This is a genomic window from Spirochaetota bacterium, from assembly GCA_040756435.1.
Classification (GTDB): Bacteria; Spirochaetota; UBA4802; order UBA4802; family UB4802; genus UBA4802.
Window position 1 is genome coordinate 57,672 of sequence record JBFLZD010000002.1, and the last position, 57,671, is coordinate 115,342.

General features: G+C 37.8%; 48 protein-coding genes and 1 pseudogene (2 of these 49 cut by a window edge). 8 read left to right on the forward strand and 41 right to left on the reverse strand.

Annotated features, from left to right (window positions below; translation table 11 throughout):
* Positions 1–738, reverse strand: partial view of a M23 family metallopeptidase gene (locus AB1444_01115; protein MEW6525249.1) — the 5' portion only. 231 nt of this gene lie to the left of the window's left edge; the window shows 738 of its 969 coding nt (coding positions 1–738); the start codon lies at positions 736–738; the stop codon falls past the left edge of the window.
* A 446-nt stretch (positions 739–1,184) separates the two neighbouring features.
* On the opposite strand from AB1444_01115, the gene AB1444_01120 reads away from it, so the two are divergent.
* Positions 1,185–1,538, forward strand: coding sequence for a hypothetical protein (locus AB1444_01120; protein ID MEW6525250.1), 354 nt, complete (start codon positions 1,185–1,187; stop codon positions 1,536–1,538).
* A 39-nt stretch (positions 1,539–1,577) separates the two neighbouring features.
* Here the strand turns inward: AB1444_01120 and AB1444_01125 are convergent.
* The 4 genes and pseudogenes from AB1444_01125 to AB1444_01140 all read right to left on the reverse strand — a co-directional run bounded on the left by AB1444_01125 (position 1,578) and on the right by AB1444_01140 (position 3,200).
* A pseudogene (locus AB1444_01125) lies at positions 1,578–1,997 on the reverse strand (PIN domain-containing protein).
* Positions 1,994–2,221 (reverse strand): hypothetical protein, encoded by a 228-nt coding sequence (locus tag AB1444_01130; protein MEW6525251.1) that lies wholly within the window; start codon positions 2,219–2,221, stop codon positions 1,994–1,996. Before AB1444_01130 ends, AB1444_01125 begins: the two are co-directional and overlap by 4 nt.
* A gap of 208 nt (positions 2,222–2,429) precedes the next feature.
* On the reverse strand, positions 2,430–2,798 hold the full coding sequence (locus AB1444_01135) for a DUF1992 domain-containing protein (protein MEW6525252.1): 369 nt from the start codon (positions 2,796–2,798) through the stop codon (positions 2,430–2,432).
* A 75-nt stretch (positions 2,799–2,873) separates the two neighbouring features.
* Positions 2,874–3,200, reverse strand: coding sequence for a DnaJ domain-containing protein (locus AB1444_01140; protein ID MEW6525253.1), 327 nt, complete (start codon positions 3,198–3,200; stop codon positions 2,874–2,876).
* Between the two features lie 153 nt (positions 3,201–3,353).
* On the opposite strand from AB1444_01140, the gene AB1444_01145 reads away from it, so the two are divergent.
* Positions 3,354–5,153, forward strand: coding sequence for a hypothetical protein (locus AB1444_01145; GenBank protein MEW6525254.1), 1,800 nt, complete (start codon positions 3,354–3,356; stop codon positions 5,151–5,153).
* Between the two features lie 585 nt (positions 5,154–5,738).
* Entirely contained in the window at positions 5,739–6,809 is a 1,071-nt protein-coding gene (mnmA, locus tag AB1444_01150) for a tRNA 2-thiouridine(34) synthase MnmA (protein ID MEW6525255.1), read from the forward strand.
* Here mnmA and AB1444_01155 read toward each other — a convergent pair.
* Together AB1444_01155 and AB1444_01160 are read right to left on the reverse strand one after the other, a co-directional pair.
* Positions 6,806–8,623, reverse strand: coding sequence for a nucleoside-diphosphate sugar epimerase/dehydratase (locus AB1444_01155; GenBank protein MEW6525256.1), 1,818 nt, complete (start codon positions 8,621–8,623; stop codon positions 6,806–6,808). The genes mnmA and AB1444_01155 overlap by 4 nt on opposite strands.
* Positions 8,624–8,625: 2 nt before the next feature.
* Positions 8,626–9,774 carry a DegT/DnrJ/EryC1/StrS family aminotransferase gene (locus AB1444_01160; protein ID MEW6525257.1) on the reverse strand — a complete coding sequence of 383 codons (1,149 nt, stop codon included), beginning with the start codon at positions 9,772–9,774 and terminating at the stop codon, positions 8,626–8,628.
* 591 nt (positions 9,775–10,365) lie between these two features.
* On the opposite strand from AB1444_01160, the gene AB1444_01165 reads away from it, so the two are divergent.
* Positions 10,366–10,935: a hypothetical protein gene (locus AB1444_01165; GenBank protein ID MEW6525258.1), complete on the forward strand. Its 570-nt coding sequence runs from the start codon at positions 10,366–10,368 to the stop codon at positions 10,933–10,935.
* A 5-nt stretch (positions 10,936–10,940) separates the two neighbouring features.
* Here AB1444_01165 and AB1444_01170 read toward each other — a convergent pair whose 3' ends face one another.
* From AB1444_01170 to AB1444_01230, 13 genes are all read right to left on the reverse strand, one after another.
* Positions 10,941–13,925 carry a hypothetical protein gene (locus AB1444_01170; protein MEW6525259.1) on the reverse strand — a complete coding sequence of 995 codons (2,985 nt, stop codon included), beginning with the start codon at positions 13,923–13,925 and terminating at the stop codon, positions 10,941–10,943.
* A 13-nt stretch (positions 13,926–13,938) separates the two neighbouring features.
* Positions 13,939–14,340 carry a DUF2177 family protein gene (locus AB1444_01175; GenBank protein ID MEW6525260.1) on the reverse strand — a complete coding sequence of 134 codons (402 nt, stop codon included), beginning with the start codon at positions 14,338–14,340 and terminating at the stop codon, positions 13,939–13,941.
* A 132-nt stretch (positions 14,341–14,472) separates the two neighbouring features.
* The gene (locus AB1444_01180) at positions 14,473–14,973 is read right to left on the reverse strand and encodes a UpxY family transcription antiterminator (GenBank protein ID MEW6525261.1); all 501 of its coding nucleotides are present in this window, start codon (positions 14,971–14,973) and stop codon (positions 14,473–14,475) included.
* Complete coding sequence (locus AB1444_01185; protein ID MEW6525262.1) at positions 14,963–15,499, reverse strand: ArsR family transcriptional regulator; 537 nt, start codon at positions 15,497–15,499, stop codon at positions 14,963–14,965. The genes AB1444_01180 and AB1444_01185 overlap by 11 nt, the downstream gene beginning before the upstream one ends.
* A gap of 71 nt (positions 15,500–15,570) precedes the next feature.
* Positions 15,571–15,813, reverse strand: coding sequence for a hypothetical protein (locus AB1444_01190; protein MEW6525263.1), 243 nt, complete (start codon positions 15,811–15,813; stop codon positions 15,571–15,573).
* A 157-nt stretch (positions 15,814–15,970) separates the two neighbouring features.
* A complete protein-coding gene (locus AB1444_01195; protein MEW6525264.1) occupies positions 15,971–17,233 on the reverse strand; it encodes a pitrilysin family protein in 1,263 nt (420 codons plus the stop codon).
* Between the two features lie 9 nt (positions 17,234–17,242).
* On the reverse strand, positions 17,243–19,330 hold the full coding sequence (locus AB1444_01200) for a polyribonucleotide nucleotidyltransferase (protein ID MEW6525265.1): 2,088 nt from the start codon (positions 19,328–19,330) through the stop codon (positions 17,243–17,245).
* A 42-nt stretch (positions 19,331–19,372) separates the two neighbouring features.
* Positions 19,373–19,630, reverse strand: coding sequence for a 30S ribosomal protein S15 (rpsO, locus tag AB1444_01205; GenBank protein MEW6525266.1), 258 nt, complete (start codon positions 19,628–19,630; stop codon positions 19,373–19,375).
* Positions 19,631–19,876: 246 nt separating this feature from the next.
* On the reverse strand, positions 19,877–20,818 hold the full coding sequence (truB, locus tag AB1444_01210; protein MEW6525267.1) for a tRNA pseudouridine(55) synthase TruB: 942 nt from the start codon (positions 20,816–20,818) through the stop codon (positions 19,877–19,879).
* Between the two features lie 3 nt (positions 20,819–20,821).
* Entirely contained in the window at positions 20,822–21,196 is a 375-nt protein-coding gene (gene rbfA / locus AB1444_01215) for a 30S ribosome-binding factor RbfA (protein MEW6525268.1), read from the reverse strand.
* A gap of 9 nt (positions 21,197–21,205) precedes the next feature.
* Positions 21,206–23,689 carry a translation initiation factor IF-2 gene (gene infB, locus AB1444_01220; GenBank protein ID MEW6525269.1) on the reverse strand — a complete coding sequence of 828 codons (2,484 nt, stop codon included), beginning with the start codon at positions 23,687–23,689 and terminating at the stop codon, positions 21,206–21,208.
* A 124-nt stretch (positions 23,690–23,813) separates the two neighbouring features.
* Positions 23,814–25,139, reverse strand: coding sequence for a transcription termination factor NusA (gene nusA / locus AB1444_01225; GenBank protein MEW6525270.1), 1,326 nt, complete (start codon positions 25,137–25,139; stop codon positions 23,814–23,816).
* Positions 25,140–25,151: 12 nt separating this feature from the next.
* A complete protein-coding gene (locus tag AB1444_01230) occupies positions 25,152–25,592 on the reverse strand; it encodes a hypothetical protein (protein MEW6525271.1) in 441 nt (146 codons plus the stop codon).
* 381 nt (positions 25,593–25,973) lie between these two features.
* On the opposite strand from AB1444_01230, the gene AB1444_01235 reads away from it, so the two are divergent.
* On the forward strand, positions 25,974–29,057 hold the full coding sequence (locus AB1444_01235; protein MEW6525272.1) for a hypothetical protein: 3,084 nt from the start codon (positions 25,974–25,976) through the stop codon (positions 29,055–29,057).
* A gap of 127 nt (positions 29,058–29,184) precedes the next feature.
* Here the strand turns inward: AB1444_01235 and AB1444_01240 are convergent, their stop codons facing one another.
* On the reverse strand, positions 29,185–30,036 hold the full coding sequence (locus tag AB1444_01240; GenBank protein ID MEW6525273.1) for a tetratricopeptide repeat protein: 852 nt from the start codon (positions 30,034–30,036) through the stop codon (positions 29,185–29,187).
* A complete protein-coding gene (locus AB1444_01245) occupies positions 30,018–30,983 on the reverse strand; it encodes an oligopeptide/dipeptide ABC transporter ATP-binding protein (protein ID MEW6525274.1) in 966 nt (321 codons plus the stop codon). Before AB1444_01245 ends, AB1444_01240 begins: the two co-directional genes overlap by 19 nt.
* A 328-nt stretch (positions 30,984–31,311) precedes the next feature.
* Here AB1444_01245 and AB1444_01250 point away from each other — a divergent pair, with 328 nt between their 5' ends.
* Positions 31,312–32,244, forward strand: a complete 933-nt coding sequence (locus tag AB1444_01250; protein ID MEW6525275.1) for a tetratricopeptide repeat protein — start codon at positions 31,312–31,314, stop codon at positions 32,242–32,244.
* 56 nt (positions 32,245–32,300) lie between these two features.
* On the opposite strand, the gene AB1444_01255 is transcribed toward AB1444_01250, so the two are convergent.
* The 3 genes from AB1444_01255 to AB1444_01265 form a co-directional block, all read right to left on the reverse strand.
* Positions 32,301–33,491: a VWA domain-containing protein gene (locus AB1444_01255; protein ID MEW6525276.1), complete on the reverse strand. Its 1,191-nt coding sequence runs from the start codon at positions 33,489–33,491 to the stop codon at positions 32,301–32,303.
* Entirely contained in the window at positions 33,481–34,338 is an 858-nt protein-coding gene (locus AB1444_01260) for a MoxR family ATPase (protein ID MEW6525277.1), read from the reverse strand. The genes AB1444_01255 and AB1444_01260 overlap by 11 nt, the downstream gene beginning before the upstream one ends.
* A gap of 142 nt (positions 34,339–34,480) precedes the next feature.
* Positions 34,481–34,876 (reverse strand): secondary thiamine-phosphate synthase enzyme YjbQ, encoded by a 396-nt coding sequence (locus AB1444_01265; protein MEW6525278.1) that lies wholly within the window; start codon positions 34,874–34,876, stop codon positions 34,481–34,483.
* A gap of 123 nt (positions 34,877–34,999) precedes the next feature.
* On the opposite strand from AB1444_01265, the gene AB1444_01270 reads away from it, so the two are divergent.
* Complete coding sequence (locus AB1444_01270) at positions 35,000–36,709, forward strand: hypothetical protein (GenBank protein MEW6525279.1); 1,710 nt, start codon at positions 35,000–35,002, stop codon at positions 36,707–36,709.
* On the opposite strand, the gene AB1444_01275 is transcribed toward AB1444_01270, so the two are convergent.
* The 3 genes from AB1444_01275 to AB1444_01285 are packed head-to-tail and all read right to left on the reverse strand — an operon-like array spanning position 36,681 to position 38,197.
* Positions 36,681–37,505: an MnmC family methyltransferase gene (locus AB1444_01275; GenBank protein ID MEW6525280.1), complete on the reverse strand. Its 825-nt coding sequence runs from the start codon at positions 37,503–37,505 to the stop codon at positions 36,681–36,683. The genes AB1444_01270 and AB1444_01275 overlap by 29 nt on opposite strands.
* Before the next feature lie 9 nt (positions 37,506–37,514).
* On the reverse strand, positions 37,515–37,898 hold the full coding sequence (locus tag AB1444_01280) for a hypothetical protein (protein MEW6525281.1): 384 nt from the start codon (positions 37,896–37,898) through the stop codon (positions 37,515–37,517).
* Between the two features lie 17 nt (positions 37,899–37,915).
* Positions 37,916–38,197, reverse strand: a complete 282-nt coding sequence (locus tag AB1444_01285; protein MEW6525282.1) for a DUF167 domain-containing protein — start codon at positions 38,195–38,197, stop codon at positions 37,916–37,918.
* A 780-nt stretch (positions 38,198–38,977) separates the two neighbouring features.
* Here AB1444_01285 and AB1444_01290 point away from each other — a divergent pair.
* Positions 38,978–39,946, forward strand: coding sequence for an alpha/beta hydrolase (locus AB1444_01290; protein ID MEW6525283.1), 969 nt, complete (start codon positions 38,978–38,980; stop codon positions 39,944–39,946).
* A gap of 41 nt (positions 39,947–39,987) precedes the next feature.
* Here AB1444_01290 and AB1444_01295 read toward each other — a convergent pair whose 3' ends face one another.
* The 13 genes from AB1444_01295 to AB1444_01355 form a co-directional block, all read right to left on the reverse strand.
* A complete protein-coding gene (locus AB1444_01295) occupies positions 39,988–40,983 on the reverse strand; it encodes an MBL fold metallo-hydrolase (protein ID MEW6525284.1) in 996 nt (331 codons plus the stop codon).
* A gap of 18 nt (positions 40,984–41,001) precedes the next feature.
* The gene (locus AB1444_01300; protein MEW6525285.1) at positions 41,002–41,811 is read right to left on the reverse strand and encodes a 50S ribosomal protein L11 methyltransferase; all 810 of its coding nucleotides are present in this window, start codon (positions 41,809–41,811) and stop codon (positions 41,002–41,004) included.
* 6 nt (positions 41,812–41,817) lie between these two features.
* Positions 41,818–44,115, reverse strand: a complete 2,298-nt coding sequence (locus AB1444_01305) for a vitamin B12-dependent ribonucleotide reductase (protein MEW6525286.1) — start codon at positions 44,113–44,115, stop codon at positions 41,818–41,820.
* Between the two features lie 219 nt (positions 44,116–44,334).
* A complete protein-coding gene (gene carA / locus AB1444_01310) occupies positions 44,335–45,423 on the reverse strand; it encodes a glutamine-hydrolyzing carbamoyl-phosphate synthase small subunit (protein MEW6525287.1) in 1,089 nt (362 codons plus the stop codon).
* A gap of 56 nt (positions 45,424–45,479) precedes the next feature.
* Positions 45,480–46,919 carry a hypothetical protein gene (locus AB1444_01315; GenBank protein MEW6525288.1) on the reverse strand — a complete coding sequence of 480 codons (1,440 nt, stop codon included), beginning with the start codon at positions 46,917–46,919 and terminating at the stop codon, positions 45,480–45,482.
* Complete coding sequence (locus AB1444_01320) at positions 46,901–48,376, reverse strand: hypothetical protein (protein MEW6525289.1); 1,476 nt, start codon at positions 48,374–48,376, stop codon at positions 46,901–46,903. The genes AB1444_01315 and AB1444_01320 overlap by 19 nt, the downstream gene beginning before the upstream one ends.
* 40 nt (positions 48,377–48,416) lie before the next feature.
* On the reverse strand, positions 48,417–50,915 hold the full coding sequence (gene sppA / locus AB1444_01325) for a signal peptide peptidase SppA (protein ID MEW6525290.1): 2,499 nt from the start codon (positions 50,913–50,915) through the stop codon (positions 48,417–48,419).
* Complete coding sequence (locus AB1444_01330) at positions 50,833–53,148, reverse strand: GAF domain-containing SpoIIE family protein phosphatase (protein MEW6525291.1); 2,316 nt, start codon at positions 53,146–53,148, stop codon at positions 50,833–50,835. Before AB1444_01330 ends, sppA begins: the two co-directional genes overlap by 83 nt.
* A complete protein-coding gene (locus tag AB1444_01335; GenBank protein ID MEW6525292.1) occupies positions 53,145–54,452 on the reverse strand; it encodes a GAF domain-containing protein in 1,308 nt (435 codons plus the stop codon). Before AB1444_01335 ends, AB1444_01330 begins: the two co-directional genes overlap by 4 nt.
* Before the next feature lie 11 nt (positions 54,453–54,463).
* Positions 54,464–55,075, reverse strand: a complete 612-nt coding sequence (tmk, locus tag AB1444_01340; GenBank protein ID MEW6525293.1) for a dTMP kinase — start codon at positions 55,073–55,075, stop codon at positions 54,464–54,466.
* Between the two features lie 12 nt (positions 55,076–55,087).
* The gene (locus AB1444_01345; protein MEW6525294.1) at positions 55,088–56,479 is read right to left on the reverse strand and encodes a glucose-6-phosphate isomerase; all 1,392 of its coding nucleotides are present in this window, start codon (positions 56,477–56,479) and stop codon (positions 55,088–55,090) included.
* Positions 56,480–56,600: 121 nt separating this feature from the next.
* Positions 56,601–57,557, reverse strand: a complete 957-nt coding sequence (locus AB1444_01350) for an L-threonylcarbamoyladenylate synthase (protein MEW6525295.1) — start codon at positions 57,555–57,557, stop codon at positions 56,601–56,603.
* Positions 57,558–57,671 carry the final stretch of a YiiD C-terminal domain-containing protein gene (locus AB1444_01355; protein MEW6525296.1) on the reverse strand. The gene runs 348 nt beyond the window's last position, so 114 of the gene's 462 nt are visible here — the last part of the coding sequence; its start codon lies beyond the right edge, outside the window — the gene reads right to left on this strand; it ends in the stop codon at positions 57,558–57,560.

Here is a 57,671-nt window from a genome sequence, read left to right on the forward strand (position 1 = left end):
GAGCATTTCAGCAAGCACCACAATGCCATCAAGCATTGCATACACGGGATCCCCGGTATCTCCGTTTAAGTCAATGCCGCGGTGAATACGCTCAACCGTTTGTGTTTTCCCTGAAGTACTGTCATGAAGTTTATATATCCGTTTTGCCCAGAATGGGGAATTGACCTCGTGCACATTACGAGGATGAAACGCTCTGCCCCGGACAAGATCGCTATATTGTGTGGCAAACGCTTTTTGTTTTTTTTCAGTACACTGCTGTATAAACTCCACTACTTCAGGTGACTCTAAATATTCTTTTTTAGAAAACTTGCCCAAATCCATAGGTACGGTTGAAACAGGAAATGCTGTTTTTACAACCTCAACAGGTATATCAATTTTTTTTGTACCGATAGTTACTGTAAAAGTATATGTCCCGGGCTGTTGGTCAGGTGCAATGGCAAAAAAACCTCTGAATCCCCAGCTTCGTTTTGTAGTCGGAATAACTTTTTCATTAAACGTTGCACCAATTTTTTTCACATCATTAGCGGGAACTATCTCAAAGTATACAATATTTCCCTGTGAAAAGCGATGAGCAAAAAGCATGCAGGCAATATCATCGCCACTGTAGCTTATAACCTTTACATCAGTAGCAGTAAAATTTTTTGGCACCGGTGTTTTAGCGATAGTTACTTTTGTAATATCTTTTGCACATGAAAGCAAAAGTAATAAACCCAGTGCTATATATATTCTTTTTCTCATTCTAAAAACCTTTCTATCCTTCCCGTTGTGTACTCTGCGTTCTGCGTATTCAAACAGCGTTGCCTTCTTGTACCCTGTGTTAGGATTGCTGCATCCACAAAGTTTTGCTTTTTCTCATTGCTCAGGCGCTCACACACTTGACCGTCTGAGATAGATAGTATCTAATATCTTATCCTTACCTGTAAGCTACAGACGCCATCCATGGCCATAGCCTGTAACGCAAGTTATTTGGCTCCGACATACTGTCTCTTCTATTTTACGTAGCCCCAATCCATAAAGTTAGCAATTAATTGCTCTCACCCAAACTCCTCCAGATACTCCGCACCAGCTACTATTTATGCATCTAGCATTTTTTAGCTTTCATAGTACACCGTTGATGCTTGATTTTTATACAATTCTTATATATACTATAATACATACACATACTATACCACAAGGAGGTTTGTATGTCCACACGTATTTCTTTTAGTAAATTAGAAAAAGAATTCCTCCCCCAGTTCAGAGAAAAGATAAGCACCTCAGAAGACATCATTGACGTACAAAAATATTTTTCGTACACTATAAAAGAAATGCTGCAAAAAGCCTTTGAAAAAGAAGAAATAACCATTACCCAAGAAGATATTGAGCTTATCACCATACCACCGTATTATACTATAAAAAAAATGGATTCATCCATACAATCATTATGGGAAAATTCAGATTTAAAGGATATACTTCACCGATTTGCTGAGGTAGCCCACAAACGGTATCTTCATTTGCAAAAGAATCCATCAAAGACCAACAAGAAGATACGAAGATAAAGATTACATTTCATCATTTCTACAGGCAGTTAAAGCAAGCTATCTGAATTTATTTAGAGCTAACAATTCTTTTGGGGTGTAAATTGCAACATTACAATTCTTAAAATCATCTTTATTACGTGTAACAATTATTTCCAATCCATTACAATTAGCAGCAGCAACCTGAATAGCATCTTCAAAATCTTTAATCTGGTAATGTAAGGCATCTATAATTAAATTTTTATCTACAGTTATTACATCAACTATTTCTATTAAATCAGCAATGAAAGATCTTGCAATATTATCATCGATCTGTTTTTTTTAAATATAATAAATATCTGTTATACTTGATGCAGTGATATACCCTTTGATCATTTTTTTATCAATCAACTTAAAAAGTTTTGCTGCGTAATTAAAAAAAGGCTCTCTTTTCAGGGCAATATCCAAAATAATATTTTTGTCAATAAGTATACGCTTCATTTATATTTTTTATCAAGGTATGAATAACGGCTACTATCTACATCAACATTTTTTAATATCCCACCCCATTTTTTAATAAATAGATGAGCGGTCATATCTTTTTTTTTATTTCTTTCTTTAAATTTGACAATTACTTCCACTTTTTTTTTGTAATACTGCTTATTCACTGGCACTTTAATAAACCCATCTTTTGATACTATAGTTTCAAATCTGTATTCTTTCATAATTTATATATCCAATTACTTCCTGCTCTTTATTACTAAGATAAAATCTTTATCATAAAATTCAAATAAAATTTTGATTTACTTTCAATAATCATTCCTTAAAAAATTTCATAATGAATATAGTGTCCACCCCGCCGCCTTTGTCGGCGGTGGTGTACACTGTATTATATTTTGTTCATATTTTTTCCATTGAGGAATAATTAACGATTTACTTTGATAATTTCTCCATTATCTTTTTTCTATATTCATAGTCAGTCACATGAATACCTTTCTGCTCCATAAGCATGGTATAGCGTAGTTGTTTTGCACTGAGCTGCTTTACCAGTCCCTTCATTTCCTCATCATCGTAGCAAGCATCAATAAGCTGCTGTAATGAATATATTTCTTTACGTAGTTCCACCTCTTCAGGCACTATACCGGCATTTTTTAAAATTTTATATGCCATACGAAGTTCTGGCGGGATATTATCCAGTTCATCCTTTGGCAATGGTTTACCCATTCCCGGTAGGTTATCAAACTCTCCCCGCTCCATTGCCTCGCGTATACGCTGTTCTGCTATAAGCTCAAAAATGTACATACTCAGTTTATTTTACATTTAAATTATAGTATATAACACACATACATAATGCAGTTGCTTTTGTAAAATATTTTTTTATCCATATCCTGGACCTCCCCAATGGGGGTCAGAGCCAAATTTCCTTTTCCAAAAAGCTTCAGGGTCTTCCTCCGCAAGTTCCTCCACAAGCTTTTGTTCTGTCAAAGGTATTTTATAGCTATTGCAAAAAGCAATGAGCAGTTTATACGCTTCAGTTATTTTGATAGCCTTCTCATTGCATATTTCTTTATCGTGCTTACAGCGGTCAGGATGCCACTCATGCATTAACTTCCGGTATGCTTCTTTAACCTGCTTTAGGGAGGCCCTATCGCCCAAACCTAAAAGCTTTGCAGCTTCTTCTATTTCCTGATAATCAATACGCATAGAACGCTCCTGTATAATAATCACATACCAAATGTACCATAAATTGCCATGATTTCCATTTCAACGTTTATATGTATACTCATTGTGTAATGCAAATACAGTAATAAATCACGGTATTGTGTTCGATAAATAATTGAAGGGAGAACTATTGCCATGAAACTATTATCAATGATAATGACATTCCTTATTATACCACACATCCTTTTTGCTGAAAATTACTGGCAGCGATATGCCGATGCACTCATCAAAGAACAAAAGCAGGTAAAAGAGCAAGCATCAAATGCACCATTTGTGATTGAGTATCTTGACACCCGTATTGCCATGGCGCAAGAGTTATCGCGTTCCTTTGATGCAATACCACAAAACAACAAACAAACGCAAGCACACATAGCCAATTGCTATAAGCAGGTACTATCGCTTTGCTTTGATAAAACACTCATTAATATTACAAAAGAACAGGTTGCCAAAGAATTACAGTGTGCTGAAATTAGCAATACTGATGCTATCATCATTCACTCTGAATTGGTACTTTCATCGTTTTTCAAGAATGGTGATACAATCTTTGATACTATTACACCACAATCCAATATACAACAAATCATATCCCAATGCAAGCCGCCCTTTGATGACCTGTCACCCAGTACACGCTTTCAGGAGCTTGCTGCACATACCAATTTTATAAAACAAAAACATCACTACATTACCTCCATAGCTTCACTGTGTAATGTAACACAGTATAATGAAGAAGAACTACGGCAAAATCCAGAACAAGCCAAAGCCCTCCTGTCACAGTTAGCTTACACACTCATCAATATTCCCGAATACACAGCCACATACCACCAAACCGAAGGCATCCCCTATCAAATAACTATCCCACAAACATTAGACTGTTTCCGTGTAATAAATGAAATACAAAACAAAAGGGATGCGATAGTAACCAGGCAGGATACCCAAACGATTCCTGAAATTGAATCCATAACTCTTTCATACATCACACCCATACAAAACCAGATTGCCGAGCAAAAGAAACTTCTTACAATCATGAAATCAACCGATGGCATCTGTGTTGAAAACGAGGAAGTCTTTAATAATTTTGTACAACGTTTTGAAACACAATCAAAATATCTGCACGATTATGCACAAGCAACAACACTGTACTGTCAGCTTGTACTGTTACAAGAACCACGTATTAATTACTCTAACCGATATCAGCATATTGTACATGTTGCCACACATATTCAGAAACTTGCACAATCATTAGGCAATACCACAAAAGAAATAATCCCTGAAGTAAAGCAACTATTTGATGTATTGAAAGCATTTCTCTATACTGATGCACCAAAAGAAAACAATGATAAACTTGCAACAACATTGCAGACACTGCACACAATTAAAGAAGACATCTACACCATGGCCAGCACCAGAAAGGATGACACACTCAACCCTGCGCTCTGTAACCTTGAAATTGCAATGAACATAGAAACACTTGAAAAAGGCATCAAACTGTTTACTACACAAACATACGCAAAGCAGGCACTTATGCGCTATGCATCAACAATGCAGAAAGCCTTTGAATCTGCACAAACTGGTTTTAGCGATGATACAATACAGCAGATTATTGCCATGCAGTCAGTAATTCCTGTAGTTGAAAATTTTGATGTGCAGCAGATAATCACCGAATATACAAGCCAGCAATATATGCTGCGCAAACTACGATCCGACAGCGCATCACTTATGCAGCGCATAGAAGCATACAAAAAGAAAGGCATTACTATAAACGACTATGAAAAAGCAAAAGAGATTGTTGAAACTATAAAAAGCCTGCAGTCACTGTATACGGTAGATGTTGGAAAATACAAAATGAACCAGAATAACATTCTTATTATAGATCGACAGTGTGTAGCATTACTCAAACGGATGATGCAAAACAATAAAATTGTATCCAATATATAATATTATATAATATTATTCACTTTTTTGTCCAGGCAGCAACAAAAACAAAATAAAGTGCCAAAGGAAATACATTATGCTTTCTATGCTCACTAATCCTTCACCAGCTTATGTTCCAAGCAGCCTATATTGATTGCTCCATAGCAAAATACGTTTCAACCTGCGACAGAAGGTTGCTGAACTTGTCGAAACACGCACGCATCACATGACGCCATACCTCTCCAGTACGGCTATCGTTGCCACACCGTTTATCATATTCATTATTTCTTAATTATTCCAATTTCCTTCAAAATCCTATACAGTGAGTCCCGTATACCTTTGCTCCGACAGCATTTTGCTACCCCATCAGGATACTGTAACCCTTCAAGTATTACTCTTACCTTGTCTTATGGATTGTAGCTGCTGTTTACTATTTACTATACGATTTTCCTCTATATTTTTCTCTTAAAAAATTATCTATTTAGGACTTCCTGACTTTTTTAGAAAGCCTCATTTAAATGGTATTTTTTTCTGATAAAAGTAACAGAGTATTATATATTACTGTTTATAATCGTACTACGTTGATATAGTATACAAAACAGGATACCTATGAAAATAGCAGTTGCAATGAGTGGTGGTGTTGATTCGTCAGTTACTGCTGCACTACTTGTTGAAGAGGGGCATCAGGTAATTGGCCTTACCGCTAAAATTTTACTGTGTGCCGAAATGGATGGTTGCCAGCCACGCTATGATGTATGCTGTAGCCCCGAAAGCATCAATGATGCAAGAAAAGTAGCAAGGCAGCTTGGCATACCCCATTACATTGTCAACGTAGAAGATGAATTTTCACAAAATGTTATCGATCCATTCTGCGCTGAATACATTACGGGCCGCACACCCAGCCCCTGCATCAACTGTAATACCAGCATAAAATTTCCAAAGCTTTTAGATTTTGCTCATGAGTTAGGCTCTGATATGCTTGCTACTGGCCATTATGCAACTTTATGTAAGAATACCCGCTATTATATCAAACAAGGCGTTGATAGTGATAAGGATCAATCTTATTTTTTATTTAACCTTTCGCAGGATGTGTTGCAACACCTGATACTTCCCCTTGGTCAATTTACCAAACGTGAGATACGCGCAAAAGCACGTGAGCTGGGACTTGCCACCGCACACCGGCCTGAAAGCCAGGAAGTATGTTTTGTGCAGGATAATGATTACCCACGATTTATTGAACAACGCTTGGGGTTTTGTCCTCCACAGGGTGATATAATTACAACAGGTGGCACAGTTGTTGGCAGGCATAAAGGGATTCATCGCTACACCATAGGGCAACGCCGTGGTCTTGGCATTGCCTGGGAACATCCGTTATACGTTGTAGCCATAGATGCCACCCACAATCGCATTGTTGTGGGAAGCAAGGATGAACTTTTAGCAAAAGGGCTTATTGCCACACAGATAAATTTTATGAAGGCAACTTTTGCCCATAACACTCCCGTATGGGTTAAAACACGCTCAACGCAAAAACCATTTAAAGCCCAAGCTACATTTGAAAATAATACCCTTACGGTAACGTTTGAAACACCTCAGGCAAGTATCACACCAGGTCAGGCTGTCGTATGCTACGATGATGATGGTGCAATACTTTTTGGCGGTTGGATTGAAAAAAGTTTTTAATTATAGGGCTTATAATCAGTAACTATCGCTTTCATTATATTTTTACATTCTTCTTCATGTAAGCTCTGCACGTATTCAGATGTTAGTTCTTTTATTTTCGTAACCGATAGCGCATCGAATCCATTGTGGGCAATTTTATAAATCTTTTTATGAAGCGTTGGCACTAGCTCCTCACCATAATTCCATAAATCTTCTTGCAACTTTTCGCCAGGCCGTATGCCGGTGTATACAATGGGGATATCAACATCAGGCTTGTATCCCAAAAGCGTTATTAAATTGCGTGCCACCTCTTCAACCCTGTACTGTTTTCCCATATCAAGCACAAAGATTTCACCACCCTTTGAAAGCATGGCAGCATGAATAACGAGCATCACTGCTTCAGGTATGCTCATAAAGTAGCGCGTCATATCAGGATGGGTAATAGTCACAGGCCCACCTTTTGCAATCTGCTGGTAAAATAGAGGAATAACCGAACCACGGCTGCCAATGACATTTCCAAACCGCACACAGCAGGTGTGCATAGTATCACTATTATATGCAAGCGTTATGATCTCGGCCATACGCTTGGTTGCACCCATCACGCTTACCGGGCGCACTGCTTTATCCGTTGATATGCACACAAACTGCCTCACACCTGCAATATGCGCTGCCTCAAGCACCGTGCGTGTACCAAGGCAATTGTTACGCAGTGCTTCCTGCGGATTTTGCTCCATGATATCAACATACTTGTGAGCAGCAGCATGGAATACAATATGAGGCTTTTCCTTTTCCATAATTTTTTGCATTCTCACTGCATCATTTACATCCGCTATATAATACACTATATCCACACCTTCAAAATACTTTGCATACTCCTGTAATGATTGTTGCAATGTATATAAGGAATATTCGCCCCTTCCCACTGCAATGATGCGCCCTGCTTTAAATTGTAACAGCTGCCTGCAAATTTCAGAACCTATGCTACCACCAGCTCCCGTTACCAGCACGGTTTTACCCTGGCAATACGCTTCAATTGATGAACTATCTATCTCAATTTCTTCACGCCCTATGAGTTCCTCAACACCAATCCCCCGTAGTTCAGGGGTCAGAGCTTTTTCAAAAAGCTTTGTTACTGCAGGCAAAATAGAAATAGCAACATTACCACTTGAGCGAATAATCTTTATAATACGGTCAATTTCTTTTTGTGGTGCAGAAGGCATTGCAACAATACACTCTTTTACAGCATACTGTTCCACTATAGCAGGTATATCCTGAGTGCTTCCCAGCACAGGCTTTCCACATAACAATGTACCAATCTTGCGCCTGTCATCATCCACAAACCCTATAATACTATCAGCCCTGCCATCACGCTTAAATTCAGCAAGCAAGGTTCTTCCCGCTTCCCCTGCACCAGCTATTAAAATAATTTTTAATTTCTTTTTTGGGAATGCTATCTTCTGCGATTTTGTTTCCCGTATAATGACACGATATGCTATGAGCAATGCAAGGCTACCTGCACTTGCAATAAAAAGAACTCTATTATCTAATGACACAACACTGTTATATAGCAACACTATTACTGTAGCACCAGCAAAGCCTTCAATGATACGATAATAATCCTGCAACGTGGCATACCGCCACAATATCCGATAGCTTTGCGTACCATACAATCCTGCTATAGCAAGAAACGTATGCAATAAAATCAATGGTATAAAAGCATTAAACGAATATGAAAACAATAGCAAGGCAATACCATATCCAGCAATGATACATAGCATATCAGCCACAATAGTGATAACAGCTGATAATTTAATTGTATATAGTATTTTTTTCATAATTACCTTTTGAATTGTTGTGCAATTGACAGCACACTTTCAATCACATAATCAACCTGTTCATCGGTCATTGAAGGAAAGATTGGAAGGCTAATCTCCCGTGCAAACACCCATTCGCTATTTGGAAACATCGCTTCCTGATTGCCAAAGCGTTTTACAAAATACGAAAATCGATACAGTGGAATAAAATGCACGCTTGTCTTTATACCACGTTCTTCCAATTTCACAATATATTCATTGCGCGAAATAGAAAGCGCCTCTAAATTTATCTTAAGCGGATAAAGATGCCATGATGATACTCCTTCTTTCACAACATATGGAATTAACGCATCATTTGTAGCAAACGCAGCATTATACCTTTGCGCTATAGCCTCCCTTTTTTTTTGTAACATTTCCACTTTTTTAAGCTGCGAAAGTCCCATTGCTGCAGCAATATCAGTCATGTTATACTTATAGCCCATCTCTTCTATATCATACTGCCAGCTTCCACCCCTGTCATAGCGTTTCCATGCATCACGATTCATACCGTGTAGTCGCAATCTCCCAGCCCGCTGCGCCCATTCTTCATTGCGCGTCACCAGCATCCCACCTTCACCCGTTGCAAGCGTCTTTGTTGCATAAAAGCTATAACAGCCAATATGTCCAAACGTGCCAGCAAGCTTGCCCTCATACCATGATGGCAATGCATGTGCTGCATCTTCAATAACATACAGGTTATGCTGTCTGGCTATATCAAGTATTGCATCCATTGCACAGGGAGTTCCAGCAAAATGCACCGGTATAATGGCTTTGGTTTTGGGCGATAGTAACCGGTATAGTGAATCAACACTGATACAATGAGTATCCCGGTCAATATCAGCCAATACCACAGTAGCCCCACAATAGGAAACAACCTCTGCTGTGGCAACAAATGTATTTACAGGAACTATAACCTCATCACCCAATCCAATACCACACACCTTTAACGCAATATGCAGCGCAGCCGTACATGAGCTTACCGCAATTGCAAATGGCATGCCGATATATGCAGCAAATTTTTCCTCAAACTCAACGGTTTTTGGCCCCATGGTGGTCCAGCCGCTTTTAATGGCGCTGACTGCAGCCTCAAGGTCACTATCATCGATATAGGGAACATGAAACGGAATATTCATTGCAAGCAATCCTTATACAACAGACTATGTATATTTTCGGAAGAAAATAGCGGGTTGAATATGAAAAAAAGAATTGAAAATATTCATAACATATTCATACACTTAACTTATTGAGAAGAATATGAATTTTATACGGGGGTGTCTCAAAAGACACCTCTTTGCAATGGCTTTTGTCTTCCTGTCATTGCGAGGAACGAAGTGACGAAGCAATCCCCTTGTTGCGAGTGCCGTAGTCACGTGGCAATCCCGCTTTCTGCGGCATTGAGATTGCTTCCCTTCGAAAAGCGGTTACTGAGCTTGTCGAAGCACTCAGGACAAGCGCTACGCTTGCAATGACTTTGCACCCGCATCATTGAGAGCACCACGGTTTGTTTTGAGACGGCCCCTGTATATATCAGTCATAATGAAATTATTTTAAAATGTAAAATACTTATGGGCACCTCTCAAACTACTTTCATCATTATAAATGTAATAAAGAGAAAGCGGTTTTATCCTATATATTGTGCCCCAAGGGAACATCCAAAAAAATAATTTTTAGAAGTTCCCTTATGATTCAACATCAAAACATTACACAGAATAGTGAGGATAGTCATGAAAAAAAACATTCTGGCATTGATTTTTATGATGTACATCACTGCTATGCCTTCATTGACCTTTGCAATAGCTGATATCGCAGTTATTGGAGGGTATACCCCCTACGGAAAAATAGATTTTTATGAAGAGGAATATGATTCACTCAAAGGGTATAATTACGGAGTGATGGGACATCTTAATGTTGATACTGAAGTTATCATGTTTGGATTTGGATTTTATTTCCATGGTGAACGGTTGCACTATACATTCAACGGGGACACAAGAGATTTTACTGTTAAACAATCATGGGGGCCTGATATTATTATCATGATAACAGCAAGTGAGATTATTGCCCCGTATGTACGGGCTGGCATTGCACTTTTGAGTGAACTCAAATACGATTACGGCTACGACAAAAAGGAAAAAACCAGATTCTTAAACAGTGGCTGGTGGGCCATAGGTTCAGGTATTCACATAACTGAAGAGATTCTTATTTTTGGCGAATTACAACGACTATCCATGTCCCATGACAATGAACATTCAGCCAAACGGTATACAGTAAATGCTGGAGCAATGTTTAATTTTTAAATTCGTTATAAAAACCAGAAAAAAGTGTGTTTAGTTTCACCGTCTTTTTTTACATATTTATAAAGACCTTTTAATATTGAAAATTTTATAAAACCTGTTTCCTGCTCTTTTTCATAGTTCCATAATATACCCCACAGGCTCCCTACTGAATGATACAGACGTTGTGGCTCTTTCTTCTCATCAAAAAGTATTCCTAAAAGAACCAGTCGTCTTCCATCCTGATATCTAACATTTTCATTATGATAGTACAATAAACCCAAAAAACCCAAATCAAAAATATCATCATATTCCCGGTAAAAACCACTGAGCAAAACGGGCATAATCAATAACCTTGAATGGTTATCGTTATAGTAGTAATAAAGAGGCAGTACTTTATGGCTGAAGCCATATGCATCTTTTTCAGCACCAACCAGCCATAATAATGCATCAACGTCATAATTATTATATTTTTTGTCATAATCATACTCAAATAAGGTGCCCCAAAGCAACCGTAATTTTGTTAATTCAGGCGTAAATTGTGTATCTATTGTGGTAAATAGATATGAATATTCTTTCTTAATTATATCCATTGAATTAGAAAAATAAATCTGGCGGTCATATAGCAACAAAACATCATCGTGAATATAATCATTTGCTCTGTGCCGGTAATATCCGGCAATGAATAGCGTGTTTTCACTTTTGTTTTCTTCTTTATCTTCATATTTGTTGTAATATGTTAAAAGAAGAGGAATAAACAGCGTATATGAGTTAATACCCTGCAACGTGCTTTTATAATACAATGGGTTGATATTGACACTTTGAATAACGCTATCATTGTGAACATATTCTTTGCTGTAATGCAACAGCGAAAAAGACCGCTTTACACTGACTTCATTTTCTTTCCACATTCTGTACCAGTACAGGGGAAATATCCTGAAACCTTTTGTATCAGGTGAATAGTACCAGTTTATAAAAGGCCACAGCAGCGTCTTTTCATGATAATCATCTTCTTTATATTCATCCCAGTATATGTTTAAGGCATACACTTTAAAATAGGAATCACCTTTTTTCTGATAACCATATAATGGAAACAGCACAAAATATTCCTGGTCATCCAAAATATATGAACAGTAAAATGGGAGCAATACAAAAAGCTTGTCTGCAGAAGTCTCATCCCATGTAAGCCATGAAAGAGGCAATAATCTGAAATGCCGCCTGCTGTCTGCTTTCTCAAATGCCATAATCCCAAAACCAATTTTCCACCCCCAGAAAACCAGAGAATCTTCACGGTTCACTGTTTTCTTTTTTACAATCTGCGGTTTGTCAGTTTCATTTTTATTATTTATTTTGGCGATAGTTATCGGTAATGGGTCTTTGCCATGATAGTCGTTTACTGGATTATTAACTACTTCTTCATCCATCTGCGATTGCAGGTTACTATCGCTTTCATTATTTTGAATTTTTTTCAAAGGTATACGGGATGAAAAACTCCACATCTCATACACCCATGATATATCTGTATCAAGGTACATGGTTTTACCGGTACCTATATTCATTGCAACATCCGGCGTAAACATTCCTGTATATGATTTTCGTGCATAGCCTGTTATATTAATATGAATTATGGTGTTTTTATCCTTATAATTATAAATAAGGGGAAGTATAAGGGTCCCCTGGCTTTTTGCATTACGCCATGAAAAATACACAGGAAGAATATGCGTATAGCAGGCAACGGTGCTGCCAGCATACTCATCATTGCTACCTGTATACTGTTTGTTGTGATAGTACGGCCATATCCAGAGTATATCGGTGTTACGAGCCCAGTAATGGTAATGAAAGATACCAAATGATTTCCCTTCATCTTTTGTTATATCCGGCCTGCAATAAAAAGGAATATAGTACCTATAGCTATATTGGCCATATTTATGAAATATGAATGGCGCTATCCACAGGGATTGCAATGACCCTTTATGTGTCTTCCAGTCAATAAACCACATAAGATTAGTATGAGAGCTATCGCCACCAGTACTATAGTAAAACACAGGAATCACAGGAAACATTAGGTTTTTATAAACAGTTTTATGTGAAGTTTCGTCAGTAACAGTACGTCTACCAAAAAGGGGTGTTATGTACTGCTTTGTTGTATATGAATTGTTACTACTTTTCCATATTGCTAAAAACGGCAAAAGGTGATAGTAATAATCCCCGTTAGCATGCTTATTATTGATATACAGTGGCGCCAGCAATGACAGATACCCATCACTTCCTTTTTTCCACATCACAAAAGGAACAACCCAAAAACGGTTAATTCCATCAGGATCCCAGGAATAATCCAGAACCCACAGTATATTTCTGTGACCCCCAGCCATGTTGCTATTATGATAGGTAATGGGTATAATTGGTGCCCAGAATGTATATTCATTACTGTCGCTTTTTGTTTCATAATAAAAAAGGGGTGTAACACATTCTTTATATTTCGATGCTTCAGATGTATAGGAATTGTAATACGACAACAATGGGATCATTAAAAAGTAGGTATCCATATACTGTTTTTCATCAGGGTAATTATGCTGCAAACCCCACCAGAAAAGCAGTAACGCTGATTTATTATATCCAGCATCACTAATTGAAGAATAATATGCAGGAAATAGAATATATTTTGTAGCTTCTGCACCATTAGTTTTTACATATGTTAAAAGTGGGAAGATTACTGTTTTTTTACGATTGTCTATTTTACTTGCAAGATGGTAATATAATGGCAAAACTCTGTATGATGTGTATTTTGGGTAATCAGTATATTTATACAACCACAGAACCATCAATGAATAATGATTATCCCATTTCTCCTGTTCAACAAAAAGCGACTTTACAGGATACTTTTCCTCCTTTTCACTGCCATATACATCATGTTCCCCCATTTCAAGATCTTCCCATTCAGCATATAATGAAGTAGTAATAAAAGAAAACAAAATAACAATATACAATACAAAAGCAAAACGATTGGATTTCATCAGCTATCTCTGTTTAGTGCCACTTTAAAAGGAATGCAATTTTTACTGTAAGCGCACAGACTGAAGCTCCAATAATTGCTCCCCACAGCAAATCAATACCAGTAATAAGCACCGGCCATCCTTTAATAGTTGCCTGGTTTGTCAGGTCATACGTTGCATAGCTTACAAGCCCAAATAGTGCTCCTGCAAATAAAGCCTGTATTGCTGATTGTGCTTTAATTGCAGGTATAATACAAAAATACTGTAACCCAAAAATAAACAGTACATAAAATAAAATAACAGCCCACCACACCACATCACCCATAAGATAACCTAAATATTGTTTGTACATGTTTTTAGCTATCACCGTTAACCACAGAGCGTCAATGAGCAGAAAAAGAATTAATGCGGTACTATACATTTTTACGTAATTCATTATAGAACCTCCTCTCAAAATAAAATTTTGAACACTATGTTATCCTTACACTTTTTTGATATATATACAAATGGGTTATAGTACAGGTATCAAAATAAAACAATTGTTTTTTTATTAATAATATCAAGAAAGTCATATTACAGGCTCAATTGACTGTATATCCACTTTTACTGATACGCCTTTCTGCAAAATATCAACTGACACAACGACGTGATGTTCTGTTCCCCTGCTTACCAGTATCCCCTGTACACCTGATAAAGGACCACTGATTATTTTTACCTTTTGTCCTTCTTTTAAATAAGGGTGTTCATCTATTGTAAGCTTGCTGTTGACCATTTTATAAATGCTTATTATCTGATCATCAGCTACAGGCTGATATCCGGAACTATCGCCCAATATTTTTACCACACCTCTAATTTTTAAAACTTGCAAAAAATAAGCTTTATCATTGGGAAGCTTAACAAACAAATAGCCGGGAAACAGCGGAAAAGGAATGAGCTTGTTTCTATCTTTCCATTGTCGCAATCTTTCAACCACTGGCAAAAATGACTCAATACCTTTTGCTAACAGTGCACTGTGCACTTTAAACTCATGGCGAGAGCGAACATACACCGCATACCAGTTACTTTCCATTGTGCCATACCAGCAGCGCTTTGTCTAAATTGAGTTTTTCTTTATATTTTGTTTTTTCCTTTGGCGATAGCACCAGTGGCCGTATCTTGCGTTTTATAATTCCTTCAGCTTTTTCAATGAGTTGAGCCAGATATGAATAATCAACAGCACCTACAATGACAACATCAATAATGCCACTATCTATCCCTTTTGCATAATCGCCAACCACATACGCTTCATGTACTTTTCCTAATTTGGCAAGCACACTGTCAATCAACACATCGATACCCAAATATTTTTTCACAACACTGTGAATATCTTTATAAAGTGGGTGACTGGTATTTGCATTGTAGTACACCTTATTGCCATTGGCGTTGCGCTCTAAATAGCCTGCATCCACAAGACGGTCAAGTTCCACACGCACTGCATTGGTGGATTCATTCATCTGAGCAGCTAATTCACGTAAATACCCTTTAGTGGAAGGATTAATAAAAAATTTAAGTAAAATTTTAAGCCGCGTTTTTGATGTAATAAGTGCATCCAGCATATGCACAACGAGTAATATTATTGCTCGTTTTTGTCAAGTATTATTGAAGAATATTACCTATTGTTTATTTTCTAATTCGTTAAAAAATCTTTATCATCCAGGCCTATAAACCCTATATCAATATCCGAATATTCATAAAATGAATATGGCCTGGTAATGGAACCAAAAATATATGCTTCCTGAAATGATATTACTGCATAAAGCTCTTCCAGAACACTATGTATTTTATGTAACAATTCACAACGTATACGTTCACGTTCTTCTTTTTTTTTAATGAGTATTGTATCTAATATATATGTAGAAGATTGTGCCATGGTATCTTCGAATGTTATATATTTATAAATACCCAATGTATACTATTTCAAAAATGAAAAGTCAAGCACTTTCACATCATATTCTTAATAATTACTTATAACAGAGATGTATGTATTATTTCATCAATACAGAAGCAAACATGTAAACAACGGAATATTATATATCAAGATGAAATTCATTGATGGGATTCTGTGGTAATTTGCCTATTGTTACCAGGGAAAACTTTGCATTGTCTAAAATCCTGTGGGCAACTCGCATAAAATCTTCCATAGTAACTGCCTGAATATTCCGTACTATTTCCTTGAATGTAAATTGCTGACCAAAAACAATCTCATTTTTAGCAATATGGCTCATACGCACCTCAGTACTTTCAAGGCTTAACGCCATATTCCCAATAAGGTAACTTTTTGCATCAGACAACTCCTCTTCGGAAATCCCCTGAGATGTAATTAGCCGGCACTCATTTGCTATTAGCTGTAATAGTTTATTATACTGTGAAGGAGCTGTCCCGCAATAAATACCAAAAACACCCGTATCCATGAACGATGAATGAAAACAATATATACTATAGCATAATCCTTCTTTTTCCCGGATATTCTGGAAAAGACGTGATGACATACTCCCGCCTAAAATAGTATTAAATAAATAAAATGCCCATCTGTCCTCATCAACTTTACTCAAGCCATCAGTACCAATACACAGGTGTATCTGCTCTAAGTCTTTATCCAGGTGTACCCGTAATTTGCGTTCATACTGTGGTAGTGCAGGAAAACCTTTCAAATTTTGTGATGTACAATCCTTACCAAAATACTTTTCAATAATCTGCCGGGCATCTTCTATAGTGAAGTTTCCGGAAATGACAAAAAGGCTTTCATCATCAGTATAATGCTGTTTATAAAATGCTACAATACTGTCTCGATTAATGGAGGCTATTGTATCCAAACTGCCCAGTATTGAATGCCCCAATGGGCTGTTATAAAACATGGTATCCATGAAAAGGTCATGGATATGTTCATCCGGTGTATCTTCATACATTCGGATTTCTTCAATCACCACATTTTTTTCTTTTTCTATCTCTTCGGCATCAAACGTGGAATGAAGATAGGTATCAGATAGTATTTCAACAGCTAATTCTAAATAATCCGATACCACATTAATATAATAACAGGTATATTCCCTGTTGGTTGCTGCATTGTGCTGTCCGCCTACCCTGTCAACCAAACGTGCAATATCCTTTGCACTATATTTGTCTGTGCCCTTGAAAAGCATATGCTCAATGAAATGGGCATACCCCATCTCATTGGCTTTTTCGTGGCGTGAACCAACCTTTATCCACAGACCACATGACACTGATACAACATTATCAATTGGCTCAAGCAAAACTGTAAGCCCATTAGGGAGTGTAAATTTATGTACCATTTTTTTTGGCTAATGCTTCTTCATAGCGTCTTTACGGCTTAAGTTGATGCGCCCCTGCTCATCAATGCCAATAACCTTGACCAGCACTTCATCACCTTCGTTCAAAATATCCTTCACCTTTTCAACCCGTGAATGATCAAGCTTGGAAATATGTACCAGCCCCTGTTTCCCGGGCAATATTTCTACAAACGCACCAAAATCAGTAATCCGCTTAACAATACCTTTGTAGATAGCACCAACTTCCACCTCTTCAACCAATCCTTTAATAGAAAGCTGTGCTTTCTCAATTGCATCCTGTTCATTGGCAGAAATAAATACGGTACCATCAGGCTCAATATTAATCTCAGCACCTGATTCCTCTATGATCTTTTTAATGACTCTGCCACCGGGCCCAATCACTTCGCCAATCTTTTCAATTTCAATTTTCATAACGGCAATTTTTGGTGCATGGGGCGATAGTTCCTTTGCAGGCTCTGATATTACTTCATTCATCTTTTCCAGTATATGGAGCCTTCCTTCCTTTGCCTGCTCTAACGCTTTGCGCATAATCTCTGTGGTGATACCCTCAATCTTTATGTCCATCTGAAATGCGGTGATCCCGGTTGCAGTACCGGCAACCTTGAAATCCATATCACCCAGATGGTCTTCAATACCCTGGATATCACTTAAAATAGCATAGCGGTCGCCCTCCAGTACCAGGCCCATTGCAATACCAGCAACTGGCGCTTTCATGGGCACACCAGCATTGAACAATGCCAGCGAACCTGAACACACAGTAGCCATTGATGAAGAACCATTAGACTCAAGTATTTCTGAAACAACACGGATGGTATAGGGGAATACATCTTCATCGGGAATAGCATATTCCAGTGCTCGTTCAGCCAGCATACCATGGCCAATCTCACGACGGCCCACACCGCCAACTCTTCCAACTTCACCAACGCTGAAAGGAGGGAAGTAGTAGTGAAGCATGAACCGCTTATATGATTCTTCAATTAAATCAATACTATCAATACGCTGGGAATCAGCAACTGTTCCCAAGGTCACTATCCCCAAACTTTGTGTCTGGCCACGAGTAAAAAGTGCCGACCCATGCGCACGTGGCAAAATGCCAATCATGATATCGATAGGCCTTATATCTTTAAGGCCCCTTCCATCTGCTCGCTTGCCTTCATTTAAAATACGTGAGCGCACCACTTCGGCATCTAAGTTATCTACAATTTCAGGCACCAACCTAATGGTTTCAGGAAATTGTTCCTGCAACTGGCTGGTTATTGTTGTAATCAGTGTGTCTTTTGCTTGCTCACGTGCCTTCTTTTCATGAACATCTTTTAATTGTTCTATGTTGGTAAAATATTGTTCTCGTATAACTTTCTCAAGTTCCTTATCGCTTAATTTTGGTTCATAGGTCATCAGGGGCTTGCCACAGGATTCTTTTAATGCTTCCTGTACTTCACATAGTTTTATAATATTAGCATGGGCAAATTCAACAGCTTCTATCATTTCATCTTCGGTTAAATTCTTTGCCTGCCCTTCAATCATGGTCACAGCTTTTTTTGTTCCGGCCACAACAAGGTCAATATCACTGTGTTCCATTTCCTGAAAGTATGGATTTATCTTCCACTGCCCATTGATTCTCCCAACCCGTACTGCCCCAACAGGCCCCTTAAAGGGAATGCCTGATATAATGAGTGCAGCTGAAGCTGCATTTATTGCCATCACATCCGGCTGATGCTCTCTGTCAGCAGAAAGCACATAAATAATAACCTGTACCTCATTGACAAAATCATCCGGGAATAAAGGCCGTAGGGGTCTGTCAGCCAGCCTGCTGGTTAAAATTTCCTTATCGCTGGGTCTTCCTTCACGTTTAATAAACCCACCAGGTATCTTGCCCGCTGAGTAATGTTTTTCCCGGTAATCAACCGTCAACGGGAAAAAATCCTGTCCTTCCACAACCTTCTTTGACGCAACAGCCGAAGCAAATACTATCGTTTCACCACACGAAACCGCCACAGCACCATCTGCCTGCTTTGCAAGTATTCCAGTATTAAACAGGATTACATCATCTCCAATATGTACTACAAATTCTTTATTCATTGTATAATCCTTAACTACTTATTTTAAATTCTTTTGAACCCTTTACCTTCGTATGCCAAGTGATTTAATCAGTTCTCTGTACTTTGTCAAATCCTTCTTTTTAAGATAATCAAGAAGCCGTCTGCGTTTACCTACAAGCTTGAGCAAACCACGCCGTGAGTGATGGTCTTTAACATGTACTTTGAAATGTTCGGTCAGATGGTTAATCCTCTCAGTTAAAAGGGCAATTTGAACCTCTGCTGATCCGGTATCCTTGTCATGCAACTGGTATTTGTTGATAATCTCGTTTTTTTCTGCCATACGACTTTTTAGTCCTCCTTACAATCACTATATTCTAATTTATTGAATTTACTGTAAGCCTTATAATTCACAGTGCTATTTGCAGTCAAAATCAGTCAAGAAATAAATTATACAGGAACTTCTTAAAAACTGTTTTACGGATGTTCCCTTGTGAGCACACTATATAGGATAAAACCGCTTTCTATTATATGAATAATTTCGGAAAAAAGCAGTTTTTCAAGGTACCCATAAAAGTGGAGAACACTTTTATTTCATTGTATCAATTTTATCAAGCTCTTCAATAAAAACTTTTTTACACCTGTACCCTTTTTCATCTTTTACAGCCAGAGCCACTAAATCTTCAGTTCCCTCAGGAACCACCCTGAATACAGGCTCACCGGTAACATATGTAATATCATCATAGCCAAGCAGCTTTCCATGTTTAATCTTTATCAAAGAATCTCGCTTTACTGCTATAATACCAAAGTGACCAAGCGCACTGAAAGGAGTAAAAATTCCACGCATATCTTTAATACTTTTGTGCGATAGTTCAACGCATTGTTCCATGGTCATGGCATCAGTAACGGTGAAGTCACCAATGGCAATTCTTCGCAATGCTATAACATGGGCCCCTGTGTGCAATCGCAAACCCAGGTCTCGAGCCAGTGCTCTGATATAGGTGCCTTTACTGCACGTAATGTCAAGCGTAAGCTTTGAACAAGCTGTATCAAAATCAAGTACTCTAATGTCATGTATGTGGACCGGTCGTGGAGCTATCGCCACCGATTCCCCTTTGCGTACCCTGTCCGATGAACGCTTCCCGTTAATTTTAATGGCCGAATATTCAGGAGGAGCCTGCATAATTTGGCCTATAAAATAGGTTTTCAGGCAGGAGTGTATATCCTCAACTGTGCACTGAATATTGCTTTCTGAAATAACCTGCCCCTCACTGTCATGTGTGTCAGTTGCCACCCCTAATTGCATAGTGGCAATATACCGCTTGTCCATACCCATAAAAAACGGCACCAGTCGCGTTGCCCACCCTACGCACACAATTAAAAGGCCTGATGCAAATTTGTCCAGCGTACCTGCATGGCCACACTTTTTCGCTTTCAGTGTTTTTCTGATATGATGTATACAATCAAAAGAAGTATAGCCAGAAGGCTTGTCTATAAGCAACACGCAATCCTTTATATGGGGAACACTCATATTTTACGTATCACTGCTTCCGCTATTATTCTTTGAAGATTCTTTTTCTAATTTTTCCAAGAGATTAACCATATCCACGCCTTCTTCAATAGATGTGTCTAAATGAAAGCGAATTTCAGGAATAGTGCGAATACTCAGGGCTTTCCCAACTCTAAACTGGATAAACCCTCGTGCAGATTGCAGGCCAGCCAGTGACTTCTTTTTGGTGTTTTCATCACCCAGCACTGAAACATACACATCTGCATATGCATAATCTTTACTCAATTCAACATTTGTTACCGTTACAAACCCAATACGGGGATCTTTAATCTCCGTTACTATTAACGTGCCAACAAGTTTTTTAATCTGTGTCTCTAATTTCTGTTTTCTGAATCCCATGTTACTGGTTTATCCCCGTGAGGAATCCTCTAATTTCTTTTTTATTTCTATTATCTGATATGATTCAAAATTGTCGCCTTCTTTGATATCATTGAAATTCTCTAACGTAAAACCACATTCCTGACCTGCTTCAACCTCACCTGCATCGTTTTTAAAACGTTTCAATGAATTAAGCTTGCCATCATAAACCACAACACCATCACGAATTAGCCTGATGTTATCGCTTCGCTTCAATCGTCCTGTTAACACAATAGCTCCTGCCACAGTTCCAACCTTGCTGATTTTGAAAACCTGTTTAACTTCACCTGTTGATGTAATCTCCTCCTTCATTTCAGGAGATAGCATCCCTTCCATGGCTGCCCTGACGTCATTAATGGCATCATAGATGATATTATAATACTTAATTGACACACTTTCTTTTTCGGCAATCTCGGCAACCTTTGCCGATGGCCTTACCTGATATCCTATAATGATAGCATTGGAAGCCGAAGCCAGCATAACGTCCGATTCATTAATCCCACCTGTTGCAGCATGAATTACTTTAACACGAATATCGTTTGTAGAAAGCTTCTGCAACGAATCGCGTAATGCTTGAACCGAACCATCAACATCTGCTTTAATTACAATCTTAAGTTCTTTGATTTCGCCTTCCTTAATCATGGTATTCAGGTCTTCCAGCGTTACCTTCTTTATCTTCTGTGCACTTTCAAGCCGCACCAGTTCCTGGCGCTTCTGGGCAATTTGGCGTGCATATTTTTCTGATTCAACTACCTGGAACGGATCACCTGCTGACGGCACTCCACTTATACCAAGAACTTCAACCGGCATTGAAGGAGTGGCTTCCTGTACCTGTTCACCGGTATCAGTAAACATTGCACGTACCCTACCTGAATATAAGCCCACCACAAACGGATCACCAACATGCAATGTGCCATTCTGAATCAGCACTGTTGCAATGGGCCCCCGGCCAGGGTCCAATTTTGATTCAATAACAACACCCTTTGCACGCAGCTTAGGATTGGCTTTAAGCTCAAGCATTTCTGCCTGAATTAATATTAATTCCAAAAGTTCGCGAATGTTTATTTTTTGTTTTGCACTTATTTCAGCAAAAAGTGTTGTCCCTCCCCACTCTTCTGGTATAAGTTCATATGCGGTTAACTCCTGTTTTACCCTGTTTGGGTTAGCTTCAGGAAGGTCTATTTTATTTATTGCTACAATAATAGGAACATTTGCAGCTTTAGCATGATTTATTGCTTCTATGGTCTGCGGCATAACACCATCATCTGCTGCTACCACCAGCACAACAATGTCGGTTACACTTGCGCCACGTGCACGCATTGTGGTAAATGCTTCATGACCAGGAGTATCAAGAAATGTTACATATTTATCTTCAACCTTTACCCTATATGCACCAATATGCTGTGTAATACCTCCATGTTCCGTTGCTACAACATTGGTTTCACGTATTGCATCAAGCAATTTTGTTTTACCATGATCTACATGTCCCATAACAGTTACTATTGGTGGTCGTGGCACATAATCCTGTGGCCTGTCCTCTTCATCAACTTTGATAACTGTTTCTTCATATAATGAGACCACTTTTACTTCAGTACCATATTCACTTGCCAGTATTGAAGCAGTATCAGCATCAATGACCTGATTGATTGTGGCCATAACACCCATTGACATAAGCTTGGCAATTACTTCACTGGCTTTTATATTCATCTTTTTGGCAAGATCTCCAACGGTAATTGTCTCGGTAATCTCTATTTCTTTTGGAGCAACAGCTTCCCGGGGCTGTGATTCCTTTTTTCGCTTCAAGAGTAATAATTTTTCTTCCAGTTCTTCCTTTTCTTTTTTTAAGAAGCGTTTATCTTTTTCCTTATCTTTTTCCTTGGCTTTTCCCTTGTCTTTCTGCCGTTTCTGCAAATCCACAACTTCTTTATCAATAACCGGAACATCTCTTTTTTCAACTACTGTTGGAGCATGCTGCCTTTCAGATCTCTGTTCCTTTTCTTCAGTCTTTGGCCTTTGCCTTTCATCTTTCCTGAAATCCTTTCTGGGGAACCTGTCCTTAGGCTTCCCATGTCTTTCTTTTTTATCAAATCGTTCTTTTTTTTCCTGCTTTTCTTTTTCCCCTGCTCCCGTTTCTGCGCGCTGTTTTGGAGCAGTCTCTTTTAAATCCTCTTTATGTTCAACAACTTCTTCAATTGCTTCGTCTTCTTTTGCTTCAGCTTCTTTTTTTAACTCTTTAGCTACGTGAACTTTTCTTTTCAGTTTTATTTTCTTCTTTAATTCTGCCTGCTGAATAAGTTTCTTTGCTTCCTGGGCTCTCTGTTCTTTTATTATCTGAATCTTCTTTTCTATAAGAAACACATCGTCATTTGCCAGTTCAGATTGTTCATCTGTACAGGGGATGCCAAGATCCTTACAGATTTTTATAACATCATCTGTTGAAACATGATTTTTTGTTGCTACATCGATAGCTTTCATTAACAAATCCCTATTTGATTAAATTATTAGCCTGTACGTATGCCATAAACAGAACAGAGCTACCCACAAACCCTGCCCATATGAATAATAGACTGTCCCTCCCGTTTAAATGACACCATGTATACTATTCTTGCTTATCTTCCTGTTCATCTTCGTAATCTTCTTCTTCAAAGTCAACATATTCTTGTATTATATTTATTATCTTTTGAGCTGTCTTTTCACCAATGCCATCAATGTTCATCAGATCTTCTACAGATTTTTCAACCAGATCCTCAACAGAGAAAATTCCACCTGCCTCAAGCAAAGCAATGGTTCGGGCATCAAGACCTGGCAATTCTTCCAGCGGTGTTTCACCTTCTGATGTTGTTGCAAATAGCTGCTCAACCAATGCACGTGATTCACTAGAACTTAAGAATTCACGATACTGATCCTCGGTTTTAATATCAATATTGAACCCACATAATTTGGCTGCCAGCCGTGCATTATGACCGTTTTTACCAATAGCAAGCCTGTACTGATCATTGTCCACAACAGCTATCACCCCGCCATCCCTGGTTTCAATAATTTCTTTAACTTTTGCGGGAGTCAATGCATTTGAAGCCATTACCTTTTTATTTGGTGAATATTCTATAACATCGATCTTTTCCCCTTCAAGCTCACGGACGATTGATTGAATCCGCACACCTTTCATTCCAACACATGCACCCACGCTATCAATGTCATCCCTGTCACTGGTTACAGCAACCTTGGTACGCATTCCCGGCTCCCGTACAATATTTACAATTTTTACTATTCCATCATATATTTCGGGGATTTCCATTTCAAAAAGTTTTTCAACAAATTTTGGGTGTGCACGCGATAGTACCACACTGGGACCCTTGCTATTTTTTTGTACACTCAGTACTATGGCTTTAACTCTATCGCCAATTTTATAATGTTCAAGCGGCGACTGCTCACGTGCAGGTATGATACCTTCAGTTTTTCCAAGATCAATATACAGTGCTTCTTTTGTTTTACGCTGGACATAACCATTTATTAATTCATTTACTTTATCTTTATACTCATCATAAACAATGTTTTTCTCTGCCTCTTTAATCTTTTGCAAAATAACCTGTTTTGCTGTTTGTGCAGCTATGCGTCCAAATGTTTCAAGCGGATTTTCTTCTACTATGACCTCATCGCCAAACTTTACATCTGGTTTAATCTTTTGGGCTTCTTCCAGCGATATTTCTTCAGCATGATTTTTAGGCACCCGTACCACCATTTTTCGTGAAATAATCTTTACGGTATTTTTTTCCCTGTCAAAGGTAATATCTACAGGTTTGGTGATGCCATATTGTTTTTTATATGCAGACAGCATCGCTGACTGAACTATCTCCTCAATCATTTCACGGGTTATTCCTTTTTCAGTAGCAATCTGATGCAGTGCTTCAAAAAAGTTTCCACTCATACTGTTCACCTTTTAATAATCTAAATTTGCTTTTATAATTTGGGCATAAGAAAAGGTCAATACCTTATTGGTTTCACCAATAGTTACTATCTCCCCATCTATCCTTGTGAGCGTGCCTTTGAATGTTTTCCTGGTATCCCCCTCCTGGTAAATACCCTTAACAGGTGCTCCTGTAAATCGTTGAAAATCTTCAATAGTTCTGAGTTCTCGCTTTATTCCCGGTGAAGATATTTCAATAATATAGTCATCAAGCACCTGCCTTTCATCTATACGATGGGATAACTCCTTGCTAAATTTTTCACAATCAAGATGCGATATGCCATTAATGTGGTCAATCTTAACAGTAATGCGCGGTGTTTTCCCGTGCAAAACAAGAACACTGTCATATATAGTGTAGCCAAGGTCGTGAGCCACACTGTTAATTATTAATTCAAGGTTTTCATTGAGTTTCATTATACTGCTCATGTTTATAGATATATAAGGGAACTTCTAAAAACAGTTTTTTGGGATGTTCCCTTGAGGGCACAATATAAAACAATATAAATAGGATAAAACCGCTTTCTTTTTATTACATCTGTAATGATGAAAGCAGTTTTTAGATGTGCCCATAAAATTGACTAAAAAAAAGAGTGGCTTTTGCCACCCGCTTTACACACAATCTTTAACAATAAAGCAGAAAACCAACTACCTCAATTAATCAATATAGTATCATGTGCTTACAATTTCAAGCTTTTTTTTAACTTTACATTCTCTGCAGGAAAAATTCTGATTTACATACTACGCCATACTTGTATATATTTTACCTACAATAAATCACTGTATATAAGGTACTTTATGGAACGTGATATTTTGCAATCAATTAAACTGGAAATTACTAAAAATCTTAAATTTACACCGTACCTACGTATATGCCTTCACCCATTTATTGCACAATCAAAAAGTGATATTGCACATACTATACTTTGCGCAGAATTATCTGCAGAGCCAGCGATTCGCTTCAGTGCAATACGTACAATAACAAGCTATCTACTGCCAGGATTCACTGACCTTTTCCATGCTTTATTCCAGCACTCAATAACCGATGATGAAAAGATCCAGATTTGCATTTATCTGGCAACATATGGAAATAGCCAGACGGTAGAGCTTTTTAATAATTATATTTTGGATAATTTCAATAAAGAATCAAACTATACCATAGTAATTCAGTGCCTGGAAACATTAAGAATATTACGGCATCCTGACAACTCTCTCCTTACCACATTAAAAAGCATTATTAATGATACTGGAACCCATGAGGTGATCCGGTATTATGCAATACGAACATTATCAATTTTCAATGATATTCATGTTCTGAGTTCATTGATCAATCAGAATGAATATACACTTTTAGGAATTTTTGATGCAATTGCATTTATGAGTGACTATTGTATTACCCAAAAAAAAGAAGCACCAGATTCATCAAATGAAGAAAATCTTATTATTGAACTCAGGGTCTTTTTATCCAAGATGCTGCCACAATTTGATGAATTTTCAACAAAGGTAAAGATTTCATGTTTGAACGCTCTTATTACATCTAAACATAGAGAAACCAATGATTATGTTCTAAAAATACTGAGTGGCCAAAATGAAAATGAAAAAGAAGAACTCCTTCTTTTACTCCAGCATAATATCATGTTCTTACGGGATCCTGAACCGTTAATCAGGGCACTTATTTCATATGGCACTGTATCGTCTCATCATAATACAATAATTGTTGATACCATAATAAACTATTTTGAATCATTTCAAAACGACAGAAGCAGTACTTTATTAAAAGATAAACTTTTCAATTATTTTACTGTCACCCTGGATTCTTTCTTTGAACTTTATAGGAAAAATTACATGATATCAGATGTAGAAGAAAAAAACTACCCCGAAATCTTCAGGGAGGTAAGGAATTTTATACTATTAAAATTTTCTCCACAAATTTTAAACAGAATTATTCATTATCTCAGACATGAAAAAAATGATGATATACAAAAAATCATCACTCTTTTAAGCACGTATCTTCCTTTCATCGACAGCTCTATCCGTAATCCATTTACATCATTAGTTGAAATGCTCTATGATAGAGATCCCAAAAGCAGAGAAATTACTGCCTCGCGATTAGAAACGATTGACTTTGAAAAACGATTTTTACAGGAGCGAATTGTTAGATTATGTACTATAATAGCCAGATTAAATATTCAATCGGCTGCAACCCTCCTTGTAAAAATCTACAATTATCTAAAAAAGTATCGTGATGAAAAACTATTTGATGCATGCATACAAACATTATCCACCATGAAGTACCCCTATATGCTTGGGGAATTGGAATTAATGTTATTATCAGGCGACCGTAATGACCAGCTTTTTTCACTCAAATACCTTGGACGCTATACAGACCAGCAGGCAGCTTCTATTCTTTTTGAACTTTTGAAGAATACAACAAATCTAGACCCTGAAGTAATGGTTACAGCCTTACATCTCCTGTTACAGGATGAAACTACACAATACAAAAATTCATCTGAAATCCTTAAAAATATTGTACTGACATACAATGATATAGCCATTAAGCAATCCGCAATACTTACTATTGGTCACTGCGGCGATGAAAAAGAGATGGAATGGCTTATAACACTTTTTAGTGAAACAAATGAAATTTCTTTAAAGGAAACAATACTACAATCAATTAGCAGCATAATACCCCGCTTAAGGGATTTCAATAAAAGGGCATTGTCACAGTTTCTCCTGGATTGTTTGAAAGAATCAGGGATTCGCATTCGCATATATGCAATCGCAATATTATTACAACTCAACAATAAGGATGTTGCAAAATATATTAAAGAAATGCTCATTATAAAAAACAGGGACATCCAGACAGAAATGCTGTATATATTTCATAATTACAATACACCTGAATTTTCATATTTTCTACTATCATTATTAAAAGAAGAATATGCAATTGCTCATGAAACAATATCAATATTACAGAATCTACCCGCTGAAATTTCTGAAGACATCGTCAATTTTATTGGTAATATGTACAGAAAGAATGGGATTGATATTTCTCAGGCACAAACTTCATTAACAATCAAACCAGGCAAAATTGATACTTTAAGTGATTTCTTTATTATTACAATAAAAACATATGAAGATACAAATCAAGTTTTGCTTGAAAAGCTTGTGACCAAACTCAATACTATACAATCCCTTATCCTGGATCACTGCAAAAGAAACAACCTTACTATCCATGCACTATTACCGGGATTAATTACAGTATATTCTAATAATCCTTTGAATGTTGCTGATGCTCTTATAGCCATTGTACAAAGTATACAGAAGTATAATGACACTTCAAACACACCATTTAAAGCAATTATTCAATCCTACAATGCCAGGGTAATGCAATCAGGGCAGGATATTATTATAGTATCTGATGCACGATACACCCATGACATTCTGTATAACTACGCCATCATAGATGAAAATCTTTATTCTGCAATACGTGAAGAATTTACCTGTAATCCCCTGCCGCATATATTTGCCACTCATTCACATATTCCACTGTTTTATTTATCCAATAAAAAGAATTCGCTTGTTGAAGCCCATAAGGCTCTTGACCAGATTATCCTGAACGAAAAGACAAAAAAAGAAAAGGAACATGAGTTGCTTGAAGAAATAAAAAAAAGAAAACTTCACATACAATCTCAGGGCTCTGCAGATTATCTTGCTACCCTTGAAAGAGTAAACGGCATTTTGCGGAGCGAAATCAATGAAATTAATAAATATATACAAAAAAGAAGCACTGATAGAGAGCTCAACACACAGGTTTCCAAAATGCTTGAAAATTTACAAAGAAAAATATTTCTGGAAATATCTAATTTCACTATGAAGTAATATCAATCCAAACCCTTTAAGTCATTGCAAGCAAAGCTACGCAATCCCAATCCAATTTTACTATGAATAAAATCAATCCCAACAGTATAATAATAACTACAAGCTAAAAATAGCAACAGATACTATACTATTCTACATGTTCCAATTCGGCAAACTGACGCGAAAGATTCATTTTATGTTCTATCAGCGTATATGAATGGGTAAGAAAAAAAACATCATTTTTAAACTTCAATAATTTTTCATACTGCTCATATGCAGTTTTATAATCTTTCAATTTAAAGGAGCTTTCGGCAAAATAGTAATGATACGCCTTGTCATAATCCGCTTTTGTCACATCTATTGATTTTAGCCATATAAGTGCTTTATAATATTCACCTTTTTTAAAATGAATCTTTGCATACCCTATTACTGCATCAGGATACTGTGGATTAATTTTTAAAGCGGCATCAAAAAATGTTACAGCCAATTCTAACTGATTTCGTTCAACATAAATATTCCCTATTTTAATTATTGCTTGAAGCTCTTTGCGGTTAATCTGCAGAGCTTTTCTGAACAAGATAAGCGCATCACCTTCTCTACCAGTTAATGCATACAGCTCACCCATTACAATATATATCTTTGGATTTTCAGGCACAATATGCATTGCCTTTTCCAGGTATATACGGGCAGCATCATATTCTCTTTTCCGCATACACGCAACACCACAATTATATAAAAAAGGATAAAAAAGGGGAGCATGTTTCAAACCCTCCTTAAATATATCTATGGCCCCTTCCAGATCATTTGCTACAAGCTTATCAGCACCTTTATTATTATGCAGGGCTGCTTCAGTATTGCCTGTGCAAAAAAGTACTCCATCCTTTTCATAAATAGTATATATTGGATTTTGTGCGATAGTTCCCGTCAATTCATCTGAAGCAAAACAAAAGCTACAGGATAGTAATACCAACATTGCAGTCTTCAATGGTAAAGAAAACATGCTACCTTTGCTCCATTCACAGTCACTGTTGCAGGATATGCTTCCCTGCATACAGGCATTGCGTATTGGCACCGAGGATGGAAATGGCACCCTTTTGGGGGATTTTCAGGTGAAGGGATCTCTCCCTTAACAACAGAAAATGAATGTTTAGAAGGTTGTATATCGGGGATTGAAGCAATTAAACTACGGGTATATGGATGCATTGGTTTTTTATACAGGTTGTCTGAAATATTTTCTTCAACAATTTTACCTAAATACATAACCCCAACCCTGGTACTTATATGTTTTACCACTGCTAAATTATGAGCAACAAAGAGATATGCCACTCCTAATGTTTGCTGCAAATCATTAAGCAAATTTAATATCTGCCCCTGTATTGATACATCAAGAGCTGATATAGGTTCATCTAGAACCACAAATGAAGGACTCAATGCCAGAGCCCGAGCAATACAAATACGCTGTCGTTGTCCTCCACTGAATTCATGAGGGTAGCGTGAAGCATGCCCTGCATCAAGGCCAACCATTTGCAAAAGATTATACGTTTTTTCTTTTACTTCCTCTTTTGATAAGTTTTCATGAATGCGCAGAGATTCAGATACAATCTTTTCTACAGTCATACGTGGATTAAGCGAACCATACGGATCCTGGAATACTATCTGCATATTTTTTCTAAATCTACGTAAATCATCTTTTGACAATGTATGCAATGGTGTATTTAAAATATCTATCTCCCCACTGTCAGGTTCAATGAGGCGAAGCAATGTACGTGCCAGCGTTGTTTTCCCACATCCACTTTCACCCACAAGCCCATAGGTGGTTCCCTCAATGATAGATAAACTAACTCTATCAACTGCTTTAACAATAGATTTCTTCCCAAAAGCACCTTTCTTCATGGTAAATGTCTTAACAATATCCCGTACCTGAACAACACAATTGCCGTTTTCCATTAGTAAATAATTATCTCCATCAAAAAATAAAAAATTCTGACCTTTCACCTAACTTCATGTGATTTGATAAAACATTCAAAACATTCATTGTCAATATAAAAATATTTGAATTATTATCTATTTTGATTAATATTTATAGAGTATACATCTCATGAATCAAACTTAATAAGCAGGTATACAATATATAATTTTTTTTCTTATACCATAACAAAGGAGCAATAATGATATGGGGAATTTAATAACAAAAAGAATTTTTTCACTTTTATTACTCGTTCTAGTACTCGCGAGTTCAGGATGTGCTACGATATATCAACAACAAAAGAAAAAGATGAATGAGAATTACTATGAAGGCATACAACTGTATAAAAAAGGGAATTATGCACAGGCTAAGGAACGTTTTGAAACAGTGCTTTCCATTGACCCCGAACATACAGGAGCACGCCAGTATTTAATTATTACCACAGAAGCCTTGCAGAAACGTGCCCAAAAATATTATGATGCTGGTATTAATTATAAGCGTAAAGGTGATCTGGAAAATGCACTGTTGCAGTTTCTTGAAGCCCAAAAACGAGACCCTGATTATAAAGATGTAAAAAACCAAATTGAAAGCATCCGCAGCTCTAAATTTGCTCAGAAAAAATATGACCAATATTATACTACTGCTAAAAAACAATTTGATAAAAAGCAATATATTGCAGCATACACCAGCGCCAGCAGAGCAGAATTGTACAATCCTGACAGCCTTGAGCTTGCAACGTTAAAAACACGAATTAAAAACCAGCTGGATAATGCTTCTTATCCATACACTTCAAAAGCTGAAGAGGCTCGTAAAAAGAATACGTTTGATACAGCAAAAACATATTGTAACAAGGCACTCAAACTAAATCCATGGGATGAAAAAGCAAGGAATATCCTTAAAGATATTAATAGAATGGAGAATCTCAATGAAATGTATGCCAATGGTGAAAAGGCATATCGTAAGGGTGATCTTATAACAGCCTATCGGTTATTTAAAAGGGTTGACAATGAAGAACCAGGTTATCGCAATACCACAAATTATCTATCAACCATCAAATCAAAACTGGAAGGTAATATTAACACCTACTATAATAATGGGGTAACATACTACGAACAGGATAATTTTGAAGCAGCAATTGCTGAATGGGATAAAGTGCTTTTAATTGACCCTGACCATCAGAAAGCCCGGGAATACCGTGAAAGAGCTGTAGCAAAATTAGAACTTCAGAAAACATTACGGTAATACCAGTACTTTATATACCCACTTTTAAAATTTGGGGGCATAGAGAGCACTATATCTCATACAACTTTTTGCAAAGCTTTTCCTGATACCAGTTGTTTGATTCCCTCATCAAGCCCTTCTAAGGTAAGCTCAAACATGGGGAATATATTCTTAATCATGCGGGTTGTCTGTATATAATCCCATGAGCGTTTAGGGATTGGATTAAGCCATATTGAATGCTTGAATGTTTCCCGCAATCGTTGCAGCCACACAATTCCTGGTATATCATTGTGATACCAATAATCAATAGCTCCGTTTACCCAGGTAAGCTCTGAAGGAGCCATTTCAGCATCACCAACAATGATGAGTTTATAATCCTTATCAGCATTCTTTAAAAAATCGGCTGTACTGATTGATTCGGAACGTTCAATATCTTTCCACAGGTCCTGATACACACAGTTATGGAAATAATAATATTTTAACTTGCTTATCTGTGATGATGCAGCGGAAAAAAGGCGCTCAACTAAACGCGCATACGGCGTCATTGAACCACCAACGTCCATGAGTAAAATAAGCTTTGAAGCTTTTTTTTCCTTTTTTTTCCAAACAAGCTCTAACTCGCCTGCATTGCGGCTGGTAGCATCAACGGTCTGTTCAACGTCCAACTTCTCTTCAGGGCCTATAGGCAGGAGCGAACGCAGATGTGATAATGCCACCCGCATCTGCCGTGTATCAAGAACCACCTGATTAGAGTAATTCTTAAACTCCCGCTTTTCAGCTATCTGCACTGCACTTTTGTTACGGGAAACTCCCTGCCCAATCCTGATGCCCGCAGGGTTATACCCCCAGGCACCTTGCGTGGAACGGCCACCGGTACCAATAGCTTTATTACCGCCAACATGATTTTTGTAATGCCCCTGGCGCAACTGCTCTTCAAAATTTCTCAGAATCTCATCTAAATTCAGCTTTTCAATCTGAAGCTTTTCCTCTTCAGTGAGGTGCAATTCCTTAACTTTTTTTAATCCTTCCAAAATCTTTTCTAGTAATTCATCAGTTGTTTCAACATCCTTGAATGTATCAAGGAATGCAATATCATATCTATCGTAAAACACTTCATTTTTTACAAGGATAGCCCGTGCCATATAATAGAATTTAGTTAAGCTTGTATCATTCAGATTTAAAGCCAGCGCTTCATGCAGTGCAATCCACTCATGAATTGATACGGGCACACCCTGTGCTTTTAGATTGAAGAAAAAATTAATAAACATCGCGTGTCCTTATACTGCTGTTATATGCATAGTGTGTTTTTCCTGAATTAACAACCACATCAATGTCTTCCTTCTTCTTCAAAAGAGTACCAATAAAGGGCAATTCATCTTCTATCTTTTTAATGGGCACGCCACCAACCATAAGCGCCTGAATCCAGTCAACAAGTTCGCTGGTAGATGGTTTTTTTCGCAACATATCAAACTGCCGTATCCAGTAAAATTTTTTTAAACATTCGCGCAAAAGCTTCTTTTCAATAGTGGGGAAATGCACCCTCACAATCTTTTCCATAAGCTCTTCATCAGGAAAAGCAATGTAATGGAATACACATCTTCGTAAAAATGGATCAGGCAACTCTTTTTCACTGTTAGATGTAATAATAACAATGGGGCGATGTTTTGCTGTTATTGTTTCCCCTGTTTCAGGTATGTAAAAATTCATAATGTCAAGCTCATGTAACAGGTCATTGGGAAATTCAATATCAGCTTTGTCAATTTCATCAATTAAAAGGACTACCTGGTCTTCTGATGCAAATGCTTCGCCTAACTTACCTAATTTAATATACTGCTTAATATTACTAACATCCTTATCACCAAATCGGGCATCATTCAAACGCTGCACCGTATCATAGACATAAAGTCCTTCCTGAGCTTTTGTTGTTGATTTAATATTCCATACCAAAAGCCTTTTACCCAGTCCTTTTGCAATAGAATGCGCCAGCAATGTTTTGCCTGTGCCCGGTTCACCTTTTACCAGCAACGGGCGTCCCAGAGCTATTGACACATTTACATTATCTTTGAGTTCCGGAGAAATAACATAATCTTCAGTTCCTGTAAAATAATTCATCATGCACCTCAACGTACTGTTTTTTTACGATAGTTCATGAGAAATCTGCAGCATGCATAGCATATAGCTACAAAAAGCAGAATGCCATTTACTATCCATAGATATAGTGTAGTGCAAAATTAGTTAAAAACAAAAAATTACACTGTTATGTTCCAACACACTGGACCATGACCTTTCGTGTACGGGGACCATCAAATTCGCAGAAAAATATTCCCTGCCAGGTACCCAGTTGTAAACGATTGTTTTCAATAAGTATAACGATGGAGCATCCTATAACAGATGACTTTATATGGGCTGGTGAATTGCCTTCTAAATGGGCAAAATGCAATGATTCAAATTTAAGGTGCGATAGTCCCATAAGAATGTCTTTCGGGACCGTAGGGTCTGCATTTTCATTTATGGTTACTGCTGCAGTGGTATGAGGAATATACACACAGCATAACCCGCTTTTTACATTCTCTTTTACTACCGCATCTGCTACCTTTGCAGTGATATCAATAAATTCTTCTTTCCGTGTTGTCTGTACCTGAAATGTAACCATAATCCTTCACCACCCTTGTTCACAATTGAAATATGTATACAAAATTTTTCAAGTTATTTTCACCATATAATATTGTTGACATACATCACATAGTATCCGTATATTTAATTTAAGAGTATTGCAATGAAAAAGATAGATAAAACAAAAGAAAACATCAAAGTTGATGAACTGGATGATAAAACCCGCAAGCAAATGTTTGAAAAATTTGTGCAGGCGGGAGGTAAGGTTATTCAGGAGCGTGAAAAGCCAACCACCAGGAGCAGTAAATCAATAAAACCTGCTTCCAGAATAGTACGGCAATCACAACCAAAAACACCACCCAAAGAATCAAAGCAGCAAAAAATTCAAACAGATGAAATTTTTGAAACCTGGCTGCAAAAAAAGCTTTCCAGGTTACTTATTCGCCTTCGCTTATTCTTTCTTGGAGTTACTTCACTTTCTGCTGAGTACTGTAAACCTCGTTTTATGGATAACCTTATCCATACATATAAAACAGCCCTTCTACAATTTCAGGTACAGTATTATCACATCTTCAATCCACAGTACAACAAGCAGGTTATAGCCAAATTAGATCAGATAAACCCCCTTTATTACGAACTTATTGTGATGATTTCAAATATTTTTGACAGAACACGATTTAATGAGATTGAAGCTCTGCAACAATCAAGTGATATGGTACAGGTGCAAAAATTAAAAAACTATCTCATGCCCATGTATAAAAGCCTCTACATCCTTTATCCGTACATCGAATTAATTGAATTAGCGTACCGCAATGCATTAGAAATACAGGCATCAGTAGAAAATCAAAAATCAGCATTGTATGAAAAGAGGAAATATATTCGCAATAGTCTGTATATTACATTTTACAAATTTTTACCACGGCTTCATATCCTCTTCTGCCATTACTATAATGTCTATATTGATATAACAAGCCCTTATATCCAAACTATCTTACAAATAAATGATAGCGATTTGCCTGGTAAACGTAAAGGAGTAAAGCCTGCTGAAAAAGAAGAAGAACAACAAACACAGGAAGAACAGCAAGAACGTTCAGAAATTCCCCAACACATTGCAAAAGGGCTTTCACTCATGAATATAAGTACCAGTGATATAGCAGCACTATTTTCTAAGGATTCGTATGTACAGGCAAATCCTGCCGACAAAGCTATTATTACCTATGCCCTTTTTAAAAAATTTGATGATGAATTTTCCATTATACTTACTACAAATAAAATAAAATATAATATACAGTTCACCGATGCAGGTAAAGTAGATTACAAAAACAGGTTAACCGATTGCTATAATGAACTGCGCAAGGTAACTGAAAGCTTTGAAGAATACAAGCATGTTCTTGAAACCTACGAGCGCATACGCGCCGAAAAGCCAATAAACAATGCACAGTATATTGAATATACAAAACGCTTAACACAGCTTGAAAAAAAGAAAAAAGTTGAATCAAGAAATATGCGCATGATAACAAAAGCCATCATGGACAAGATTGCTACCGAACTTGATGTTTTGATTCATGATATGGACGAAGATAATAAAATTATTGAAAATCCACAGGACTTTCTTGAGTTTGATGTCAATGTTGAAGCAGTTCAGCTGTTACAAAACAAAAAGGTGTATGAAGCAATACATTTAGCTTACTTTTATGCCTGTGCACTTTCATACCGGCTTTCTGAAGGGGATTTGGCAGGCGATATTGAATTTAAAGAGGGCGAGGCACCAATGGGTATTGGCCAACAAAAATATGATACTGGTACAGTATCACAGGAAGAAAAAAAACAAAATCAAACCTCAGTTATAAAGGAGCTTGAAGACCTTTTTTAAACGCAGCGATGTGAAGCTTTCGGCGCATTCGTATTTCTTCTGGTGTTTCGCATAACGTTGTATCGGTAAATGGTATGGCTTTAGGATTTGTTTCTAAATATACCCAGTAGGTGTCATCAAACGGCACAATGTGCGCATTTTTTTTAGTGGCGATAGTTCCTTCTTTTTTTCTGCCTACCTCCGGTCCTTTGCCTACAATAAAACCTGCTTTTTTCATTGCAGTTCGTATATGCACTGCAGCAGAATATGTTGTAACAATACATTCATCCCTGCAAAGGGGGAAAAGCTTCTGAAAAAAATCCACTGTCCACAACTCAGGATTCTTTGCTGGAGAAAATGGATCATGAAACACAGCGTCAAAGTAATTCACAGGCAAAATCCCCAGTAACTGTCGGGCATCCCCATACAGCACACTATGGCTGAAATAATCCGTGATTACTTTTTCACCCCGTGCTGACTTTTTCAATAGATCATAGATTGCATCTCTTTCATCATTAAAGCGAACAAATTCCATTGCAGACAGTATATCAGTATTTTTTTCAAGTGAAATGATGGTATAAAACACCGTATGGTTTTGTTTCAGTGCTTCAGCACAAAGAGCAAGCACATTATAGCCCAGACCAAATCCAATATCAAGTACATATATCTGCCCCTTTTTTGAAAGCACCCTTGAAGGAATAACATGCATATACAGCGCTTCATGATATGCACCGGAAAGTGAATGCATTGCTTCATTATAGGTTTCATCAACTATGGTTATGGTATTGTCTTGTGTGGTCAAAGTTTTAAACTGCATAAACCAACATTACCTGCATTGCAACAAAGATGCTACCTCATCATCCAGAGTATAATCCACTATAACCATATAGCCATCATTTCTTTTTTCAACAAGCACAAGCTTCCATGACACTACATGATTGTCAGATTGAACAAACTGCTTTTTATTAATGGCCACTGCATTGCTAATAATTGTTTTGCAACGTTCGTCTGCAACTTTCACTGCTTCTTTTGATATAGTATCATTATTCAATTTACCTGCAGGCAAGGAGTTTTTGGTTAATAACACCACAATACGCAAAGTATTTTTATTGATGCAACCTTCCTTTTTTATATTTTCACTATCAGATGAACATGCATGCAACAGGATTAAAGCAAGCATACAAAAAAAGTATACTATATTTTTTTTCATGATATTATCCTTCAAAATCATTTGTCATTTTTAGTATATTCTTCAAGTCGTTTTTTAAAAATACTTTCATTTAAACCTTTAATTTTTATCTGCTTATTACGTCCTTTTTCACCGCGGACAATTTCAATAGATGATTTGGGTACATGTACCATTTCCGCTAATAGTTCAACCAATGCTTTATTGGCTTTGCCATCCACTGGTGGAGCATTCAGGTGTACGCGTAAAACACCGTTTTCAAGCTGTACACTGTTCTTAGATGATTTAGGTATGACTTTTACTGTAACAATACATTCTTCCATAAAATTATACAGTCTTTTTATAGTTTATGGGCATCTCTAAAAACTCTTTTCTTCCGGAATTATTCAAATAATAGAAAGCAGTTTTAATCTATTATATTGTGCCCACAAGGGAACATCTAAAAAAACAGATTTCATAAATTCTCCTATGTACAAAAAAGAAAGAGGATGAAATTTCGGGAATTTCACCCTCTTTCTTTTCTGGATAAACATTACCCTTTTTTGTGGTACATCTTGTACCAAACTGACTTTCCGCAAGATTACTTGCGGCTAGAACAGTAAGAATTTAGAGTTGTAAATAACCTAAAACTTACTCTTCACTATATAATGAAATATTCTTTAAATAAAAAGTCAAGCATTAAGAAAAATTTTTTATTAGTGACATAAAAATTTTTATCATTTTTAAACCTGGTGATATCAACACAACTGGATTTATACTATGCAGAATTCACTATACAACTAAATTATAGTTTGTGTACTGTACTTTATCTATCACAAAAATGTATAAGGTATAGTACATCATACAAAATGAAAATTTTCGGCAACCAAAATAAAGAGTTCTTTTTCTTAATCTTAACCTTTTTCTTTAAAATCCCGTACAGTGAACCCCATATCCCTTTGCTCCGGCATTGTTTTACTACTCAATCCGGTTAAAAGTGAATCTTACTTGACAAATAAACCGACTTGTCAGTATTTATCATACCTGTACTTGTTTTCAACTTCAAAACTAATTTTGCATGTATCATTCAATAATAAAACCACTGTATTTTTTGGAGGTATTATATGTTTTCTGTTATACGTGGCATTCTATTGGTTATGATGATTGCTATAATGACAGGCTGTTCATCCCTTGGCATGCGAAATATTCCCCTTGACCAACTCAAGCCAAAATATGCAAATGATGCTTCCCGCTTTATCCTTATTGATGATACACTCATACACATCAGAGATGAAGGCAAAAAAGATGGTCCTGTTTTATTGCTCATCCATGGTGTCTGCGCATCATTACATACATGGGATGGATGGGTAGAAATATTGAATGACCATTTCAGAATTATCCGATTTGATATACCCGGCTTTGGATTATCAGGGCAAATACCATCTAAAAACTATACGCCCGAATATAGTGTTGAGTTGCTAAACAAAGCAATTGAACACATGGGCATTAAGAAACTTTCTATTGCGGGGAATTCACTGGGGGGCTTTATTGCCTGGAAGTTTGCAGTTGCGCATCCTGATAAAGTTGAAAAACTTATCTTGATTGACTCTGTTGGGTATCCCCAGGAAATGCCCTGGCTCTTAAAATTTTCCACAAATATATTTGTCCGACCATTTGCACGAATTGGCATGCCACGTTATTTTATCAATAAAGCTGTACATGAAGTATATGGAGATCAGAGCAAAGTTACTGATGCCATAGTGGACCGATATTTTGAACTATCGCAAAAAGAAGGAAATAGAAGTGCATGGATAGATGTCTTTATGGTCATGAAAGACTATTCCAAAAGAAAAGATCTTTCAAAAGGCCTTACTGATATACAGTGCCCTATCATGGTAATGTGGGGAACCAAAGATATATGGATACCATATACAACCGAATTCCCAAAATGGCAAAAAGATCTTCCTCATGCTGTCTTTAAGGTGTACCAGGGAGCAGGACATATACCAATGGAAGAGATCCCCGAACAAACTGCAAAAGATGCTTTTGAATTCTTAACGGGAAAAAAGCTTTTGACAGCCAAGCAATACTAATAGGGGGCGATAGTTTTTGTCACTATCCCGGGGGAAATTTTTTATACTGTATTAATGTCGTTATCTCCCAGCTTTATTTTTTTGCCCTCAAATTTCAGGATATTGTTATTCACCAGGTACTCAAGAGTAACAATAATCCACCCTTTTGCCAACCATCTTCGTTCCAAAGAGCGGGGATATATACTATTTAAAAGCCTGTAAAATGTTATTCCCTGTGTTTCATTTGCAACAATGGAGTACACCTGCCTGGTACGCAGTTTGCGATATTCTATAATTTCTTTTATTCTTTCTTTAGGATTCAGAATAGGGCTGCCGTGAGCGCTTAATACCAGTTTTAAATTGGACAATCGCAGGCACGCTTCAAGAGTATTATAATATTCCTGCAGGTTGGAACGAGGCGGACCAAGCCAGGTATAAATGCTTCGTAGAATATTGTCACCAGCAAACAGTACACCTTCCTTTTTATCATATAACATGATATGGTCATTGCAATGACCAGGCCCATGTATGATAGTAAAGGTATAACCATTTATTGAAATAATTTCTCCTGGCCTTACCGTAGTGTCATGTGATTGCAGGAACGCAATACCATACACTTTTTTATACATGGTTCTGAAAACAATCTGAAGTGGCAGTTCAGATATGCGCTCCATTATTGTTGAGTATCGGTACTTTTGCAATGTGCTCAATCTATAAGAATTTCTGTATGTATATTTATTTGATAAAATACTGGCCATCTGACCGGTAAGCATGACTTCAAGCCCGTAACGATTCTTCAATTGGTGCAATCCTGAAAAATGATCAGGATGCGTGTGGCTTGGCAATACTCGCGATATTCGCCAATTGTTATTACGGTTCTGTATATAGGTAATGGCTTCACCCATCAGGCGTATTGATGTATCATCCCCATAACCAGCATCAAAGATTAAACCATCCTCACCGGGAATGATATATACATTGACAGGGGGAGCAATTCTGCGTGTCCTTGACTGAACTACTTTAAAAATTCCAGGGTATATTTCTTCACAAGTATTCATTAGTATGCACTATCACGTTTACTTTTTAAAGACCAGGCAATGCCATTGGTCCATGATGTTAGTATCAACAAGGGTACAATATTTTTGTAGCAATGCAATAATCCCTTTTGCCCATTTATCATGTATGCCACTGGCTATTAACGTTCCACCTTCTTCAACTAAAGACACAATTGCAGAAGCGTTTTTTTCAATAATATCCGACAGTAGATTTGCAGCAACAATTTTGTATTGAGTGCCACTTTTCACTTTTGCAATATCAGAAACAAAAAAATTAATTTTGTTACACCCATTATAACCCGCATTTTCCTGTGCACGCTGTATTGCCAGCGGTTCAATATCAAATGCATCAATAGTACCAAACCCAAAAAGCTCTGCCAGTATGGCAATAATGCCGGTACCAGTCCCAATATCACATAGTGAAAACAACGAACGTTTTTCTGCGGCGATAGTTTCTGTAATTGACTCAAGTGCCTGAATGCACATGCGTGTGGTGGGATGGGTTCCATCGCCAAATGCATCCTTGGGATTGATGGCAATAGTATATTTATAGGAACTATCGCATACCCCTTTTGTAGCTGGATAAATAAACACCGAAGGCGTGACTGCTATGCCATTGAAAGAATCAAGATAGCGGTATTTCCAGACTTCTTCATCAAGTGTTTGTATGGAAAGAATATAATCGCGCGCAAATGCAGGGATTTCTTCCTCAGAATTGAAAAGTGCAATTACAGCTTTCCTGTCATATAATATAGAAATACTCTGTGCATGCTCTTCAAGCTTATTGCTCAATTCACTATCAAGGTCAGTAGTAAAATACACCTGAAACATGCACCATTACCCGCAACGTGAAAAACCACACATGCGACATACCGAACAGCCCCCTTCAAATTCCAGTGGGCCATGGCATTCAGGGCACACACCCACCATAACCGTATCGCTTCCCTTACCGTTTGTTTCCGCTATGTTTTTATGCATGTCGTCAACACTTTCACTTTGTTCCGCATCAGGATTAATATAGCGCTCCATGGCTTTTGCTATAGCATCAGCACAGGAATAAATCCTGCCCCCCTTAACCCACGCCTGGTTTGGACACCGCACACCTTTAAGCTGCTTAATAATTTGCTGTGGCTCAATCCCCGAACGAAGCGATAGCGAGATTAACCTGCTTACTGCCTCAGCCTGACTTGCAGCGCAACCACCGGCTTTCCCCATGGTGGCAAAGACCTCAAATAAGCCATGTTCATCTTCGTTAATGGTGACATACAATGATCCACAGCCGGTATTCATCTTTAATGTTTTACCCCAGGTAACTTCTTTGCGTGGACGCGGCTGTATTTTCAATACCGGTCGTTCTACTGGCTTTTCTTTTTCAACCTGCAACACCTGTGATTCACGTGAGCCATCACGGTATACTGTTATACCCTTGCATCCCAGTTCAAACGCTAATGTATACACGGTTTCAATATCCTGTACGGTAGCAGAATTGGCGAAATTGACAGTTTTAGAAACAGCATTGTCAACAAACTCCTGAAAAGCAGCCTGGATGCGTACATGCCACTGTGGTGTGATATCATGTGCGGTAACAAAGATTGCTTTTATATCATCGGGGATTTCATCGATATGTGCTACTGAACCTGTTTTTGCAACTTTCTGCATAAGCATGTCACTGTAGATACCCTTTTGTTTGCAATATTCCACAAACAGCGGATTTGACTCAACAAGCTTATTGTTATCCAGTACATTGCGTACATAGGCAAGGGCAAATATTGGCTCAACACCACTGGATGTACCAGCTATAATACTTATGGTACCCGTGGGGGCTATTGTGGTGGTAGTAGCATTACGAAGTGGCTCCTGACCTTTTTCAGCATAGTCTGAAAGCGGAAAGTTTGGAAATGCGCCACGCTCCTTTGCCAGTGCACGTGATGCCTCTTTGGAAGCTTCCTGAATGGTTGCCATGACATTTTTGGCAATGCTCAATGCTGCTTCGGAATTATATGGTACGCCAAGTGCTATAAGCATGTCAGCAAAACCCATAACACCAAGACCAATTTTGCGGTTTGCTTTGGTATTTTCTTCAATCATGGGAAGAGGATATTTATTCACATCAATAACATTATCAAGAAAATGCACCGCTTTATAGGTGATATCTTTTAATAACTCATAATCAATAGCTGCAGCGCCACCATTATAGGCCACACATCGGGACAGGTTAATAGAACCTAAATTACATGATTCATACGGCAACAGGGGCTGTTCACCACAAGGGTTGGTGCTTTCAATAAGGCCAATTTTTTTCAATACATTCTTTTCATTTATCCTGTCAATAAACACTACACCCGGCTCACCATTTTTCCACGCCATTTGCACAATGAGCTCAAACACCTGTCGTGCTTTAAGCTTTCCTGCTGGCTTGCCACTTCGTGGATTAATAAGATCATATTCTTCATCATTTTCAACTGCTTTCATGAAAGCATCGCTTACTGCCACTGAACAGTTAAAATTGGTAAGTGCATCATTATTTTCCTTGGCACGGATAAATTCAATGATATCAGGATGCGTAACATGCAATATTGCCATGTTTGCACCACGACGGGTGCCACCCTGCTTGATGGTTTCTGTAGCAGCATTGAAGATATTCATAAATGATACAGGACCGCTGGATACCCCTTTTGTAGTCTGCACCACATCATTTTTAGGTCTTAACCGGGAAAAAGAAAAACCTGTGCCCCCACCACTTTTATGTATTAATGCCATGTATTTAATTGCATCAAATATGCCATCCATAGAATCTTCAACAGGCAGAACAAAACACGCCGAAAGCTGGCCCAGTGGCCTGCCTGCATTCATTAATGTTGGACTGTTTGGTATAAACAAAAGGTCAACCATCATTTCATAAAATGTGGTTGCTACCTGATTAACATGCCTGACATCTTTTCCATATAACAAATCAGCCGAGGCTATATATTTTGCAATACGCTCAAACATCTGGCGCGGTGTTTCAATAACATTGCCTTCCTCGTCTTTTGCCAGATACCTCTTCTCAAGCACAATACGGGCATTTTCTGTCAGTTGAGGCTCTTTATCAGAATGTATTGTTATTTCATTCCAGTTTTGCACTTTTGCACTCACACAAATTCCTCCGTATAAAATTATGCACAACTATATACATATACATAATGTATATAATTATAAAAAAACAATCAATACTACTATGAAATACTATGATTATGCGGGAATCAAAAATACTATGTACGCATTAATATTTGTCAACAACCATTTATTAAAAAAGTTATACTTAAACTATACGCTATATTTAGCTACAGAAATTAAACCGGTAACAGGTTATACTTAACTTTGTGTCACTAACGAATAAAATTCTTTAAAAAGGTATCGTGAATCGTGAGGACCTGGATTTGCTTCTGGATGATACTGTACACAAAATAATGGTAGTTTTTTATGGCGCAACCCTTCAACCGTGGTATCGTTACAGTTGACATGTGTTATCTCAATATCTGGTATCTTTTTCATGGATTCATAGTCCACTGCAAACCCATGGTTCTGCGAGGTTATTTCAACTTTTTGTGTTAATACGTTTTTTACCGGCTGATTTCCACCCCTGTGACCAAATTTTAGCTTATATGTCTTTGCTCCCAAACCAAGCGCCAGTAACTGATGCCCCAAACATATACCAAAACAGGGCACCCGGGTTTTTATAATGTCTTCTACCAAAAGCTTTGCATATTCAACTGCATCGGGATCCCCGGGACCATTTGACAGGAATACACCTTTGATGCTGGTATTTTTTAATACCTCAGACAATGGTGTGATGCCTGGATATACAATAACATTAAACCCTTCAGCATTAAGCAGCCGTAAAATGTTGTTTTTAACACCAAAGTCAAATACTGCAATAGTTGGTGCTGTTTCACTGTGCGTTCCAAATGTATATGGTTTCTGGCACATGACATTGCGGGTTAAATCAAGTCCTGCCATGGGCGGATGTGCCAGCACCTTTTCCAGTGCTCCAGCTTTGTCTGGGAAAATTCCCGCACGCATTGCTCCCTTGTCGCGTATATGGCGGGTAAGCTTGCGGGTATCAACACCTTCAATCCCCGGAACCTTATATTTTTTCAGATAGTCATCAAGTGAACATGTGGCTCTGAAATTGGAGTATGTTTTGCTATATTCTTTAACCACAAACCCTGCAACCTGAACACGCGAGGATTCAACATCCTCATCATTAACACCATAATTGCCAATCATGGGATAAGTCATGGCAACTATCTGCCCGTTATATGATGGGTCGGTCAAAACTTCCTGATATCCGCTCATTGAGGTGTTAAACACCACCTCGCCCAAAGCCTCCCCATCCCAACCAAATTGAGTCCCCTCAAATGTTGTTCCATCCTCTAATATAAGAAATGCTTTTTTAGGCATAATCTACCTTTCTATTGTCAGTTTGTATATCCATTATATTGCAAACATACATCACTTCAATAATTTTTAGAAAAATATGTGTAAAAACATAGTTCTCTGCCAAAGCTACTCATGCCAACATTAATGGGGGTAGTGTTGTGCGATAGTTCATAAGAATAAACCGTATATGCAGGAGTAGCAAGCCACGCATGGAAAAGCTCTACCAGTTTTATCCCCGCCAGCATACCAAGCAATATATGTTGGTTACCACCCTGCCAGTCATAAGCAAGTAATCCTCCCAGGGTACATTCAGAAAGCCAGTAGCCGTATCCCCACAATCGGTTACCTTTATAGAAAAGACCTCCTCCCGGAACTATCGCCGAAACAAGTACTGCTGTTATATCTTTATCAGCAAAAAACGGTGGCAGATACCGTTGCTTTTCGTATGCATACGCCAGTTGATCAAAAAACGCCACCGTATAGGTAATGGGAAGCGTTGCCCACAGATACATATGCAGCCGATACTGCGCATCAGTTTTGTCACGGTCCTGAATCCATGGAAAAAAATTGACTTTGCCTTTTCCAAGCGCAGGAACAAGCCCTAACTGCACTATCACCGCAGCAGCACTTGTATACACACCCTGCCACTGGGGCTCAGTATGCGTAAAACCCAGATAATGTGTTGCTAAAAATGCGCCATAGCCAGGAAGCAGGATGTTGCCAAATGGATTAACAACACAGCAAGCCTCAATTGCGCGCTTGCTGTCACTATCCCCTTTTAGCAAATCTTTACCACTACGCTGGGATGCAATATTTTCATGAATCTTTGCTGTGACAGATTCCAGCAATTCCTCTTTACAAACAGTTGAGTTTATTGCAAGCATATCACCTGCTGTATAGTCACCATCAAGCAGCACCAGCGCTGTATAGCGACGCACAACGTTTACCGTGCATTGTTTTCCAGTGAGCAGTGTATACGTTTTTTCAGTAAGTCCATGCCATTGCCCCACATTGATGACATAGGTGTGTGCATCAACTTTTGTTTTTATGCTGCAGTGTAATACATTTTGATGCCGCTTTATAATCTCCCGTTTAGCTTTAAGGGGGATATTTTTAGCGATAGTTCCCTGCACTATAACCGTTTCGTCTTTAAATGGTACTGTGTCATCAAGCGGTTTAAACGACAGTTCACAGTAATACACCGGACCCACCAAAAACACACGCATATATACCAGTAACGATACCCCATACAGATGCGCCTTGCCAACAATATCACCTGGTGATTGTACACCTGTCATATTAATAAAACTTTCGGCATCTGCCGGTACAAGCTGTCTGCATTCCACAAAGGCTTCTTTTACAGCATCCTGGGTTATGCTGCTTAAGGCTTTCATCATTGGTGTCTGTATGCTTGTATTAATGATAATGACATCAACAGGCATATCATCTGCATGCACTGCTTTTATGCAAAGCATACTATACAGCAGCATACATACTATCAAAAATGCATTGCGCATGATATTCCAATCACCTTCTCATAAGGGTCTATTTTAAAATCAGGGGAAACATCTACAGAGCCAATTTCACTGGTTGCTGATAGTGCATAGGGGACTGATACCGTATGAACTATCTCCACTATTTTTAAAAGCGATAGTAACCCGGCAAAAGCATACATGGATTTTGAATGTGATGAACCAGTAGTGTAACGGTTATTCTGTTCATCCCAGCTTTGTGGCTTTGCATAAGTATACAGCAATCCATACACACATATATTGGTCAGATGAAAATAAACATATCCCCACAGGCGATTGCCTTTATAGAACATGCCACTACCACCACCCAATAGTGCAAGATACACTTCGGTAGTTGAAGAACCCATGGTTGGGACCTGCCCCTGATAATACCGTGCCTGCTGCAGGTATTGATGTGAAAATGCATCAACAAATGAAGGCATGCCACCAGCAAGTAGCATATACCAGGCAAAGTAATATGATGCCATCTGGTTTCGTGAAATATCATGGTGATTTTTTTTTAGCTCAGCAGGTCTGTTTGCAAAACCCCATATTTCAAGCCCAATATAGGGCACCACATTGCCTGCCCACCATAGAAGCCCGCCATAGTCTTCACTGGTATAATAGCCAAAAAAAGGGACAACGAAAGGCATTGACGCACTTGCTGGAACAGTAAATGCCATTAATAGACAGCTTTCCTCAAGCTGTGACTTTTTAAATACAATCTCTTTTTTTCTACCGTAGTAAAAATTTTTTATGCTGAGAGCTTCTTTTTTAAAATCAATAAGAATTATTGAATCATCAGGAACTGCTTTAGCTACTTTATTTTTATCAACCTCAACGGTGCCCCAAGGAACCAGCACTGTATAATCGTCATACACAGTCCGCAGTGTATATACAGTATAGGTACCACTAATAATATAATCACCGGTAACAGTATTATTTTTTACTATGAGAGGTACTGTATACTGCTCACAGAGCTTAGCAATGAACTGTGACGCTATTTCTTCTGCAATGTAGCTTGCTTCACGGTCAGCTTTGTCCAGGATATTAACTGCAACTGTTGTTTTGTAACTGCAGAATTGTTTCCCATAGTATGGCATACCAAGCCCATACGCATGAATGGCTATTGCATAGCCCTGTGCAGAGCGCTCCACCGTGCCCATAACAATAATCTGTAAATCAGCGTGACTGGCAAATTGCAGTATGCATTGCTCTTCATTACACGGCAGGCGCTGTAGTTGCTGAAGCAGGTTATCAGGATTTAAAACATCAAATATACCCAGTGACGTTGCAATATTGACACAATGACCACGGATAAGTGTTGCTAAATAGTTTTCATCAGAGGAATACCCGCGTATAATGCCAAATCCTGCTTTGGGTTTGGCATACACTAAAAAAGAAAATAAAACAACATATATTACTATGATGCTCGCTATTGTATGTTTTATATGGATATTCACACAAACCTACTCATGCCAATGATACAAAATTCTCTGTATACTATTTGATTACAATATCATAGGGATACAACAACAAAACTTCTTCATGGGAAAGTGTTTCCAACGCCAGTGCGTTGATTACATACTGTATTACACCCGATAGTGATGCTTGAAAGCTTGTGCCTTTCAGTAACTTCCGTAAGTCTATATCCTTCTGAGGTAACTGTACAACCTGAAATTCCCCTTTGATATGAGCAAGGGTTGCTGCATAGGAAATTGCTGCTATTAGCCCGCCTTCTTTATCAGCAAGACCATTCTGCAGAGCCTGGGCACCGGTAAATACTTTCCCCTCAGCTACTGATGGTATGTTTTCCAGTGGAATATTCCTCCCTTTTTCAACCTTCTGAACAAACTCATTATAGGTAAAATCCACACTCTTCTGAATAAGCTGTTTTTCTTTTTCCGTGAAAGCTCTTGATTCAGAAAAAATATCTGCAAATTCGCTCATCTTGATTGTTTCTTTATTGATGCCTAACTTATTGTACAATTCTTCCACATTAAATTTTCCAAAAATAACACCAATTGAACCGGTAATGGTTGCTTTGCTGGCAAAGATAGTATCATTGGTACAGGCTATATAATAACCACCTGACGCAGCAATATTGCCAAATGATATGACTACCGGCTTTTTATAGCGCTTTTTCATTGCCACAAGTGTATGCCACATCAAATCAGAAGCAATAGCTGAACCACCTCCTGAATTAATGCGGATAACAACTGCCCTGACATCTTTGTCTGCAAATACCCTTTCAAGATATTTTTGATAGTTACTATCGCCTATCATTGCTGGCGACAGAAAACTGTCATCTTTAGCTTCCCCACGGATAATATTTCCCTCAACATAAATGACAGCAATCTTTGGTTTTTGGCCCCAGTCATATACAAACATTTTTTCTTCAATATAACTATCGCATGTAACCAGGTACGATAGGCCATACCGTTCAACACCTAGCCGTTGTAGCACTTCATACGGCCTTGCAATCTCATCAATAAAGCCCGCAGATTGCGCCTGTTGTGGTGTTAGCATGCCACCTGCTATGCATTGCTCCACCTGCTCTACCGATATATTTCTGGCCTGAGCAATATCCTGTATGTACTGCTGATTTAAATCTTTCAGCAAAGCAATAATATTTTCTCTGGCAGCATCTGACATCTGCTGCCGTGTGAATGATTCGCCAAATGATTTATACAGACCTTTTTTTACCTCTTCAAACCTGATACCAACTTTATCAAACAACCCTTTGAAAAAGTACACCTCAGCCTTAAGCCCGGTAATGCCAAAAGGCTGGTTGGGAACATAATATATTTTAGATGCTGACGAAGCAATATAGTATTCTACATTGCCCATTGATGCAAGGATGCAATATACCGGCTTGCCTCTTTGTTTACATCGCTTGATTTCTTCTCGCAATTCCTGTGCCTGTGCAAAATTTAAAGCAGGTGCATCTATCTGTATCAGTATGCCTGCAATACTTTCATCATACATTGCCTCACGCAGTGAGCGCACAATCTCAAAAAAAGATGCTTTTGATGGCTCAAATAAGCCCTTATCCTTAACCTCTTTAACCTGATCCCGCAATACTATCGACAAATACCGCATCTTGGAACTCAACGCATTCCTGAATCGCTCTTCAGTTAATGTGATACCAAAAGTATAGGCTGTGGCCTTCTGCTTATCAAAATTCATATACCCAAAATCATACAGTGATGTACCACCAGTCCGTGATGATATATCAAATGGGATAGCCAGGGCAAACGATATATTGCTATCTATGTCATACTGCAAAGAGTACATGATATCGCGCCACACCATTCCTGAAAGGGTAAACACATGCAATACATCTTTCCACGGTTCACCCTCATACCGTTTGATGTCCCATGCAAATGAAAGAGTATTCCCAAACGGGCGAATGCCAATAGAATACCATTCACGCTGTTTTATTGTAACATTACCTGACGATGGTTCATTGGCATGGTCAATGACCATACCAAACGAAAGAAATCGTGATGGCAATAAAAGCAAACTATATCCCCATGATTTTACAGGGTCATTGTTCACAGTATACCTATTATAACTAACTCCAATACCCAACCATTCATCAAGCATAATACCTTTGGCAAAATACCACGAATGTCCTTGTGTTTTCATTACTTCTTTTTCAGCAAATAAGGCTTCAACAGTACTATATGCAATAGTAAATCCAAAAAACGTCGTAGCGGCGTAATGTGTCCCTATATCCCCGGAATTAATGTGTGCATAACGGTACTGCAACGAAAAGGCTTCATTAATATCAGCAAAAACTGGATTGATAAAACTATATGATGGAATTCCTGGCATTGATACCGTAGCGCCTGGCATCAATACATCTGACGGTTGTTGCTTTATATCAGGGAAGGCATTACCGGTAACTATCGCATTAATTAAAATGCATGCCAATAATAGTAATGTCATCTTTGATATATTCCTGGCCAAATGTAACAATCCCCTGTGTAATTGCATGGATTTTCTCCTCAATTGATTTTGTTAATGACTGGGTAAGTATTATATTCAATGATTCCTCGCCAAATGTTATATCACTATTGCTGTTGTACAGATCTGTCAATCCATCGGTATACAGTATCATCTGATCACCTGAACTGAATGCAAAGCGAGAAGGATAATACTGTGCCACGGGGTCAACACCCAGTATTTTGGATCTTCCTTCCAGATGATATATTTTTTTATCCTTAGAAACTACCAGTGGTGCTATGTGCCCTGCATTGATGTATTCCATAGATCGTGTCCGCTTATTATACAGACCAATAAATAACGTTATGAGTTCAAATCCCGTATAGCGGATTGTTAAAAAATGATTTAATTCGGCAACTACTTTATCAATGCCTTTCTTTTCTTTTAACATTCCGTTGATAATAGCACTGGTGGCTGATAATATCATTGCAGCAGACAACCCATGACCGGATATGTCAGCAATAACAACTGCCACTCTGTTTTTATCCACAGGGATGATATCATAGTAGTCGCCAGTTACCTTTAAATACGGCCGTGAATAAATAGAAAACTGAATACCACAATCCTGTGGTGGCTTCTTTGGAAAAAGCCGTACCTGGATATATGATGCTAAATCAAGTTCCTTTTCATAATTTCGTGAATTGATATATTCCGTTAACGCTTTGCTGTTTATGACCAGTTGATGAACCTGCAAAGCTAACATCGAAAGAAAGTTGAGTTCTACATTTGTAAAATAATCACCTTTGTTATGCACAAAAAGAATCCCTTGTAAGGATTCATTGATACATACAGGAATGCAGGCTTCAATCCCGTGAGTTACAATGTATTCTTCAACAGCTTTTTCATCATTTCTGCTGGAAAAAAAACTTGCTGAGGTAATGGTTTCATTCCTTTTTTTAAAAAACGTGGCCAGATTAGAATCTTCATTCAAAACAATAATTCGTTCATCATCATACTGGTAGTTATCAATAATTGCATAACTTATTTTTTTAACTTTAATGAGCGTCTTCAGTTCACTTTCAATAGCATCCAGCTTTTCCTTTAAAATTTTTGGCCATGTTATGATTTCGGCAATTCTCTGTAATGACACAGAATATTCATCATTTTTTAAAAATATAATATCATCAAGCGCCCGTATAATGAGCATCCTGATATAAAGAATAATCAGCATGATTGCAAGAAAAAGTCCAATAATAATGAGGGGCGATAGCAATATGGAATAAAAATTATAAATGTAAAATAACCCTGTTGAGATTACCACAGCAATAATAATATCCACAACCATTGAGATACTGTTTTTTTGAAGATTGGCCACTGACCCTAAGCTGTAATTTGCCAGAAGCCCATTCCCTATACTAACCGGTATAGCTATAGTAAACAACAGTGAAAATAAAGTGGAAGGCTGAATATCATGATACATGCCTGCAAGCAATACAGAAAAAGGCAGCACGCCACCTGCAATTATTGCACCTGCCACTACAATATTTCTTTTGATTAAAAACCTTGCGTGGTGGTTGCGTTCAGAAAGTAACATGGTGGCAGCTATAATAAACAATACAATGGTAATAATTCCATTGAGTTGATATACTTTTTCAAAGGGCAATACATTACAATAAACAGTTCCACTTAAAATAAGTCCGGTTAAAATTACAATCATATAGCACATTGTTTTAACCAGCTTACTGCTTTCCTTCATCATAAATACAATATAGAATAAACAGAGGGGAACAAGGCAACTGAAAGCAGGGTAGATAGCATGTAACCGGTGCACAAAGAAAAGGTCTATGTATACAAGACAATTAAGAGCCACAGCATTGGCTATGAATATAAATAAATCAGCAAACATGTCCTTCCGTGCATAATAGATGCCAAAAGCCCATACAATCAAAAGAATTGAAGAAAATGAAAGTATTAAGACCAGCCACAATGCTATTTTATTATTACTTTTAAAATGTTGTTTAACCGTTACATCATTAATGATAGATATACATTCCCATTCAGTGAACGTTTGGGAATCATTTTTCAGTGTTTTACTATCACATGTTGTAAGCTTAGCTTGAAAAAAAGCATGTGGTGTATCATGCAAACGATACACAAAACTACTGCCCACAAGCAGACGGTCAAATGGGTATATAACTGCTTGTTTATATCCTTCAGGAACTGTCATCAAAAAGACAACAGCATATATACTACTGAAAATGTAAAAAAGTATCCTTTTTTTCATAGTACTTCTGAAAGTATTACCATAAAATTGTTCTTGGGTATACTGTGGCTGGCCACATCAATATTTTCATCAAATTCATGCATTCTTCCAATACTATTACTATTGGGAATTCCTCCTGATGTTATGATTAGCTTTTTAACATTATTAACCTGGTTTATAGCTTGTTGCAGGTTAAGGGTAGTAACTTTAGTTTTTTTCTGAATATATACTTTCATATTGCAGTTTCCAGACCTGCTAATGCAATATTGTTTCTTTTTTTTCTTCACAATCATTATTGGCAAATTTTCCTCAATGAGTTCCTTCTCTTTTAGGACTCCATTTATTTTCTTTATTATACGGTCAGGTAAAAATCCAAGCCGGGAATAACTCTGCATTAACACACTGATTGCTGGAATCAGTAATGATAATAGTGAAATATTGGCCTGCAATGGACAAAGGGCAATATAGGATGTCATTGGATCGGGGTTGTAAATATTAAAATAACAGGTTATGGTACTATCTGGATTTTTTATCATCATATACTGAGTCTTCTGGATGAAACCTTTATCCGGAGGTAAAAATTGCTTTAATACCTTATGACCCAATTCATATTCTTTCTCAATCTCTTTGCTTTTTATCAGTTCATGCATGAAGAAGCTGTTAACAGTAACAGTTGCAATTTTAGAAGCTAATGCTTTTAACATTAAAATATCCCTACGGGATATTCTTCGTTTCATTTCGCCAATGATCATCAGGCCTAAAAATATGTCATGATAGTAAATGGGTATGATAATTTCCCCACCCAACTTTTCCATCTCAAATATGATGCTTCTTTGAAAATGCAAGGAAGGATCCATCTTGCTTTTTATCAAAATATCTTCCCCTGATTGAATGACCTTGAATATAATATTATTTTTATCAATGTGGGCTTTGCGTATTACTTTCTGTTTTTGTTGTTTCTGATAATAAATTGTGTAATCATCACTACCATGGGAATAAAATATTAACAGCCCCGACTTAACGCCAATATACTGCAATACCTTATCAAAGATAACCTTGATGATATCATCAAATGACTGCAACGACAAAAACATGTCAACTGTCTGAATATAGAGATCTTCATACTTTAATGGAATTATCTTTTTATAAAACCGTTCAATATAATAGGTATATAATGGAAAGATGGTTACAATGGAAAAAACTATAAATATAATAAGAAGATTACCTTCAATCTGCACAGTATGAAGCATCCAACCTAAAAGCAGCAATAGGGAAAGAAAAACAATATTAATCCCCTGAATTATTAACTGGCGAAATACCTTCATATATTATCTATCTATCCTGTTACAAAATGTTTTTCAAAATCCTTCAATACTTCCTTAAACATATCTTCCACTCCCAGACTACCCTGTATGATTGCAAAAGTAGTATCTGCTATGGACAAATAATTCTTTCTGATTGTTTCAAGAGTATGTAATGTTTCAAATATTTCTTTATTATCACCTGACCGCCTGTGTATTCGCTCTAATGCAGTAGCAGGTTCAATATCAATGAAATACACCCTTTCAGGTACAGGAAATCCTTTTTCAATATTCATCCTGAGAATGTCTGAAGGTTTGATGCCATCACCTGCCTGATAGGCAGCTGTTGAATAAAAATATCTATCAACTATCACCACATACCCTTTATTAAGCAACGGCAGTATGTTTTGCTCCACATCATAAGCTCTATCCTTTATAAAAAGTTCAAGAAGCTCATCCCGTGTGCCGGGGATTTCTCCTTTTAGCATTTTACGAAGAAGCTTTCCATACTGGCCATCCGTTGGTTCCTGCAAAAGAACCGCTGGCGCTATCGCTTTGCAAAAAGAAAACAAAAGATTTGCCTGCGTGGATTTGCCTGCACCATCTATTCCTTCAAAGACAATAAAAAGCGGAGTTTTAACCTTCATGATTGTGTTTTTTTATAGTATATATGATTCTTTCTTTACATACCCTTTCACAAACTTTTCTTTATAGTCCTCATACCCCGGTCTTTCTAAAAGCCCAAATGTAAAACGTTTCCCCTGTTCCACCGCAGGCTGATCGTATGGATTGATGTTATACAGGTAACCGGCGTATGCTGTTTGCATTTCAAGAAACATGATAAGCTCACCAACAGCCTCTTCATCAAGTTTGGGAAGAATAATTGATGCATTAGGCCGGTTAGCTTCTTTCAAAACAAGCTCAGTTGCCTGTTCTTCAAATTCATTCAGCTTTCGTAAGCTTTTTCCACTAAGATATTCTAATTCCTGTTTACCTTTGTAAAACTGTGGCATCACTATATCAGTTCCAAAGTCCTTCAGTTTAAGAAATGTTATAACTTTGTCATTTGGCCCTTCTAAATAAAGCTGTAGCTGCGAGTGCTGATCAATAGTACCAAGTGCTGCAACAGGCGTAAGCCCTGCCATCACCTCTTTTCCCTGCATATCAAAGCGCTTACCCAATGACTCTGCCCATAATTGTCGGTACCAGTCAGCAAACAGGTACAGCTTGCGTGTATAGGGCATGAGCACATTAATACGTTTATTCTTTTTTTTATCAAACAAATAATGAAATGCTGCATTTAACAGTGGGGCGTTTTCCCATACAGTGTTGCCATAATAACGCTCTACAACACGTGCGGCACCTTTGAGTAACCCATGCGCATCAATTCCCAGAAATTCAGCAATCACTAGGCCAACCGCTGACAGCACCGAAAATCTTCCGCCAACATTTGCTGGCACAGGAAATGACACAAACCCTTCTTCCTGTGTTATCTGTCGCAATATGCCTTTGTCGGGATCAGTTATGGTCACTATATGCTTTTTATAGTCTGTGGTTTGTTTCTTGATTGCATCCAGTAAAATTGCAAAGTTTGCATTGGTTTCAGTAGTTCCACCCGATTTTGATATCACTAAAAACAATGTTGATGGTATAGGGAGTATCTTTAGTAATGATTGCATTTCACCAGGATCAACATTATCAAAAAAATATGCCCTGCACCGTTTACCACGGTCTGTATCAGGCAATTCATTAAGATAAATATCCGCCAGAGCATTTTTCAATGCCTGCGGTCCCAGCGCTGACCCACCAATGCCAATTAAGGCTACTGTATCACACCAGTGAACAGTTGCTTTAAATGCACGTATATCCTCAACAATAGTATCAGCAAATGGCAATTCCAGAAAACCCAGCAACCCTTTTGCTTTTTCATTATCCATTCGCTTAAGAGCAGCATCACATTGTGGCGCAAGCGCATCTATATCCTTATTTGCAATACCATGCTCAGAGCCAATAAACTCGTCCATAAAATAATTAAAATCAAACTGAATCATGCTATCACTCCTGTATATAGTATAATTTTTATATGCCACAAAAGCATCACATGTCAACCATATTATTGGCGATAGTTACTGATGAAAAAGAATTTTGCTTTTAAAAGGAATGGGTATGTAATCACCTGTGACGTGCTTGCGCTTTTTTTAATCTGTCCATGATGGCCTGCCCCAGGCCAACCTCAGGTATTTCCTCCGCATATATGACTGAAAGCCTCATTGCATCAAGAGCATGAAGGCATGTAAAAAGATTTGCCGCAGCCTGCCGCAAATCACCATTATCAGAAAGATACATGACATGGATATTTTTAAATGGCACATCTCTTTTTTTATAAAGAATCACTCCACAGGTACTGTCGTCAGGGATTTTGCGTACATCTTTTATCATGACAATTTTTGTTTTGGGGGCATAATGATAGGGCAACTGACCAGGGGCTTCAACCTGTGTATGTTGTACTACAGATACTTTACCTGCCACAGCTTCAATATCTTCAACGGGTATCCCGCCATGACGAAGCAAAGTAAGGCTATCGTTTTCTATTTTGATAATGGTGGATTCAACCCCAACAGGGCACTGCCCACCATCCAGAATGATATCAACCTTATCGCCCAGCTGCGATGCAACATGACCTGCGGTGGTAGGACTCAAATATCCAAATGGGTTTGCACTTGGCGCAGCTATGGGCACTCCACTTGCCTGTATCAGTTTATGTGCAACCTGGTGCTCTGGCATTCTTACAGCAACGGTATCAAGTCCTGCAGTAACTATCTGTGGTATTATAGTATTTTTTGGCAGCACCAGTGTCAATGGACCCGGCCAGAATGCTTCCATACATCGCAGGGCAATATCCGGTAAAGTTGCCACCACTTCTTTAACCATATCGCGCGAATCAACATGGACAATAAGAGGATCAAAAAAGGGCCTTTGCTTAATTTCAAAAATCTTTGCCACTGCTTCTGCATTCAAAGCATTTGCACCAAGACCATACACCGTTTCAGTTGGGAATGCTACAACTTCCCCCTTTAGTATAGCCTGCGCAGCTTTATGAATGTTTGTATCAATTGCAGGATATATCATTTATCTACCGGGATCCTTCTTCCTGACATAAATGTATTTATGCACACGGGCAACCACCTCATTCTTTTCATCTTTAACTTCGGCTATAAATTCCGGCACTGCTTTCCCTTTTTC

What these genes read in the sequence shown, in the direction of transcription:
- AB1444_01120 (MEW6525250.1), top strand. Translation starts at nt 1,185, where the DNA reads ATGTCCACACGTATTTCTTTTAGTAAATTAGAAAAAGAATTCCTCCCC.
- AB1444_01130 (MEW6525251.1), bottom strand. Translation starts at nt 2,221, where the DNA reads ATGAAAGAATACAGATTTGAAACTATAGTATCAAAAGATGGGTTTATT.
- AB1444_01135 (MEW6525252.1), bottom strand. Translation starts at nt 2,798, where the DNA reads ATGTACATTTTTGAGCTTATAGCAGAACAGCGTATACGCGAGGCAATG.
- AB1444_01140 (MEW6525253.1), bottom strand. Translation starts at nt 3,200, where the DNA reads ATGCGTATTGATTATCAGGAAATAGAAGAAGCTGCAAAGCTTTTAGGT.
- AB1444_01145 (MEW6525254.1), top strand. Translation starts at nt 3,354, where the DNA reads ATGAAACTATTATCAATGATAATGACATTCCTTATTATACCACACATC.
- mnmA (MEW6525255.1), top strand. Translation starts at nt 5,739, where the DNA reads ATGAAAATAGCAGTTGCAATGAGTGGTGGTGTTGATTCGTCAGTTACT.
- AB1444_01155 (MEW6525256.1), bottom strand. Translation starts at nt 8,623, where the DNA reads ATGAAAAAAATACTATATACAATTAAATTATCAGCTGTTATCACTATT.
- AB1444_01160 (MEW6525257.1), bottom strand. Translation starts at nt 9,774, where the DNA reads ATGAATATTCCGTTTCATGTTCCCTATATCGATGATAGTGACCTTGAG.
- AB1444_01165 (MEW6525258.1), top strand. Translation starts at nt 10,366, where the DNA reads ATGAAAAAAAACATTCTGGCATTGATTTTTATGATGTACATCACTGCT.
- AB1444_01170 (MEW6525259.1), bottom strand. Translation starts at nt 13,925, where the DNA reads ATGAAATCCAATCGTTTTGCTTTTGTATTGTATATTGTTATTTTGTTT.
- AB1444_01175 (MEW6525260.1), bottom strand. Translation starts at nt 14,340, where the DNA reads ATGAATTACGTAAAAATGTATAGTACCGCATTAATTCTTTTTCTGCTC.
- AB1444_01180 (MEW6525261.1), bottom strand. Translation starts at nt 14,973, where the DNA reads ATGGAAAGTAACTGGTATGCGGTGTATGTTCGCTCTCGCCATGAGTTT.
- AB1444_01185 (MEW6525262.1), bottom strand. Translation starts at nt 15,499, where the DNA reads ATGCTGGATGCACTTATTACATCAAAAACGCGGCTTAAAATTTTACTT.
- AB1444_01190 (MEW6525263.1), bottom strand. Translation starts at nt 15,813, where the DNA reads ATGGCACAATCTTCTACATATATATTAGATACAATACTCATTAAAAAA.
- AB1444_01195 (MEW6525264.1), bottom strand. Translation starts at nt 17,233, where the DNA reads ATGGTACATAAATTTACACTCCCTAATGGGCTTACAGTTTTGCTTGAG.
- AB1444_01200 (MEW6525265.1), bottom strand. Translation starts at nt 19,330, where the DNA reads ATGAATAAAGAATTTGTAGTACATATTGGAGATGATGTAATCCTGTTT.
- rpsO (MEW6525266.1), bottom strand. Translation starts at nt 19,630, where the DNA reads ATGGCAGAAAAAAACGAGATTATCAACAAATACCAGTTGCATGACAAG.
- truB (MEW6525267.1), bottom strand. Translation starts at nt 20,818, where the DNA reads ATGAGTGTTCCCCATATAAAGGATTGCGTGTTGCTTATAGACAAGCCT.
- rbfA (MEW6525268.1), bottom strand. Translation starts at nt 21,196, where the DNA reads ATGGGATTCAGAAAACAGAAATTAGAGACACAGATTAAAAAACTTGTT.
- infB (MEW6525269.1), bottom strand. Translation starts at nt 23,689, where the DNA reads ATGAAAGCTATCGATGTAGCAACAAAAAATCATGTTTCAACAGATGAT.
- nusA (MEW6525270.1), bottom strand. Translation starts at nt 25,139, where the DNA reads ATGAGTGGAAACTTTTTTGAAGCACTGCATCAGATTGCTACTGAAAAA.
- AB1444_01230 (MEW6525271.1), bottom strand. Translation starts at nt 25,592, where the DNA reads ATGAAACTCAATGAAAACCTTGAATTAATAATTAACAGTGTGGCTCAC.
- AB1444_01235 (MEW6525272.1), top strand. Translation starts at nt 25,974, where the DNA reads ATGGAACGTGATATTTTGCAATCAATTAAACTGGAAATTACTAAAAAT.
- AB1444_01240 (MEW6525273.1), bottom strand. Translation starts at nt 30,036, where the DNA reads ATGTTTTCTTTACCATTGAAGACTGCAATGTTGGTATTACTATCCTGT.
- AB1444_01245 (MEW6525274.1), bottom strand. Translation starts at nt 30,983, where the DNA reads ATGGAAAACGGCAATTGTGTTGTTCAGGTACGGGATATTGTTAAGACA.
- AB1444_01250 (MEW6525275.1), top strand. Translation starts at nt 31,312, where the DNA reads ATGAATGAGAATTACTATGAAGGCATACAACTGTATAAAAAAGGGAAT.
- AB1444_01255 (MEW6525276.1), bottom strand. Translation starts at nt 33,491, where the DNA reads ATGTTTATTAATTTTTTCTTCAATCTAAAAGCACAGGGTGTGCCCGTA.
- AB1444_01260 (MEW6525277.1), bottom strand. Translation starts at nt 34,338, where the DNA reads ATGATGAATTATTTTACAGGAACTGAAGATTATGTTATTTCTCCGGAA.
- AB1444_01265 (MEW6525278.1), bottom strand. Translation starts at nt 34,876, where the DNA reads ATGGTTACATTTCAGGTACAGACAACACGGAAAGAAGAATTTATTGAT.
- AB1444_01270 (MEW6525279.1), top strand. Translation starts at nt 35,000, where the DNA reads ATGAAAAAGATAGATAAAACAAAAGAAAACATCAAAGTTGATGAACTG.
- AB1444_01275 (MEW6525280.1), bottom strand. Translation starts at nt 37,505, where the DNA reads ATGCAGTTTAAAACTTTGACCACACAAGACAATACCATAACCATAGTT.
- AB1444_01280 (MEW6525281.1), bottom strand. Translation starts at nt 37,898, where the DNA reads ATGAAAAAAAATATAGTATACTTTTTTTGTATGCTTGCTTTAATCCTG.
- AB1444_01285 (MEW6525282.1), bottom strand. Translation starts at nt 38,197, where the DNA reads ATGGAAGAATGTATTGTTACAGTAAAAGTCATACCTAAATCATCTAAG.
- AB1444_01290 (MEW6525283.1), top strand. Translation starts at nt 38,978, where the DNA reads ATGTTTTCTGTTATACGTGGCATTCTATTGGTTATGATGATTGCTATA.
- AB1444_01295 (MEW6525284.1), bottom strand. Translation starts at nt 40,983, where the DNA reads ATGAATACTTGTGAAGAAATATACCCTGGAATTTTTAAAGTAGTTCAG.
- AB1444_01300 (MEW6525285.1), bottom strand. Translation starts at nt 41,811, where the DNA reads ATGTTTCAGGTGTATTTTACTACTGACCTTGATAGTGAATTGAGCAAT.
- carA (MEW6525287.1), bottom strand. Translation starts at nt 45,423, where the DNA reads ATGCCTAAAAAAGCATTTCTTATATTAGAGGATGGAACAACATTTGAG.
- AB1444_01315 (MEW6525288.1), bottom strand. Translation starts at nt 46,919, where the DNA reads ATGCGCAATGCATTTTTGATAGTATGTATGCTGCTGTATAGTATGCTT.
- sppA (MEW6525290.1), bottom strand. Translation starts at nt 50,915, where the DNA reads ATGCAATTACACAGGGGATTGTTACATTTGGCCAGGAATATATCAAAG.
- AB1444_01330 (MEW6525291.1), bottom strand. Translation starts at nt 53,148, where the DNA reads ATGAAAAAAAGGATACTTTTTTACATTTTCAGTAGTATATATGCTGTT.
- AB1444_01335 (MEW6525292.1), bottom strand. Translation starts at nt 54,452, where the DNA reads ATGAAGGTATTTCGCCAGTTAATAATTCAGGGGATTAATATTGTTTTT.
- tmk (MEW6525293.1), bottom strand. Translation starts at nt 55,075, where the DNA reads ATGAAGGTTAAAACTCCGCTTTTTATTGTCTTTGAAGGAATAGATGGT.
- AB1444_01345 (MEW6525294.1), bottom strand. Translation starts at nt 56,479, where the DNA reads ATGATTCAGTTTGATTTTAATTATTTTATGGACGAGTTTATTGGCTCT.
- AB1444_01350 (MEW6525295.1), bottom strand. Translation starts at nt 57,557, where the DNA reads ATGATATATCCTGCAATTGATACAAACATTCATAAAGCTGCGCAGGCT.